Source organism: Photobacterium jeanii, from assembly GCF_001650345.1.
In the GTDB taxonomy this organism is placed as follows: Bacteria; Pseudomonadota; Gammaproteobacteria; order Enterobacterales; family Vibrionaceae; genus Photobacterium; species Photobacterium jeanii.
This window is the reverse complement of the sequence record NZ_LVHF01000017.1, coordinates 1-57,671: the sequence shown is the minus strand read 5'-3', so window position 1 is coordinate 57,671 and position 57,671 is coordinate 1. Positions and strand designations below refer to the sequence as shown.

Below are 57,671 nucleotides of genomic sequence, written 5' to 3'. Positions count from 1 at the left end.
GCAATCTTGCGGATTTAAGTAAATCACCAAATCTGGCTTTTGCTCTGGCATTTGCGCAAGTGTTTCTTCAATCAAGTGCACCATCTGACCCGGCTTAAGGGTTAGCTCGGCACGGATCACTTGGCGCGCCACTTTCTGCACCAAATCACAGATCATTTCGCTCTGCTGACGCACGTGTTGTTGGAACACTTGCTGAATTTGCTGCATCAAGTGATCAACCGATGCCGCAGTGCTGCCCATTTGTTGCTGCACCTGCGCCATCCCTTCACTAACACCTTGCTGGCGACCTTGTTCAAGCCCTTGCTCAAGACCAGCCTGCATGCCTTGGGTCACACCTTCTTGGTAACCTTGCTCGTGACCTTTTTGCTGACCATCTTGGAAACCATTGTGAAACTCGTCTTGATACGAGCCACCACTTTCATCACCAAACAGATCGTCTTCATCTGACTGCATCAAAGGCGGAAAGTGATACGGGCGGTATTGCCCTAGCTGAGGATGAAGCACATTGCTTACCTGATTTTTTTTCATCACACCCTCGCTTACTCAACCACTGGCTCGCTAAAGAGTTGCAGCTCCACCTCGCCTTCATCGGCAAGCTGACGCAGCGTATCAACCAACTGAGTACGTGCTTCTTCCACCGCACTCAAGCGAACACGACCTTTGCCTTCCATCGCTTCACGCAAGTATTGCGCGGCACGTTTCGGCATGGTGGCAAAGACTTTATCAAGCAGCTCTTCTTCGGCACCTTTTAGCGCCGTCGCCAATACATCTTGCTCGACTTCTTCCACCAAGCGCTCCAACGTTTCTTCGGTCTGACGAACCAAAATGCTGAAGTTGTACATTTGCGATTCTAGCTGCGCCACCAAATCCGGGTCGATCGCTTTCAGACCTGTCATCACCTTCATGCTTTGATCGCCTTGAAGACGGTTGATGATGTCACCTGCTTTTTGGGTGCCATCAATCAAGGTGCTGTTTTGCTGTCCCACTTGCGCTAAGAACTTATCCAACAGCACGTGCACTTCTTGCATCATGTCTGGGTGGATTTCTTTTAAGTTCGCTAAGCGGTATAGCAACTCATCAAGCCCTTCTTCTGGCAGTTTAGCCAGTAGACCTGTCGCCACTTCTGGCTCTAGGTAAGCTAAGAACACCGCTTGCATCTGCGGGTGCTCACCCGAAATCAGCTCTGCCAACTTGGCAGGCTCAAGCCATTGCAGACGCTGTAGGTTGTGCTTAAGCGAGTCACCGTAAATCGCATCCAATAGCGGCTGCGACAATGACTGACCTAAGGCTTTGTTTAGGGTGCGTTCCAGGTAGCTACGCGACGCACCTGAAATTCCAGACTCCGATTTAAAGTCTTGGAAAAAACGCTGAAATACACTTTCCGCTTGGTCTTTTTTCACCGCGGGAATACTGGCCATCGCAATCGATAACTGGCGCACTTGTTCACGATCAAGTTGCTGCAGCACATTGGCTGCAGCTTCTTCACCCATGCTCAACAATAAAATTGCGGCCTGTTCGATGCCTTGGGCATTATCACTTGTCTGCATCTTTCGGGGTTATCCATTGTTTAACAACATGAGCAACACGTTCCGGCTCTTTCTCCGATAACGTCTGTAAGTAAGAGGTTTGAATTTCCAAGCCAGTCTCAGGGCTTGGCAGTTCAGGCAACACATCTTCTGGCACCACAGCTGAACTCAAGGTTGCCGCTTCTGATGGTGCACTTGCCGCAGCAGGAGCTTCTAATTCAGCTTCTGGCGTCGCATCCGCTGGCGTCGCAACATTCGCCACAGCAGTGCTGTTGGTCGCATTAGCTGCCGTTGGATCTGCCATTACCGGGCTCAATTCGTTGCCCGTTTTACGCTCGCCCGCTAATTGACGTAGCGCAGGACGCACCACAACCAATAGAATCACTAGCGCCACAATCGCAGACAGAATGTAACGTAGGTAATCAAGCCATACGTTTTGCATCCACCACACAGGCTCTTCACCCAGCAGTTGCTGATCCACTTTGCTAAATGGGTACACATGAAGGCTAAAACGATCGCCACGATCGGCATTGATCCCCATCGCATCGCTAAGCATCTGACGAATACTGTCTAGTTTTGCTGGCGTGAACGCATCTGGCTCACCATTTAACAGTACAGATACGCTTAAACGCTCAACCTGACCTTGCTGGAAGTAAGTATGCTTCATGGTGCGATCCATCACGTACTCACGTGAGCTTTCACCACGCTCATTACCCGCATTTGGATCTTTATCTTCGTCACCTTCTTCCGGTGGACGGTTACTCAATGCACCCGGTACACCTTGGGCAGCTTGACCTGCACGGCGATCATAAGAGTTAAATTCAGAACGAACCGTCCCTTCAGGGGCATACAGTTCTTGAGTTGATTCGGTACGGTCGAAGTTTACATCTGCAGCCACTTCCACTTGGAAGTTATCCCCCCCCACCATAGGGCGTAGCATGCGCGAAGCACGGTTGATGTAACTCGCTTCCAGTTTTTGCACGTAATCAAGGTAAGCACTGCTGTTCTTGCCATGGCGGCCTTCACCAACCAATGCCGACAACAAATTACCTTGTTGGTCGATCACCGTAACTTGCTCTGCAGAAAGCTCAGGTACACTGCCAGCCACCAAGTTAACAATCGCCGTCACTTGCTCGCTATCAAGTACAGCACCCGGTGCTAACGATAACACCACTGACGCTGACGCTTGGGCTTTATCGCGACGGACAAACAAGGTTTGCTTTGGCATCGCCAAGTGCACACGCACATTTTGCACCGCATCAAGTGCCATGATGCTGCGTGCTAATTCGCCTTCTAAGCCGTGGCGGTAACGCGCATTTTCCACAAATTGACTCGTGCCTAAGCTAGAGTCTTGGTTCAGGATTTCCAAACCCGTTGGCAATTGCGCTTCCACACCAGCCGCCGCCAGCGCTAAACGCGCTTGACCTAAACTATCGCGCGCAACCATGACGCTGCCTTTTTGCGGCTCGATATAGTAATCCAGCCCTTTTTCTTCCAGCACCGAGATCACTTGGCTACGGTCAAACTGCTCGGTTTCACCGTACAAGGGACGATACTGGCTATTGCCCTGCCATAAGCCTAATACCACTGCCACGGTTACCAAGGCAGCAATGCCCATCAGAAAACCTGCCAAGCGCATACCAGAAAACAGGCGACCTACGCCTGCTGGGCTAGCCATTGTTGCCAGCTTCTGCTTCATTACTTCAGTCACTTACCCAATCCCACTACACTGGCATCTTCATGACATCGTCGTAAGCTGTCATCAGCTTATTACGCACTTGCACCATAGCTGAAAAAGCTAGGCTGGCTTTTTGGCTTGCGACCATAGCCCCAACCAAGTCATCGCTTTGACCAGTATCTACCGCTGTCATCTTGGCTGACGCATCACGACCTTGCTGGTCGACATTGTTCAGGGTGTTGGTGATCACTTGGGTAAAGTCCACGGCTTGCGCTTGAGGAGTGGTGATCGGGTTCGGTGCGATCTTAATCGCATCGAATGATTGAATTTGGGCCTGCACCTCGGCCATTTGGCTCAAAGGCTGCTGCATTAACAGGACTTTTTCTTGCATTAGAAGCTCTCTAAAACACTAAAAACAATATTGTTATTGGCTGATGAACAGCCGCTTATTTCGAAATAATAAAACTATTAACTGGCCAGCATTTGCTCGACATCCAGTCCTTGCTCGCGCATGGTTTGCAGTTTATAGCGTAGTGCTCGGGTCGAAACCCCTAACTCTTGCGCCGTTTTGCTACGGTGACCATTGAAGCGACGCAAGGTCTCGATAATGGTATTGAACTCCGCTTGCTTACGGCTTTTTTGTAAATTCGGACGTTTCTTAGTACCAGCCGATGATGGGCTCACCCCGGCCGGACTTTGCTCTGACGACACCTCACCCAATTCAGGCATTTGCATTTCAGGGGCGGCATGCTCGATTGGCATCGGTGTTGATGACGCAACCGCATCGGTCAGCACCACATCGCGAGTGCTAACCACTGACTCGCTCACCACAGGTTGACCCGGCAGCAATAAGTCTTGCGCACGGATCAAACAACCGTGGCTCATCACTAACGCGCGCTGAATGATGTTTTCCAGCTCACGTACGTTGCCCGGCCACGAATACGCTTTAAGCGCTTGCTTGGCAGAGTCGGTAAAGTGTGTCGACGCTTGACCTGGCATCATATGGCGATCCAACAAGTGTTCAGCCAGTGGAATGATGTCATCAGGGCGATCGCGCAATGAAGCGCAGCATAATGGGAACACGTTCAAGCGATAGTAAAGATCAGCACGGAAGCGACCTTCAGCAACCGCCTTTTCTAAATTTTGGTTGGTTGCCGCCAGCACTCGAATATCAAGTTTGATCTTCTGGTGACTACCTAAACGCTCTACTTCTTTTTCCTGCAGCACACGCAGTAATTTGGTTTGCAGAGCTAAAGGCAGCTCGGCAATTTCATCAAGCAGTAACGTACCGCCGTTGGCGACTTCCAACTTACCCGGCTGAGCTGATGCAGCCCCCGTGAACGCCCCTTTGGTGTGACCAAACAGAATCGACTCAATCATGGTTTCAGGGATCGCAGCGCAGTTAATGGCAACAAATGGCGCCTTAGCACGCGGTGACGCATCGTGGATAAAACGCGCTAGCACTTCTTTGCCAGTACCACTTTCACCATTGATCAACACTGAAGCATCGGTTTGCGCGACACGCTGTGCCAATTGCAGCAGCTGCTTACTCTGCGCCGCTTCTGCGACCACTGACGAGCTCGACTGCTTGGTTTGCATAATGCGTTGAACTAGCTGCGCAAGATGAGTATGACCAAATGGGATCAACAGATAATCGGTCGCCCCCATTTGCAACGCTTGGCTAACTTGACTGACATGCGATAACTCAGACAGTACCGCAATCGGGCCGTTATACCCTTGGCGACGCGCCAAGGCGATCACATCGCTGGCTTCGCTACCGTCGGCCAAACACGCAGGCACTAACAGTAAGTCCCACGCTTTGCTATCAAGCTGACATAAACAGTTCATCACATTGGTAGCGCGGGTTAATTGGTACCCTTGCGCTTCGCCGCCGGCTAACACACTGTCTAATACCGGATGCTGGGGGTGAAACATCAGCACTTGCCAAGTTGTTGCTGTCATGAACTTGCTCCTGATTTTCGCACCAGCCTAACGGTTACGCGACGATTTAACTGCAACGCTTGGGGAGTCGTTAGGCTAGAAGCCAAGTAACGATCACCATGCGAACGAATTTGGATTAATTGATGGGGAACCCCAAGCTCCATTAGCATTGCAGCCACTTCATCGGCACGCTGGCGAGAAATACGCATCTTGGAACTAAATTGACCACTTTGATCTGAGTAGCCATCAATCAACACTTTGCGAACTTTGGAATCAATATCAATATATTCCGCAATTCCTTCCAGCTTCTTAATTACTTGAGGGTTCAAGTGCGTTGAGCCAGGTTTAAAATAAAAGACAGAATCTCTAATTTGTTGATAGTTAAATGCAATCAACTGGTTCTGACATTGCAAATAATCAGAAACTGATTGCTCAATATTTATATTCTGAACAATCACCGTGTTATTAATTTGACGCTTATCCGTCAAATTAATTGCCACCCATCGACCGTTATTTAATTCATTAACAACATTCTCAACATCATTAACAATTAATGAGTTATCGGATGGTGAAATATAACCATAGCGATAAGGGTAAAGTTCAACTTCAGAGTTTTTTAGCCAAGGAGGTGATATTGATTCAATATTTACAACGTTATTTAAAGTCTTAACTTTGGTTGAATTAAGTAATAAACGCGTTTTTTCGCCTGCCTCTGAAATTATTTTCACAGTGCCAAATTGATGTACCGGATGGGAAAGCACACATGACGTCTTGCTGCCGGAAAAATGCCATGAGCTATCATCCAAAGCAGACGACCAATTAATCACCTTCGCACTAACCGAACAAGAAACAAACAAAAATAGAGCTAAAATTGCTCTAAAAATGACCAACATTAATAACTCCAAGTTAAGAGATCACGCCAACAAGTTATTTAGAGCCATAAAAAACAGTTAAGCGACCACGCAATCAATTAACTTAAACAAAAATATCAAATAATTTTATCGCCTTAATAAAGCACCTTTAAATCAGGAGCTTACAAAAGCGAGACGAAATATTGACACAGTTAAATATGCAGCGAGCGTAAATGTATTTAAGGGCTTAAATGAGTGTTTATATATTTTATTTATGGCGCTAATAAGAATGCATTAACTAGGACATGTCAACTGTCAATAAAATGAACACTAAGCAGTCAAATAAACGTTAAATTTAGCGATAAATAACTCACCAAGACAAACAAAACAATGTACCGTATAATATACCTAAAGGTGAGCGGGATTAGTTTGACAATCGATACCCTCTAAAGGTAGTCTCTCACGCCAAATCTATGATGCCGTAAAAAATATAATTAATAAAAACGAACAGCATCATTTGTTAAAATATTTATTTTAATTTTTTAAAATTTTCATTCATTTTTTTATTTATAACCGAGTTGTTTAAGCTGAGTTATATATTCAGTTATAAACAGCTTTTGTTTCATGAATATACGACGCGTTGCAGTTGACAGTTAGCTAGATAGTTTGCCAATTATGATGACTAAAAAAAGCAAAATCATATCCAATACTGATCAAGTCGACGTACGCGACTTTGATCTAGCCAGCCCTGAACACCGCATTGGTGCGCTGCAAGCTATTATCGATAACGTATGCAAACAGTTTGAACGTACTGCTCGCCAGTCGTTCCATCACTTGCTACGTCACCCAGTCGCTTTCACGCTTGAGCAGCAAGATACCCTCAAGTTGCAAGAGTACTTGCAACAGATGCCAACACCTTCGCTATACCGTGAGTTCATTGTGTCGCCGCACGATCTTCACGGCACCATCGCTATTGATGGTGAATTATTATTTGCGATGGTCGATCTCTTCTTTGGTGGTCTCGCGAAAAACCAACGCAGCCGCAAAGAAATGAGCGATACCGAATTACGCTTAGTGGAGCGTTTTTTCTGTGTCGCGCTGGAACAATTTTCCAATGGTTGGCACAGCATCACAAATTGGCAAAGTCAGCTAACCGAAAAAAACACCCTGCGTTTAGGTAATGTCACCCAAACGAATCAGCTTTATCAGGTGTGTCACTTCAGTATGGAAGTTGCTGGGCACAAAGGTTGGTTAGCCATTTCCTTACCGTTCGCGGGTTTGGATTTTTTGCGCGATCAGCAAAAGCCAATTGATATCGATACTGACCCTGAACTCCAAGCACGAATTCAAAGCAAAATCTGTCAGGCTCCAATGCATCTGACCACCACGCTTGCTGAACGCCGTTTATCGCTAGGTACTGTCATGGACCTTAAAGCCGGTGATGTGATCCCGGTGGAACTTCCAAGTGAAGTAACGGTACGTGCTGGCAACACCGCGCTATATACCGCGCGAGTGGCTGAAAACAATGCCAGCTTGGTTCTGCAAGTACAAAGCGTGATCAAACAATAACTAGGAATAACAATGACCGAACAAGCGACTGATTTAAATATCGATTTGGATGATCTTGACCTAGGTAGCCTTGGCCAAGACCCAATGCCAAGTGCAATGAATGCGCCAGCACAAGACATGAGCTTCATTCGCAACATCCCTGTGAACCTGACGCTGGAAGTGGCTAGCACCGAACTCATGGTGGGCGACCTAATGAATGTGGGTCTAGGTACAGTGATCGAGCTTGATAAGCTAAGCGGCGAAGCAATGGACGTAAAAGTAAACGGCACCCTTCTTGGTCACGCTGAAGTAGTTATCGTGAACAACAAATACGGTCTGCGCCTCGTTGATGTTGTCGACGACAACGACATGCTCAAAGGACTCACCAAATAATGCGTAAGCTGGCTTGGGTGAGTTTAGCCCTTCTGGCTGCAACACCGGCATGGGCACAAGACCTCTCACTGCTGACCATCAATGGTCCTGCGGGTCCTGAGGAATACAGCGTTAAGCTGCAAGTCTTCTTGATGATGACTGCGCTGGCCTTCTTGCCAGCCATGTTACTGATGGTGACCAGCTTCACCCGTATCATCATTGTGCTCGGGATCTTACGCCAAGCCATGGGTTTGCAACAAAGCCCACCTAACCGCATCTTAATTGGTATCGCCATGACCCTGACGCTGTTTATCATGCGTCCGGTACTGTACGACATCTACGATAATGCCGTTGTGCCTTACCAAGAAAACCAAATCACTTTGCAACAAGCCGCCGATATTGGTGCTAAACCACTGCGTCAGTTTATGTTGCAACAAACCCGTGAAACCGACTTAGAGCAAATCCTGCGCATTGCTAACGAGCCTGCGCCCGATAAGCTAGAAGATCTCGATTTTTTGATCTTGATGCCAGCTTTTGTATTAAGTGAACTCAAGACCGCTTTCCAAATCGGCTTCATGCTGTTTATTCCGTTCCTGATCATCGACATCGTGGTCGCCAGTGTCTTGATGGCCATGGGTATGATGATGCTATCGCCACTGATCATTTCGCTGCCGTTCAAGCTGATGATTTTTGTGATGGTCGATGGCTGGTCTATGACCGTCGGCACCCTAAGTGCCAGCTTCGGCTAACCCCATCACCGCATAAACACGAGAGGGCATTATGGGTTCTGAGTTTGTTGCCGCGTTTTTTGGTGATGCCTTAGTCATCATCGTTAGCATGGTATGCGTGCTGATCGTTCCAAGTTTGTTGGTCGGTCTGGTGGTGAGTATTTTCCAAGCCGCAACCCAAATTAACGAACAAACGCTGAGTTTTCTGCCACGTCTTTTGGTTACGCTCGCGATGTTAGGCTTTGCCGGACCTTGGCTATTGCGTACCCTTGGCGATCTCTTCACCCGCCTGTTCCTCGATATACCGCATTTAATTGGATAGCCCGTGTTAGAGCTATCCGCCGCCCAACTCACCGCGCTAATCGGCCAAATTTGGTGGCCGTTTTTTCGTATTAGCGCCGCCCTAATGCTGATGCCAATCTTTGGTGGCAGCCAGATTCCAGCGCGCGTCCGCGTTGGCTTAGCCCTGATAATCAGTGTATTAGCAGCACCTTTAATGCCAGCGATGCCTGAAGTCGATCCCTTATCGATTGATGCTCTATTGCTGGCGGGGCAGCAAATGATCATTGGTGCCATGCTGGCACTACTACTCGACCTCTTATTTGCCGTCTTCACCACCATGGGTCAAATCTTGTCGATGCAGATGGGTCTCGGGATGGCAATGATGAATGACCCGATCAACGGGGTAAGCATTCCGGCTATTGGTAAATACTACCAACTGTACGCCCTGCTGCTATTTCTTGCTCTCGACGGTCACTTAGTGGCCCTCGATGTGCTCGTGCAAAGTTTCAATATTTGGCCGGTCGGTGACTGGCTCAGCCAAACGGCGCTACACACCATAGTACTGCGTTTTGGTTGGATGATGGCGGCAGCATTATTGCTGTCTTTGCCAGCGGTATGCGCCATGTTATTGGTGAACGGAGCGTTCGGTATGATGAACCGCGCCGCACCACAGCTAAACGTATTCGCCCTTGGTTTCCCAATGACCATGTTATTGGGTTTGATTTGCTTACTGATCACCACCTCAGGGATCCCAGAGAATTTCACTCGCTTATGCAGTGAAACCCTGTCGCTGATGCTGACGCTAGAGGAGGTGCAGCCATGAGCAATGACAGTAGTCAGGACAAAACGGAACAGCCCAGTCAGCAGAAACTCCGTAAGGCACGTGAAGACGGTAACCTTCCGCGCTCCAAAGAGCTGGTGACGGCGATGATGATTTTGGGCAGCGCACTACTGCTCACCAGTTTTGGTGGCACTCTGGCTGAGATGTTTCGCCAAGTGAGTCGCTTGAATATGGCGCTTCCCAAAGCGGCGGCTTTTGATAGCCACCTGATGCTCAACCATTTAAGCGAAAGTCTATGGCTGATGGTCGCGGCCATCGGGCCGATGCTGGGTTTGTTGGTAGTGGTTACTATCCTCGCCAATCTGCTGCGCGGCGGCTGGAACCTGTCGTCGAAAGCGGCACAACCGAAGTTTTCCAAGCTCAACCCTATTTCTGGGGTCAAGCGCATGTTCTCGACCAAATCTTTGGTTGAGCTACTAAAAAGTATTCTCAAGGTGACCTTAATTGTCGCGACCTTGGTGATGCTGATCCGCCACACCTTGAACGACATCGTCAACTTACAGCGCTTATCACTCGAGCAAGCCATGCTGCAAGCGGTCGATTTTCTGTGGTTAGGGCTATTTAGCTTTGGCTTAGCGCTGCTGTTTATTGCGGTGCTAGAACTGCCGTACTCCAGTTGGGATTACACCAAGCAGCTCAAGATGACCAAGCAAGAGGTCAAGGAAGAGAGCAAAAACAGCGAAGGTCGCCCAGAAGTCAAAGCGCGGATCCGTCAATTGCAGCGCCAAATGTCGCAACGCAGCTTGACCCAAACTATTCCGCAAGCTGACGTGGTGATCACCAACCCGACCCACTATGCGGTAGCGTTGAAATACGATTTATCCAAAGCGGGCGCCCCGTTTGTGATCGCCAAAGGCGTCGATCAAATGGCGCTGCAAATGCAGCAAGTCGCGCGCCGCTTTGAATGTCCGGTGGTGGAAGTACCACCACTGACCCGTGCTGTTTACTACTCCACCAATGAGTGGCAAGAAGTACCAGCACCTTTATACGTGGCTGTGGCTCACATTCTGACTTTCGTTTTCCAGATGAAAGAATATCAGCATGGGCGACAATCCAGTAAACCAGAGTTCCCGAGGATTTCGATCCCTCGTGAACTTCGTCGTTAACGAGGCAAATCTGACATGAAACAGAAACTCGCGCCCGTCTTGCGCCAACTAAGCCAAGGGCAACTCGGGATCCCACTCCTGCTAATGACCATATTGGGTATGGTGATGCTACCAGTGCCACCTGTGCTACTGGATATGCTGTTCACCTTCAATATCGTATTGGCACTGCTCGTGATGCTGGTCAGCGTATACAGCAAGCGCTCGCTCGACTTCTCGGTATTCCCGAGTATCTTGCTGATCGCAACCCTATTACGTCTAGCACTAAACGTTGCCTCGACCCGAGTGGTATTACTCCACGGTCACCAAGGTGGTGATGCCGCCGGTAAGGTGATCCAAGCCTTCGGTGACGTCGTGATCGGCGGTAACTACGTGGTTGGTATGGTGGTGTTTGTCATCTTGATGATCATCAACTTCGTGGTGGTAACCAAAGGTGGCGAACGAATTTCGGAAGTGAGTGCCCGCTTTACCTTGGATGCGATGCCGGGTAAACAGATGGCAATCGATGCCGACTTAAACGCTGGTATTATTGACCACAACCAAGCCAAGAAACGCCGTGAAGATGTCGCCCAAGAAGCCGATTTCTACGGTTCGATGGACGGTGCGTCGAAATTCGTGCGTGGTGATGCCATTGCCGGGATGTTGATCCTGTTTATCAACATCATTGGTGGTATCAGCATCGGTGTGTTCCAACACGGCTTAAGCTTCTCTGATGCCTTCCAAACCTTCGCCCTACTAACCATTGGTGATGGCTTGGTCGCCCAAATTCCATCACTATTGCTAGCAACCTCTGCGGCAATCGTGGTGACCCGCGTTACCGACAGCAACGACCTAGCAAACCAAATCAGCAAACAAATGCTGGCTTCACCACGCGCCTTGTTCGTGGTGGCTGGCCTGATGCTGATCTTGGGTCTGATCCCGGGTATGCCACACATGGCGTTCTTGTGTTTTGCAGCTGTGGTTGGCTTTGCTGGCTGGAAAATGCGTGAAGCTCCTGCGGAAATCGACGATGAAGATTTGGCACGGGCCGAAGAAATCGTCGAGCAACACGATCAAAGTGAGCAACGCGAACTCGCGGTACAAGATATTCCAATGGTGCACGCCATTAGCTTGAATGTCGGCTACCGTTTAGTAAGTCTGATCGACCGCAAGCAAGGTGCAGAACTGCTCAACCGTCTGTTGGGTATTCGTAAAACCCTGACCGAACACCGTGGCTTTGTGGTGCCGCAAATTCATGTCCGTGACGACTTAGCGCTTGAAGCGAACCACTACAAAATTGCCATTCGCGGCGCGACCATTTGCGAAGCGGAAGTGGAAATGGATTGCCTACTGGCAATCAATCCTGGCCAAGTTTACGGAAGTGTCGACGGCATCATGACCCGTGATCCGGCTTACAACATGGAAGCGGTTTGGATTAAACCTCACGACAAAGATAAAGCCGTCAACTTAGGCTACACCGTGGTAGACCACGCGACCATTATCTCGACCCACATCAGTAAGGTGATCAACGACTGTATCGAAGAAGTGTTGAGCCCAGAAGAAGTGACCAGCGTCATGGATCGCCTTGCCGGTTTGAACAGCAAACTAGCTGACGATCTGCAACAGAAGCTGAGCCAGCAACAACTGCTACGTGTTTTCCGCCAACTCACCGTTGATGGGGTCTCGCTGTCGGATATCGTGACGATTGCGAACTCGTTAGTGGAATCGGCTGAGCTGTCGAAAGACCCAATCCTACTGGCTGCGGACGTGCGTTGTATGCTACGCCGCGTCATTTTAGGTAACTTGGTTGGCACCCAAGCCGATATTCCAGCTATCACCTTATCGGCCGAGCTCGAAAACATGCTGGTGAACGCGCTTAGCCAAGCGCAAGCGGGCGGACATGTTCAGCTCGATGGTTTTGCCCTTGAGCCTACAGTGATTGAGCAATTGCAGCGCAGCCTACCGGAAGTGTTGGATAACATGCGCCTGAATAACTGCACACCAATCTTGTTGGTGATGCCGCAGCTTCGCCCATTATTGGCACGTTATGCTCGTATCTGTGCGCGAGGCTTGCATGTGTTGTCATTCAACGAAATTCCAGATGACCGCAACGTATCAGTAGTCGGAAACATGGGCTAACCTAACTCGATACTCAGCATTAAACACTGAACTCGAGTCATAAAAAAACGGAGCATTGCGCTCCGTTTTTTATTGCCGGGTTTCATCACCGCAAGTGAATCACTACGGTTGATTAACCACCTGAGCAGATGTTTTCTTTTCAATCTGCATAAACAGCACCGGCACAGCCATCGCTGCCATGATCCAAAATAACGATGATCCCACCACGCCGTACAACCAGCCACTCACGGCTGTCATTAGCGCCATAAAGGCCCCAAGAGGCAGAGCATTATACAAGGCTTGTAATGCAACCATCTGGTTACTCGGTGATTGTTGGATATAACGGATCGCCGCCAAGTGCGCCGCTGCAAACGTCACCCCGTGTAACGCTTGGGCCATGACCAAGAAAGGCAATTCTGTCATCGAAGCCGTTAAGCCCCAACGCACTAAGACCCCGACAGCCGCTAAACGGAACATGCCCGCGACACTCCAATTGACGAATAAGCGCTTACTCATCGCAAACACCGCGATTTCAGCGACCACACTGAAACTCCACAGGTAGCCAATCACATCTTCACTGTAACCGATATCATTCCAGTAAATAGCACTGAAGCTGTAATACGCCGCGTGACTACCTTGCAATAATGCGGTGATCACCAACAAGCGTACCACCATGCTATCGCGCAGGATCTCGCCCAATTTCGGACGCGCTTGAGCGCTCGCTTCGTGCGCTTGAGGCTCGATGGTTGGTTTACGCACCGAGAACAGTAAGGCCAAAGCTAAGCCAGCAATAGCGACCCAAGGGATCACATCCGCGCCGTATTTCGCCGCGAATACCCCCACCAGCGTCGAGCCACCGATAAAGGCAATCGAGCCCCATAAACGGGTACGACCATAGTCTAAGTGACCATCGTTGGCATAGTGGTTGGCAAGTGCATCTGAAATTGGGATCACAGGACCAGCGGCAAGGTTAAACAGCACAGTTACCGCTGTTAACGCCCACAAGCTGCCACCGCAGAAAATATAAATGATACAACTCACCAAAGCCGCCAGCGTCAACCAACGCAAGGCAGGTAGCAGATGCTCCACCTTATGAATGCGCGGCGTTAATACCAAGTTGGCAAAACAACGCACCGCCAATCCTAATCCGATCAGCAAACCAATATTCGAGGCACTCACCCCTAAGTGAGCAAACCACAGTCCCCAAAATGGGAGATAAACACCATAACTGAAGAAGAAACCAAACAGGTACTGTGAGGTCCAGCCATATGGACTACTACGAAACATGCGACATCCTAATGCACGAAAATGAGCGGGCATTATACCCAAGCCAGCCTTCATTATGGGTGAAAAGTTGCAGCCCATTTTCTTCCGCATTTATTACCAATAAAAAGCTAACTTATTATTCTAATTAAACTTATCAATAAGTATATCCGTACCCTAAGCGCAACACCCAAAACCAGTTACACCTCATAAGCATACTGCCCCGAAACCAAGCTAGACTAAAGTCGCCTAGCCTCTTTCACTGTCCAAGCCGACAATAGAAAAAATAGTCACCACATAGCAAATGATGTCGCGATGATGAAAGGCAGGGCTAAAGGAAAGGGAGGCGAGGATGCCACAACAATTTGATACTAGGTTGCCACCGTTTGACCGCTTAAGCGATGCCGAGCAGCAGCGTCTTAGTCAGTCGCTCGATATCGTGTACTTTCGGGCCGGGGAAACCGTGATCAATGCAGGTAGCGATTGCCAACAGCTGTACATCATCATCAAGGGCAATATCGAAGAGCACAGCGATTCAAATTCCAATATCCCTCATCACGATGAACCCCACACCTATGCTCATTATGCCAATGACGACTTGTTCGATGTCAGCGCTCAACTCAAAGGCATCAGCGAACATAGCTTTACCGCCCGGGAAGATACCCTTTGTTATAGCCTGCCGCGCCAGTGGTTTGTCGACAGCTACCAAGCAAACCCACAATTTGCCGCTTACTTCGATACCAACCTCACCACCCGCCAAGCCTTGCTGGAAGAGGCGCAACAACAGCAAAACTTGGCCGAATTCATCCTCACCAAAATCGACGATGACAATATCCAACCCTGCCTGTTAGTCCCGGCAACAGCGTCACTCTTGAGTGTAACCAAGCAAATGCAGCAGCAAAACATCGATGCGGCATTCGTGGCGATGCCAAACAGAACGCAAGAAGAAATCCCCAACTCTGCTACCACGCCACACCACGAACAAACTTTGCGGGCAGTAAATCCGCAATACGGGATAGTAACTCGCACCGATTTACTCCACGCCATCATGCTCGATGGACACGACAATCACACATCGGTTGCCACCATTGCGACCGCCCCTGTGATCAGCATAGAAAAAGGGGACTATTTATTTAACGCCATGCTGGCGATGACCCGCCACAAGGTCAAACGGGTGTTGGTGTTTCAGCAGCAAGGCGAGCACCAGCAAGTGGTCGGGATGCTAGATCTCACCCAAGTGCTGAGTTTGTTTTCCACCCACTCGCATGTTCTCACGCTGCGGATCGCCCGCGCCCAAACCATCGACGAACTCGCCCTTGCCGCCAATAGTCAGCAAACCTTGGTCGAGACTTTATTTAACAACGGGATCCGTACCTTGTTTGTGATGGAGCTGATCGCCACCGTCAACGAACAAATTATTGAAAAGGCGTTCCAGCTGATAGTACCCACTCACTTACAGCCTCACTTTTGTTTCATGGTGATGGGCTCAGAAGGACGAGGAGAACAAATCTTAAAAACCGATCAAGACAACGCACTGATCATTGCCAACGATACCGCCCTGAGTTTTAACAATAACTCGGATAATAGTAATACCACTGAACATGATCCCCACCACACCAGTTGGTCGCAATGCCATGCCATCATGCAGCAACTCACTCACACCTTGCAGCAGCTAGGCTACCCGCTCTGCCCCGGCAAAGTAATGGTAAATAACCCTCACTGGGTGCAATCACAGCACGATTGGCTCAAACGCATCGACCAATTGTGCGAGCAAGGCGATCCACAAAGCTTGATGGAACTGGCGATATTAGCCGATAGTCACGCCGTTGCCGGGCAAAAATCTTTGCTTACCCCACTGCTTGAACGTATCCACCAGCATTTGAGTGAACATGAAGTTCTGCTCACCACCTTTACGCGCCCAGCGTTGCAATTTAGTGTCCCTCTCACCCTGTTTGGTAACCTCAAAGCCAGCAAACAAGGGCTCAACATCAAGCAAGGGGGCATTTTTCCAATCGTGCATGGGGTGCGCGCATTAGCACTTGAGCACCACATCAGCGCCACCAATACCTTTACGCGCCTGCAAGCCTTAGCCAATCAACGCGTATTGGAGCAGTCCACCGCCGATAATCTCAGCGAAGCACTCAAACTTTTCATCAAGCTTCGTCTGCAACAACAACTCAGCCAAGCCCATGATGGCTTGCACCATCACATCGACATCAGTCAGTTAGCGCGTGTTGAGCGAGACTTGCTCCGTCATAGCCTTCACGTGGTGAAAAAATTTAAAGAATGGCTTGGCTATCGCTACCAAATTCGCGATTAAGGGGAGCTAACCATGAACCTATTGCAACGCCTCTGGTATCAGCACCAATTCAAACACAGCCCTTATCATGCGCTATTCGAGCGCTACCAAGGGGACGAACTGGTCTCACTCGATTGTGAAACCACCAGCCTTGACCCTCACAGCGCCGAGTTGGTGACCATTGCCGCCACCCGGATCAAAGCCAATCGCATCCTCACGAGCCAATCACTGCATTTAACGTTGCAGCCGCCAGCCAGTTTAGACAGTCGCTCGGTCACGGTGCACCGTATTCGCCACCAAGACTTACAGCAAGGGCTAGAGGCTAAGCAAGCACTCACCCAATTACTCGCTTTTATCGGTAATCGTCCTTTAGTCGGCTACCATATTCGTTACGATAAAACGATTTTAGATCGTTACTTCCAACGTCATTTTGCCTTTGCCCTGCCCAACCGACTCATCGAAGTCAGCCACCTCTATCACCAACGATTAGAGCGCCTACTGCCCAACGCCTATTACGATCTCAGCCTCGAAGCTATCAGTCATCACCTAGGCTTACCCGTCCCTGAGCGCCACGATGCGCTGCAAGATGCCATCGCCGCCGCCCTGATCTACGTCCGTCTCAAACACGGAGATATGCCCATGCTCACTTCGTCATAGCGCTCGCCCGCATATTTACAGTTCACTCTTTATGATGAAACAGCAATGTAAACCGCTGTTATTTATATTGATCCCGCTCTCTCATCCTAAAGTCTAATTGTGACAATACCGAATCTGCACCAAGTTAGTATGCAAGCAAAACAACGTAGAAACATAACCAACAAGCTGTCACGTCCTACAGTGAAAGCGCAATAACCAAGGTCTGGCACCGACAAGAATATCCCCGCCCAGAAAGGCGATGAAGGGAAACACAAGGAGAAAAGGATGAGTGAGGTTCACGTTTACCCTGTTAATCAAGCAATTGCTGACAATGCCCATATTACCGATGATAAATACCGTGAAATGTACCAACAGTCGGTGATCAACCCAGATGGATTTTGGCGTGAACATGGCCAAATCGTTGATTGGATCAAACCTTTCTCTCAAGTCAAAAATACCTCTTTCGATACTGGTCACGTCAGCGTGAAATGGTTTGAAGACGGCACCTTAAATGTCTCAGCCAACTGCCTTGACCGCCACCTTGCGACTCGCGGCGATCAACCTGCAATTATTTGGGAAGGCGATGACCCAAGCGATGATGCCACCCTCACCTACAACGAACTGCACCAAGAAGTATGTAAATTTGCTAACGCCCTGAAAAGCCAAGGGGTACGCAAAGGCGATGTGGTGTGTTTATACATGCCGATGGTCGCGGAAGCCGCTGTCGCTATGCTGGCATGTACCCGAATTGGTGCCGTCCACACTATCGTATTTGGTGGCTTCTCACCGGAAGCTCTCGCAGGACGTATTGTCGATTCCAACGCCAAAGTGGTGGTAACAGCCGATGAAGGGATCCGCGCAGGTCGCGCTGTCCCACTGAAGAAAAATGTTGATGATGCTATCGCTAACGACGAAGTCACCAGCGTCGAAAAAGTGATGGTACTCAAGCGCACGGGTAGCGCTGTGGAATGGGACAGCGAGCGCGATGTGTGGTGGCACGAAGCCACCGCAGTCGCATCCGAAAATTGCGAGCCTGAAGAAATGAGCGCCGAAGATCCGCTGTTCATTCTCTATACCTCAGGCTCAACGGGTAAACCTAAAGGGGTTCTCCACACCACTGGCGGCTATTTGGTGTACGCCACCATGACCTTTAAATATGTATTCGATTACCAAGAAGGCGATATTTATTGGTGTACTGCCGATGTCGGTTGGATCACAGGTCACAGCTACTTGGTTTATGGTCCCCTGGCCAACGGCGCGACCACCTTGTTATTTGAAGGGGTGCCGAATTACCCCAATACCAGCCGCATGAGTGAAGTGGTCGATAAGCACCAAGTCAGCATCCTCTACACCGCACCAACCGCCATTCGTGCCTTAATGGCCAAAGGCGATGAAGCCATCAGCGGCACTTCTCGCTCTAGCCTGCGTATCATGGGCTCGGTAGGTGAGCCTATCAACCCCGAAGCGTGGGAATGGTATCACCGCACCATTGGCGATAGCCGCTGCCCGATTGTCGATACTTGGTGGCAAACCGAAACCGGCGGGATCTTGATCACTCCACTACCAGGGGCAACCGCGCTAAAACCAGGCTCAGCTACCCGCCCATTCTTTGGCGTACAGCCAGCACTGGTCGATAACATGGGCAACATTTTAGACGGCGCAACCGAAGGCAACTTGGTGATGATCGACTCATGGCCAGGACAGATGCGCACTCTATGGGGCGATCATGAGCGCTTCGAACAAACCTACTTCTCGACCTTCCAAGGCATGTACTTCACGGGGGATGGAGCGCGTCGCGATGAAGACGGCTATTACTGGATCACTGGCCGTGTTGACGATGTATTAAATATCTCGGGTCACCGAATGGGAACCGCAGAAATTGAATCAGCGCTAGTGGCGTTTGACAAGATTGCCGAAGCAGCGATTGTCGGCGTGCCGCACGATATCAAAGGACAAGCCATTTATGCTTACATCACTCTCAATGACGGTGAAGTGCCAAGCGCTGAACTGCACAAAGAGGTGAAAGAATGGGTACGTAAAGAAATTGGTCCAATTGCCACCCCTGACTTCTTACACTGGACCGATGCGTTACCGAAAACCCGCTCAGGTAAAATCATGCGTCGTATCTTGCGTAAGATCGCCACCGGCGATACTGGCACCTTGGGCGATACTTCGACCTTAGCCGATCCAAGCGTGGTAGATAAACTGATCGAAGAGAAACAAAAGATCATGTAATTCCCCCCTGACTTACCTAACAGACTTAAAGCAAAGAAAAACCAGACTAAAGTCTGGTTTTTCTTATTTGGTCACAGCAGGATAAATATTTACCCCCAAAAGCACACCCTTGAGAAAATTATTCTCACAACCTGTCAATTTAGCCCAACATTAGAAAAAAGGTTTTATAGCAAACCTAATACAATGGCGCTCATACAGTTCGCTTACAGGTTGTTAACATGAAGGATAAATTAATGACAGCGGGGCTCTTTACCGCTGTGTGTACCATCTGGGGTACCACTTGGATGGCCATGGAAATCGCCGTCGAGAGTGTGCCACCTATCGTTGCTACTGGCTTACGCTTCTTAATTTCAGCGCCATGCATTTTATTACTCGCCAAACTGGCGAATGTGCCTTTGTTGTTTCCACGCGAAAAACGGGGCTTCATGTTAGCCGTGGCTGTGTTCTACTTCGCCATTCCCTTCACCTTAATGATCGTTGGCGAGCAATACATTTCATCCGGGCTCGCATCCATCATCTTTGCCAATATGCCACTGGCGGTACTGGCCGTTTCAATGATCAGTTTAGGGCTACGTTTATCGCTTCATCAGCTGATCGGTTTAGGCGTAGCAGTGAGCAGCTTGTGCCTAATATTGAGCAATGAATTAGAGATCGGCAGCAATAATGGTTATGCAGGTATGGTGGCATTGATTGCTGCCGTGGCAATTCATGCGGTGATGTATGTCTTCACTCAAAAATATGGCCAAGGGATCCATGTTCTGACATATAACGCCGTACCATCCGCCATTGCGGCACTCTTGCTATTAGTGGTGGGTATTGTGGTAGAGCAACCCAATTGGCACGCGATGGAAAGCCATTCCCTACAAGCGGTGATGTATTTAGGGCTGATTGCCAGTGTTGGCGGCATCGTGGCATATTTTCGTTTGAATCAGGTGACTTCACCTTTCAATGCCTCGCTGTGCTTTCTGATCTTCCCAGTGGTCGCCTTGTGTTTAGATGCAGGGATCAACAACAACCATTTGTCACCTTTATCGCTGCAACTGCTCGCACCACTGTTCATTGGCATTATCGTCGCCAAGCTGAACAAATTACCTTCAATCCGTGCTCTAGTGCGCAGTAAATAGCCACCAGTTAGATTATCCTGCCTCAGCGCTGCGCTGTCTGTTCACGATCAGGCAGCGCTGCTCACCCCATAATTCCCATGCGCTATCATAGAGCTAACCCCGTTACTGATTGGAAAATCCTGCGACGCGAAAAATTTGCATGACAGGGAATATTTACAACTCAATGACGGCATGTTTATATTTTGCAGTGATTAGACCAGTATTTTGCTGCTAATTGCGCTGAATTCTCTATAATTGCACCACAAACACAGTTTGGCAGTTTCATTGAGAGCACAAGGAAGCAACGAAACACGTTTGTGCACGTTGTTAGAGTAAAACCTCAAAAATAAGTGAATTAACCCCAAGATGTCGACCGTTAAGCGCATTTTACTGATTAACGGACCTAACCTGAATTTATTAGGTCTACGCGAACCTGGCCATTACGGTCAGCAAACCTTGGATCACATTGTAAAGGAACTCACTGCCAAAGCAGACGAAATGGGTGTTAGCCTCGAGCACATCCAATCGAATGCCGAACATGAATTGATCGATGCCATCCACCAAGCCCATGGCACAGTGGATTTCATCATTATCAACCCAGCCGCATTTACCCATACCAGTGTCGCGATACGCGATGCGTTACTAGGGGTTGCGATCCCGTTCATCGAAGTGCATTTATCCAATGTCCATGCACGGGAACCTTTCCGCCATCACTCTTACCTGTCAGATAAGGCAGTCGGGGTGATTTGTGGCTTAGGTGCTGACGGTTATGAATTCGCCCTGAATGCTGCGGTTCGCCGCCTGCATCAGAACGCTAACTGAACAAAGATAAGAGAAAGATAAATGGATATTCGTAAAATCAAAAAACTGATTGAGTTGGTAGAAGAGTCGGGTATTGCTGAGCTAGAAATCTCTGAAGGTGAAGAGTCAGTACGCATCAGCCGTAACGCTCCAGCAACAAACGTAGCGCCAATTCAACAGTTTGCGGCAGCACCTGTAGCGGCACCCGCTCCTGTGGCAGCGCCAGTAGCAGAAGCACCAGCAGCGGCACCGGCTGCTCCAGCTGAGCCTGCAGGTCACAAAGTCCTTTCTCCAATGGTTGGTTCTTTCTACCGTGCACCAAGTCCTGACGCGAAAGCATTCGTTGAAGTTGGCCAATCAGTAAACGTAGGTGACACCCTATGTATCGTTGAAGCAATGAAGATGATGAACCAAATCCAAGCTGACAAAGCAGGTACTGTGGTTGCTATCCTTGCTGAAGACGGCGATGCTGTTGAGTTCGATCAGCCTCTAGTTATCATCGAGTAACCGAGGCCTACTATGTTAGATAAATTAGTAATCGCGAACCGTGGTGAAATCGCACTACGTATTCTGCGAGCTTGTAAAGAGCTAGGTATCAAAACGGTCGCTGTTCACTCAACGGCTGATCGTGACCTAAAACACGTACTGCTTGCTGACGAAACCATCTGTATCGGTCCTGCTAAAGGTACCGAAAGCTACCTAAACATCCCTCGCATCATCAGCGCGGCGGAAATCACAGGTGCAGTGGCAATCCACCCAGGTTACGGCTTCCTATCTGAAAACGCTGATTTTGCTGAGCAAGTTGAACGCTCTGGCTTTATCTTTGTAGGCCCGAAAGCGGAAACCATCCGCATGATGGGTGACAAAGTGTCAGCGATCAACGCAATGAAAAAAGCTGGCGTACCTTGTGTACCGGGTTCTGACGGCCCGCTAGACAACGACGAAGCGAGAAACAAATCGTTCGCAAAACGTATCGGCTACCCAGTGATCATCAAAGCCTCTGGTGGCGGCGGCGGTCGTGGTATGCGTGTTGTACGTTCTGAGAAAGAGCTGATCGAAGCCATCGCAATGACCCGTGCGGAAGCAAAAGCAGCCTTCAACAACGACATGGTTTACATGGAGAAATTCCTAGAAAACCCTCGTCACGTTGAAGTTCAGGTTATTGCTGACGGTCAAGGCGGTGCTATCCACCTTGGTGAGCGTGACTGTTCAATGCAGCGTCGTCACCAGAAAGTTGTGGAAGAAGCGCCAGCACCAGGCATCACAGCTGAAATGCGTAAGTACATCGGTGAACGTTGTACCCGTGCCTGTGTTGAAATCGGCTACCGTGGTGCAGGTACCTTCGAATTCCTATACGAAAACGGCGAGTTCTACTTCATTGAAATGAACACCCGTATTCAGGTTGAACACCCAGTAACAGAAATGGTTACTGGTGTGGATCTGATCAAAGAGCAGCTACGTGTTGCTGCTGGTCAACCACTATCGTTCACTCAAGATGACATCAAGATCAGCGGTCACGCGATCGAGTGTCGTATCAATGCTGAAGACCCAGAGCGCTTCCTACCTTGCCCAGGCAAGATCGAGCGTTTCCACGCGCCAGGCGGCATGGGTGTGCGTTGGGAATCACACATCTACTCGGGCTACACAGTACCGCCTCACTACGATTCAATGATCGGTAAGCTGATCACTTTCGGTGAGAACCGTGACGTAGCCATCGCTCGCATGAAGAATGCACTTGATGAGCTAGTGGTAGAAGGCATCAAAACAAACGTTCCGCTGCAAGAAGTGATCATGAACGATGAAAACTTCCAGCACGGTGGTGCTAACATCCACTACCTAGAGAAGAAGCTAGGTCTGCAATAATTCCTAGCTACTTCATTGAAAAGGCTACCTTTTGGTAGCCTTTTTTGTTCTTGCCCGTTAGATGCAAAATCTTGTGCCACAACAGGGTTTTGCATCAGATAGGTAATATTGCCACAATAGCGCACCTTTGCGATTCACCTCACACCGACTGCCTATGAGTCCATTGGTGGCGCAAACCCCTCTTTAAAATTACGTGGAGACATCCCATGAAAACCCTAGCTGCCCGCTATCGCCAAGCGCATCGCGAAGCCAAATGGGCCGTGGGCTTAGCACTGGCCTATTTTGTCTGGTGGTACATTTCGGCTTATGCCTTTGCCCCAACCGTAGACACCACTCTGCCTGAGCTCTATTTCGGGCTACCGCTGTGGTTCTTACTCGCTTGTATCCTTGGCCCTATCGTATTCACCCTGCTGTGTTGGCTGATGGTGAAATTCGTTTATCAAGATATGTCCCTCGAGGTAGAGAGTTCATCCCACCATGAATAATCAATTATTAATTCCTTTGGTGATCTACCTGCTCGCCGTATTTACCGTCGCTTGGTTTGCCAAACAAAAACGCCATACCGGCAAAGGGTTCTTAAACGAATACCTTTTGGGTAACCGCAGCATGGGTGGGTTTGTGCTTGCCATGACCTTGGCAGCGACCTATGCCAGTGCCAGTACTTTTATAGGCGGCCCGGGAGCGGCCTACAAAATGGGGTTGGGCTGGGTATTACTAGCGATGATCCAACTTCCTGCCGCTTGGCTAACCCTTGGCGTCCTTGGTAAAAAATTCGCTATCGAAGCGCGCCGCCATAACGCCCTTACCCTCAACGACATCCTGTATGCTCGCTACAAACACCGTGGGGTGGTGATCTTTGCCTCACTAGCACTATTGCTCGCTTTCTTCGGCACTATGGTGGTGCAGTTTGTTGGCGGTGCTCGTCTGTTGCAAACCATGACAGGGCTAACCTACCAACAAGGCTTGATGCTATTTGCCATTACCGTTGGTCTCTACACCACCATTGGTGGTTTCCGCGCTGTGGTGATGACTGACACCATTCAAGGCGTCATGATGATCATAGGTACGATTGCGCTGTTGGTCGGGATTGTCCACGCTGGCGGCAGCCTTGGTGAACTGGTCACCGAGCTTCATCATATCGATCCTGCACTCATTAGCCCTTATGGCCCGGATAACTTTTTAAGCCAACCTTTCATGCTTAGCTTTTGGATCTTGGTGTGTTTCGGGGTGATCGGCTTACCGCATGCCGCAGTGCGCTGTATGTCGTACAAAGACAGCGGCTCACTACACAAAGGGATGGTGATCAGCACTGCGATGGTGGCGTTCTTAATGCTAGGTATGCACTTGGCTGGCGCACTGGGTCGCGCGATTGTGCCGGATGTCGCCAGCCCAGATCAGATCATGCCAACCCTGATGATGACAGTACTACCGCCCACCATTGCGGGTATTTTCTTAGCAGGCCCAATGGCAGCCATCATGTCGACCATCGACTCGCAGCTGATCCAAGCCTCCGCGACTTTGCTTAAAGATTTGTACCTCAATTACATCAACCCGCAAGCTGCCGAGCGTGATGATGCCGAGCAACGTCTGCCTAAGCTGTCACTATGGGTAACAGGTATTTTCTCCGCCTTGGTGTTTGTCGCGGCGCTCAATCCGCCTGACATGCTCATTTGGCTCAACTTGCTCGCCTTTGGTGGGATGCAGGCGGTGTTCTTATGGCCACTGGTACTCGGACTGTACTGGAAAAAAGCCTCTGCTGTGGGCGCGCTAGCATCGATGCTGACGGGCTTAACCACTTACGCCAGCTTAGCCATCATCAAACCGGATATGGGCGGCGTACACGCGATTGTGCCAACCCTCGCTCTAGGTTTGGTTGCATTTGTAGCTGGTAGCCTCGCTAAACCCGTGATGGTTGCCGAGCCGCAACAAAGCTAATTTCAGCGCATATTTGCCATTTCAACACCAGATAGCACCTTCGGGTGCTATCTTTTTTTGAACGCTAACATAAAGACCATTACACGACGTTGAAAGCAAAGTCCGATGATTTCATCGCGATTCACGACCATCAACGCAGTAATATTTATCAGGTTCCGCCCTCAACCAGTGTGGATTGGCGAAAAAACATGCTAGACTTCGCCCCCTCAATTTTTAGTCAACACAAAAGCGAATACACCATGCCTTGGATTCAAATTAAACTGAACGCGACTGCTGAGAATGCAGAAGCGATTGGCGATATGCTGATGGAAGAAACCGGCGCTTTGTCTGTCACCTTCCTTGACGCACAAGATACGCCAGTATTCGAGCCTCTTCCTGGTGAAACCCGTCTATGGGGTGATACCGATGTGATCGGTTTATACGACGCTGAAACCGACATGGATTTTGTGCTGACCATGCTACAAAACAGCCCGCTACTGGCTGATGACTTTGCCCACAAAGTTGAACAGCTAGAAGACAAAGACTGGGAACGTGAGTGGATGGAAAACTTCCACCCAATGCGTTTCGGTCGTCGCCTATGGATCTGCCCAAGCTGGCGCGAAGCACCAGAACCTAACGCGGTAAACGTACTGCTTGACCCAGGTTTAGCATTTGGTACTGGTACTCACCCAACGACATCACTATGTCTTGAGTGGCTTGACGGTCAAGACCTAACAGGCAAAACCGTGATCGACTTCGGTTGTGGCTCAGGCATCCTTGCCATTGCGGCAATCAAACTGGGCGCGGCGAAAGTGATCGGTATTGATATCGACCCACAAGCAATCCTAGCTTCACGCGACAACGCTGAGCGTAACGGCGTGTCTGATCAACTAGAGCTATACCTACCGAAAGATCAGCCTGAAGATATTCAAGCTGACGTCGTGGTTGCCAACATTCTGGCTGGTCCACTTCGCGAGCTATCACCAGTGATCAAGGGCCTAGTGAAAGACGGTGGCGATCTGGCAATTTCAGGTGTCCTAGAGACGCAAGCTGAAGATGTGGCGACTTACTACAGCGATGAGCTAGCGCTAGATCCTGTTGCCGTTCGCGAAGATTGGTGTCGTATCTCAGGCCGTAAAGCCTAATTTACAGAGTTAAACCAAATAAAAAGCTAAGGGCACCTGTCCAGAAAACACCCAATTGACTGAATTTTAAACAATTTTAAAATTCAAAACTAAAATGCTCAATTATTGGTCTTTTCAGACAGGGAAAAAATGCGTAAAATGCGCGCCCTTACTGGCACAGTCAGGTGTAGATGTTTTGCAGATCGGTCCTTATCAACTTAAAAACCAATTAATTGTTGCGCCTATGGCGGGTGTGACCGATCGTCCGTTCCGTGAGCTTTGTCTCCGCTACGGGGCAGGAATGGCCGTCAGTGAAATGATGTCCTCCAACCCTGACTTGTGGAAAACGGCAAAATCTCAGAACCGTATGGTTCACGAAGGCGAATCGGGGATCCGCTCAGTACAAATTGCTGGTGCCGATCCGAAATTGATGGCTGAAGCTGCACAATTCAGCGTTGAAAACGGTGCTCAAATCATCGATATCAACATGGGTTGTCCGGCCAAAAAGGTCAACAAAAAACTGGCGGGCTCTGCCCTGCTTCAGTATCCAGCGATCATCGAAGATATTCTTCGTACCGTTGTCGATGCCGTTGATGTTCCTGTAACGCTAAAAACGCGTACGGGTTGGGATCTCGAAAACCGCAACTGTGTCGATATCGCAAAAATGGCCGAGCAATGCGGCATTCAAGCTTTAGCCCTTCACGGTCGTACCAAAGCTTGCATGTACAAAGGCGAGGCAGAATACGATTACATCAGAGCAGCGAAACAAGCGGTGTCTATTCCAGTGATCGCTAACGGTGATATCGACTCACCGGAAAAAGCGCGCTTTGTACTCGATTATACGGGTGCCGATGCTTTGATGATTGGTCGTCCTGCACAAGGACGTCCATGGATTTTTCGCGAAATCCATCATTACTTAACAACCGGTGAACACTTACCAGCGCCAAGTATGGCGGAAGTAAGTGAAATCATGCTGGGCCATGTTCAAGAACTCCACCGTTTCTACGGCGAGTACTTAGGGTTGCGCATTGCACGTAAACACGTGTCTTGGTACTTAAAAGAGCATGCACCCGCGGGTGATTTTCGCCGGACCTTCAACGCTATCGAAGATGCCCAACAGCAAATCGATGCGCTGCAAGGCTACTTCGAAAACGTTGCATAAATATTAGAAGAGCTTACAGAATTATGTTCGAACAAAATCTGACTTCCGAAGCACTAACAGTAACAACTGTAACTTCACAAGACCAAATCACACAGAAGCCACTACGTGACTCTGTGAAGGCTTCTCTTAAAAACTACCTTGCTCAGTTAAACGGTCAAGAAGTCGATGATCTGTACGAGCTAGTGCTTGCTGAAGTTGAGCAACCACTACTAGACACCATCATGCAGTACACTCGCGGTAACCAAACTCGCGCTGCAACCATGATGGGTATCAACCGTGGTACGCTTCGTAAGAAACTGAAAAAATACGGCATGAACTAATTCATTTAGTCTCGCTATTTTCGAAAAGCCCCGCTCATTGAGCGGGGCTTTTTGTTTGTATCAGCCCCACTCCCAAATCGGTATAACTACAAAGTGTCAGGGCTATCACTAAATTTTGAGGATGGCATTCTGTAAATTTAAAACCGTGATCGGCTCCTCATCATGCGTAAAAGCTCCTCTCTAGAATCACGGCTATAACAAAAGATGAGGATATATACATGAAGAAAAGCTACTTACTGCTCTCTATTGTAAGTGCGCTCTATTTGTCTGGCTGTGGCTCTGACGACAACACCGCAACCGACAATACACAACAGCTCAAAGGGGTCGCGCTTGATACCCAATATCTCGCAAACGCCAAAGTCTGTTTAGATTTCAGCACCGACAGTCGCTGTGCCACCAGCTATCAAACCACCACAGATAGCCACGGGTTGTTCTCGTTAACGATCCCGAGCAGCGAAAACAACAAACTCGACCAAGCTATTGTCACCATCCTGCCTGCTACCCAAAGTGCCCGGACGACAACCCAAGGCTCTGAGCTTATCTATCAAGCGTTATATGCCGCTAAAGAAAGCCAAGATATCGCGGTGTCGCCACTCACCACCCGTTTAACTGAGCAGATCAAACTATCACCCACCCAAACCATCAGTGATAGTGCAATCAAGCTAGCGAAACAAAACATCATTGAGCAAAGTGCGCTGTCTGATACCCAACACTTTTTCGATAATTACCTTACCGACAGCACTAACACCGCATTGCATCACTACGTTGAAAACACGGTTGATGAACTATCACGCGCTGCGGAATTAACCGAACAACTACGCCAAGACCCCAAATACCAAGAATGGGATAAACTCCAAGCTTATGTTTGGCGAGTGTGGCAACGTAGCCCTCATAACCATGAGTTTACTTACCGCTATGAAGAACTTGTGGCATTAGAGAAAACCCAACAAGGAACCCGCGTTACCCGTCGAGAAGGAACCCAATGGTACGCGAATGAAGAAACCGGGGCGATTAACCGTGCTTTGCCATTACAAAATTGGCACGACCAACGTGAATGGTTAACCGAAACTCAAGCCAAGGTTTATACCTACTTTGAATTTGATTATAACCAAGACGGGCAATTCAACTTCAAAGGCGAGCTTGGCGGGCTATACAACTACTCCTCTCTTGTTGCTGGACAAGAAGCTTATACTGGTTATGAAGTCTTTAACGAAGGAAACCCTGCCGCTGAAGGCGCAGAAGATCGCGGCAACCGTGAATGGATAGATAATTGTCCGCTATTTGATGAACTCGCCAAAGTCACCAAGGAGCAAGCCCTCGACCCTTGTGTGGATTTTGTCGAATATCGCGATATCAGTAACAGCGCCCAAAACGATGGGACGCTGAAAAACCAAGATAATATGACCGAATGGCAAAAAGACGATCCGAAGGATGGTACGCCACCCTCACAATGGACACCGCTAACGGTCAATAATGCGAGCCTCAAATACTACGAAGAGCGCGAACAGAAATGGTTTGAAGACGGCAGCAATGCGTTTGAAACCCGTTTTGACTGGAATGCTGACCACTACCACCAACCTCAACGCCCTACACCTTTCAATGTCATTAAAAACGACAGCGTTTCAGAGAATGGATACAGTGCTACGGCGATCAAAACCCCATACTGGAAAGGTGAACTCAACCCACAATTTCAGTTAGCTGGTAAAGGGATCCGCCAATACAGCTTAGTGAACCCTTTCCATTGGAAAGACCTAGCCGAAGTCTACGTTGATGAAAAAGTGGCGCAATTAGATGATCACAACCATGAGTACCTCGCAACGACGTATCTGATGAAAGAAGCTCACCAATACCTCGATGGTGACGGCCAAGCTGTTGCGATCGCAAATGCAAACATCAAGTGGAATACACAAACCAACGCCTTAACGGCTCAACTGCAATACCCAGCATTAACACACGGTGATCCTGACTGGCAACTCAGCCCAAGCCAAGCGATTACCGAAAACTACAGTGTGAGTACCGCAGGCAGCTCAAATAAGTTGGATTTAGCGACCATGAGTATCACGCGTAATGCTGCGCAACCAGCTAACGAAACGCGAAATGTCCTTACGCGCAGCTACTTTGATAACGCCATAACATGGACAGTGACCACACCCGACGGCTTTGGCAGCAATGCACAACTCCAAGCAATCTACCCACTGATCTTCGGCGATGGTAGCAACTACACCTTCCAACCTTATGCCTCGAATACCGACAGTAAACTCAACCTCGCACAATGTGGCAGTGACCGATTTGCCGGCGTTGAAACAAAGCTGACTTTTGAGGCGGCGGGCGATGCTTATATCGCACTGCGCTGCGGTGATTGGCCTTGGCTTGGTGAGATGGTGCGGCTCGTGATCGTCACTCAAGACGAGCAAGGTAACTTTGATGCCGAGCTCCAATGGTGGCAGCAAGGCGATAACATCCTAGATGATGCAGCACGTGAAAGCCTCAAGGTCCGCTTTACACGTCAATAATCTCAGCATGAATGAGAATAACAATAAGGCTAACCGCGGTTAGCCTTATTCCTTTATGCCTCGCCACTCATCAGCCTAAGCAGCATCATTCGGGTATAAGGCGGTGAAGTGTTCGACCTCAGGGAAGTTCAGGTAGAAGTGATGTAGCAAGTCACGCCATTGTTGGTATTCGCTGGATTGGCGAAAACCCACTTGATGATCATCGAGCGTTTCCCAGTTCACTAGCAGCACGTAGCGATGGTCTTTTTCGATGCACTTTTGCAACTGATGAGAAATATACCCACTCATACCGCTAATGATCTGTTGCGCTTCGGCAAATGCGTTTTCAAATGCAGCTTGCTGTCCTTGCTTTACATCCAGTAACGCGACTTCCAATATCATTGTTGCTCTCTCCGTTTTTCCTCAAATTTCAGACAAAAAAAAGCCCCGCCATTGCGGAGCTCTCTCTTTATAAATAATCACATAAATAGGCGGTGGGTGCTGATACCTGCACCTCGAACGAAGCGTCGCCCGGCACTTCAAAATCATCCCCCGCATGGTAGGTTTCCCATTCCACATGGCCGGGTAATTTCACCGTCATTGCACCTTTTACTACCGTCATCCGCTCAGGGGCAGCAGTCGCAAACTTATAGTCACCCGGCACCATCACACCGACACTACAGTGATCGCCTTGGGTTTCAAACCCAATCGACTTCACTTGCCCGTCAAAATACTCGTTATTTTTTAGCATGATAATCCTTATCTACTGCAATTCATGCTATTGAAATTAACACAGTTATTACGGTTCCACTACTCATAACACCACAAAAACCGCCACCAGCACTTAGTCAGCCATTCACACTAAGGTGCAGTTAAAGGTTTTCTCGCTGCCAGATTTCGCTACACTAGGCGCCAGATTTTTTTGTAACTTTGGACCCAAGTAGATGAAAAAAACCATCCTAACGGCTATCGCCCTTAGCAGCCTAGTTCTAATGGGTTGCTCGGCTCAAGAGAAGCAAGACCTAAAAGACGGCTTTCGTGATATCGGCCACGCCACTCGTGATGCAACGCGTGCAACTGGGCATTTTTTCCGTGACACCACCAAAGATGCCATTGAGAACGCCAAAGAAGCGACCTCTAAAGACGAAAGCAAAAGCTAATTTGAGCCTGACTTCGCACAGCGCCCGGTGCAGCATTGCTCTGCCGGGGCTTTCACCTCGCTTCCCTCATGCTGATCGCCCAGCGCTTCCAAAATCGAACAATGGCTCGCATCATCATCAACGTGTCCACAACAAGCATCGTTTATGCTTTTTAGCGCACGACGGATCCGCGTGAGTTCTGCTATTTTGGCATCCACTTCGTTGAGCTTCGCTTGAGTAATGGCTTTGACTTCTGCGCAGCTATGCTGGCTGGCTTCCAACCGAATATCTAACAGCTCCCGAATTTCATCCAAACTCAGCCCAACCGCTTTCGAGCGCATAATGAACTTCACCCGCGATAAATTTTCTTCACTATAAAGCCGATAACCGCTGTCACTGCGCCCCGCAGGTTGCAATAAACCATTCTTCTCATAAAACCTTAAAGTATCGCTACTTACCCCAGAGCGTTTGGCCAATTGACCAATTAAATACATCGCGGCTACTCCTACATTGACAACCGAAGAGTGACAAAACCCATAAAGCAAACGTTTGCGCAATAGATAAAATCATGTAAAATACGCGCCATCAAACCTATCACACCATTAAATGACTCGGCACTACGCGATTTTAGTCGAGGATATTTCCCAAAACCAAACGAGACGCTTCGTTTTGGAAAATATCCTATTCCCGTGTATCAAAGAGAAGCTTGCAATGGAAAACGCTCGTCCTATCCGCCGTGCGCTTATTAGCGTATCAGACAAAACTGGTATTGTTGAATTCGCACAAGCTCTAGCCAACCGTGGTGTCGACATCCTTTCGACTGGTGGTACTGCTCGCCTGCTTGCTGAGCAAGGTATCAAAGTTACTGAAGTTTCTGATTACACTGGCTTTCCAGAAATGATGGATGGCCGCGTTAAGACCCTACACCCGAAAGTGCATGGTGGTGTACTTGGTCGTCGTGGTCAAGATGATGACGTGATGGCAACACACGGCATTAACCCAATCGATATGGTTGTAGTAAACCTATACCCGTTTGCAACCACCGTTGCTAAAGCGGGTTGTACCCTAGAAGACGCGGTTGAAAACATTGATATCGGCGGCCCGACAATGGTTCGCAGCGCAGCAAAAAACCACAAAGACGTCACTATCGTGGTCAACGCGCACGATTACGACCGTGTTATCGCTGAAATGGACGCAAACGACAAGTCACTGACTCACGCAACGCGTTTTGACCTTGCTATCGCTGCTTTTGAGCACACCGCCTCTTACGACGGCATGATCGCTAACTACTTCGGTACTATGGTGCCATCGTACGGCGACAACAAAGAAGGTGACGAGGAATCGAAGTTCCCACGCACTTTCAACCAGCAGTTCGAGAAGAAACAAGACATGCGCTACGGTGAGAACAGCCACCAAGCCGCGGCATTCTACGTAGAAAGCAATCCACAAGAAGCATCAGTCGCTACAGCGCGCCAAATCCAAGGTAAAGCGCTGTCTTACAACAACATCGCCGATACCGATGCCGCTCTTGAGTGTGTGAAAGAATTCGACCAACCAGCTTGTGTGATCGTCAAACACGCGAACCCTTGTGGCGTTGCACTGGGCGATAACATCCTTGAAGCCTACGACCGTGCCTACCAAACCGACCCAACGTCTGCTTTTGGTGGCATCATCGCATTCAACCAAGAGCTAGACGCCGCAACCGCACAAGCGATTGTTGACCGTCAGTTTGTGGAAGTGATCATCGCACCATCAGTCTCAGCTGAAGCCGTTGACATTGTTGCTGCGAAGAAAAACGTACGTCTGCTTGAGTGTGGCGAATGGTCAACCAAGACGACGGGTTTTGATGTAAAACGTGTAAACGGCGGCTTACTGGTTCAAGACCGTGACCAAGGCATGGTTTCTCAAGATGACTTGAAAGTAGTATCTAAGCGTCAACCAAGCGAAGAAGAATTACGCGATGCGCTATTCTGCTGGAAAGTCGCGAAATACGTGAAATCTAACGCGATTGTATACGCAAAAGGCAACATGACTATCGGTGTTGGTGCCGGTCAAATGAGCCGTGTGTACTCTGCGAAAATTGCCGGCATCAAAGCCGCAGATGAAAACCTAGAAGTCGCAGGAAGCGTAATGGCATCGGATGCCTTCTTCCCGTTCCGTGACGGTATCGACGCAGCCGCAGAAGCCGGCATTAAGTGTGTGATTCAGCCTGGTGGCTCAATGCGCGATCAAGAAGTGATTGATGCTGCAGACGAGCACGGCATGGCGATGATCTTTACTGGTATGCGCCACTTCCGCCACTAATTTCCTCATCGTATTTGGCATTGTGGCGTTGTTAACTGCTTTCGCCCACCCCAGTCACATAGCGAGCTATGCTCCCGGGGATGGGCTCAATTGTTGCCTAGTCACACCACCAACTACTTTGAGCAAAACTTATAATTTTGTTTTTTAAATATTTCGATATTTGAAATACGTTAGAGCAAGTCAGTGGCTTTAGTTCAAGGAGAACACGCGGAGCTTATGACCATAAGTGAGCATGTTTGACACAGAAATAAAGACACTGACGCAGCTATAAGGATTTTAAAACATGAATGTATTGATTATTGGCGCAGGCGGTCGTGAACACGCACTAGGTTGGAAAGCCGCTCAAAACCCAAATGTTGAGACAGTTTTCATTGCCCCAGGTAACGCAGGGACAGCACTTGAGCCGAAACTTGAAAATGTCGCTATCGGTGTCGAAGACATCGAAGCACTGGTTGCCTTTGCCAAAGAGAAAGCCATTGAGCTAACCATTGTGGGTCCTGAAGCGCCATTGGTGATCGGTGTAGTCGATGCATTCCAAGCTGCTGGCCTCCCTATCTTTGGTCCGACCGAAGCCGCAGCCCAACTTGAAGGCTCAAAAGCTTTCACTAAAGATTTCCTAGCTCGCCACCAAATCCCAACAGGCGCTTACGCTAACTTCACTGAAATCGAACCAGCACTTGCTTACGTTCGTGAACAAGGCGCACCGATTGTAGTTAAAGCCGACGGCCTTGCTGCCGGTAAAGGTGTTATTGTCGCGATGACACTTGAAGAAGCCGAAGATGCGATCAAAGACATGCTGGCTGGCAATGCCTTTGGTGAAGCGGGCAGCCGCGTGGTGATCGAAGAGTTCCTCGACGGTGAAGAAGCAAGCTTTATCGTGATGGTCGATGGCGAGAACGTTCTACCAATGGCCACCAGCCAAGACCACAAACGTGTTGGTGATAAAGACACAGGACCAAACACAGGTGGTATGGGTGCTTACTCACCAGCGCCTGTGGTGACACCAGAAATCCACAACCGCATCATGGATGAGGTGATCTACCCGACCGTACGCGGCATGGCGGCTGAGGGTCACCCCTACACAGGTTTCCTCTATGCTGGCTTGATGATCGATCAAGACGGTACACCAAAAGTGATCGAGTACAACTGCCGCTTCGGCGATCCAGAAACGCAACCTATCATGATGCGTATGGAGTCAGACCTCGTTGAGCTTTGCCTAGCTGCTGTCGACAAGAAGCTAGAGACTGTTGAGTCTAAGTGGGACCCACGTGCGTCTATCGGTATCGTACTGGCAGCAGGTGGTTACCCAGCGTCTTACAATAAAGGCGATGTGATTTCAGGCTTACCACAACAAGAAGTGGCTGGCGAGAAAGTCTTCCACGCCGGTACGGCGAACCAAGCAGGCGATGTGGTGACCAACGGCGGTCGCGTACTGTGTGCCACCGCTCTGGGTAATAGCGTATCTGAAGCGCAGCAACGCGCTTACGCACTGGCGAAACAAATTAGCTGGGATGGCATGTTCCACCGCAATGATATCGGCTACCGTGCCATTGCTCGCGAGCAAGCAAAATAAACTAAGCTTCGCCAATATGGTGATTTTGCAAGCCTAGCCCAATAACAAAAACGCGCCCATCGGCGCGTTTTTTCATTTAAATCTATCTCGGCTTATCGGCGGACAATACCGATTATTCGCTCTCAGTATCTGGCGATACCAAGCAACTGCCCCCAGGTTGAAGCAGTAACAGCTCAGACGTCGTTAACTCACTACGACGTACCTTACCCGTCACCGCCATAAAATAGCCCTGTTGAGGCGTATCTAGCTGCTGTTGAAGGTAATCTGGTAACGCGTCGCTAAAGCGCACCGTAAGCGCCTTGCCATCACCACACCGCACTAACTTACCGTTATGCCATTGCCCTTGTACTAAGCCAATGTTGTCTTTGCTCTGTGCTTTGATGGTATCTAGCGCTTTATCGGCTTGCTTGGCGTAACGAAACAGCTGGGTGTCCGACAGTGGTAACACGACCCCATCCGATAAGTAACGTTGAAAGACCGCTTGCCCTTGGGTGTCGTAGCGAACATGAAGCGTGAACGGCTTCACTTGCGCCCCTTGGAGCTGAGTGCCTTCACGTTTTACTTCTCGCAGCTTACCTGCACGCCAACGATACACAGTTTGGTATTCACCGTAGTCGCCTTGCCATACTCGCTCGGCAAGTGACATAGGACGGTTTTGACGATGGGTATACCAATACACGCTAGTGCTATCGCCGAGCGATTGGCCGCCAACATGGGTTTCAATTTGAGTCACTGGATTTTCAGGAAGCTGGGTTGATGCACAACCGACAAGCAGAAACGATGAGAGGAGGAAAAGGAAAGATCGCTTCATATAAGAAAAACTCCGCCAGCAAGGATACTGGCGGAGTATAGATTATTTCACTGCGTCTTTCAGCGCTTTACCAGAAACGAATGCAGGAACGTTTGCTGCTGCGATCTGGATCTCTTGGCCAGTTTGTGGGTTACGGCCAGTGCGTGCTGCGCGGTGGTTTACTTTAAAAGTACCAAAACCGATAAGCTGAACTTGTTCACCTTCTTTAAGCGCGTCAGTAATGCCCTCAAGTGTTGACTCTAGCGCAGCTTTAGCTTGAGCTTTAGAAAGATCCGCTTTTTCTGCGATTAGGTCAATCAGTTGGGTCTTGTTCATTTGGTTTCCCTTCTAAGGTTTGTTCTTCAGACGCATCAACTCTAATTCAAAAGAAGCCTTTGTGGCAAAGGTTTGTCAGCTCTGAATTGGCTAGATGCGGAGTCTTTAACCATAAACTGAGCGCAAGTTCACAAAATGTTACGGATTTGAGTAGCAAAAAAATTGTAGGCGAGTATTGCAAGAGCGAATAATATAAGCGAAGTCTATCAATTAAATGCAGGTAACCATGTTACTCCTTACGATTTACATCGCGATTGCGATTGGTGTTTCGTTTATTTGTTCGGTGCTTGAAGCCGTTCTTTTGAGTATCTCGCCAAGTTATATTGGCTCTTTGCGTCAGCAAAATCACCCAGCCGCACCACGTTTGGCGGCACTAAAAGATAATATCGACCGCCCGTTGGCCTCGATCCTAACTCTTAATACCATTGCTCATACCGTGGGTGCTGCAACCGCAGGTGCCCAAGCGGCAGTGGTATTTGGCAGCCAATGGTTAGGGGCATTTTCCGCGTTCCTAACTTTTGCGATTCTATTGTTTTCAGAGATCATCCCGAAAACAATCGGTGCTACTTACTGGCGTCAGCTTGCGCCAACGTCAGCAACGCTATTACGCTGGATGGTTTGGGCATTAACCCCATTTGTTTGGCTATCAGAGCAAATTACCCGTCGCCTCGCGCACGGTCATGAGCAACCCAAGCTACGTGATGAGCTGTCCGCAATGGCAATGCTGGCGCGTGAATCAGGTGAGCTGGCTGAAGGTGAATCAAAAATTTTGGCGAACCTGCTGCAGTTTCGCGACGTGAGCGTTACCAAAATCATGACCCCACGCCCGGTACTGTTTCGCGTTGAGGCTGAGCAAACCATCAACGAATTTTTGGGTGAGCACAAAGACAGCCCATTTTCACGCCCATTGATTTACACCGAGCAGAAAGACGACATCATTGGTTTCGTCCACCGCTTAGAGCTTTTTGCCGAAAGCCAAGCCGGTCGTGGCAATAAAGAACTGGGCACCTTAATGCGCCCAATTCCTGTGGTACTGAACACGGTAAGCGTACCAAAAGCGTTTGAACAGCTAATGAAAGAGCGTTCGCAGTTGGTCTTGGTTGTCGATGAATACGGTACGGTGCAAGGTCTGGTGACGATGGAAGATATCTTTGAACACTTAGTGGGAGAAGAAATCGTCGATGAAGCCGACAAAAACACCGACATGCAGCAACTGGCATTTCAGCGCTGGGAGCGCTGGAAAAAACTGCATGGCGTGATCGAAAGCAAAGACGACGAGTAACCCTCGCAGTTCAAACTTTGCAAGTAACAGAAAACAACAAAGGGACCTTAGGTCCCTTTGTTATTTTTACACGATATCTTCGCTACCAAGTGCTTTACGCCAATGCTGCCTGTTGCGCTTTCACCTTCGGAGCGGAATACATCAAGCCAACCACTAATGCCATTACCGCTGGTACAATCCAACTCGCGTAGAAGCCGTACAGTGGTAACACTTGGTCACAGAAGCTTTCCAATGCCGCTGGTGTCTTACCTAAGATATGCAGCGCATCCAACCCACCAAAGGCAGCCGCTGTTGCCACTGTCATCAACACCGCACCTTGCGTTAAACGCTTACGTAACGGCGCGACAAACAACAGCACAATCGCAATCGGGTGCAACGCCACCACTACCGGTAAAGTGATTGCCAATAGCTGATCCAAGCCCACATTCGCAACCAAACCAGACAAAATCATGGTTGCCCATACACTTGCTTTGTACGATACCGGTGTAAACGTGCGGCTGTAGAACTCACTGCCGGCGGTTGTCACACCAATCGCGGTAGTCAAACATGCCAATACCATCACAGAGCCCAACAATACCGTGCCGTAAACACCAAAGTGTAAAGTGGTGAATGCCGTTAGAATTTCACCGCCATTGGTAAACTCAGAACCCAAATCCGCACTGGTGCTACCGATGTAAGCCAATGCAATGTATACCAACGCCATCGCCACTGCGTACATTGCCGCTGCGTAGAAGGTGTACTTTGCCACAGCCTTTGGCTCTTTCACGCCCATACCTTGGATTGCACGGAAAATCACCCAGCCAAAACCAATCGAGCCTAACGCATCCATGGTCATGTAGCCTTGAGTCAAACCTTCCGCTAGCGCGTTATCTTTATAAGCCGCAGCCGTGGTCATCACATCACCGCTTGGGTAAACCACCGCAAAAATAGCCAGAGTCGATAGCATGATGATCAACACAGGTGTTAACCACTTACCTAACGTGTCCACCAGCTTACCTGGGTATAGCGAAAATAAGATCGCCGCAAAACAAAATGCTGCCGAGAACAGAGGCAGAACGCTATCACCAACAAAAGGCGCAAAAGTAAACTGGTAAGCAACAGTAATAGCACGTGGGATGATGAAGGCAGGACCAATAACAATGAACACCATCACCCAAAAGCTGGTAGCTAACTTACGAGGCAGTGCGGCTGTTAAGTTATCAGAACCATTCACCAAAGCCACCATCACTAGCGCCAATGCAGGTAGACCGACACCCGTTAGCAAAAAGCCAACCATGCCACTCAGGAAGTTGTCGCCCGCTTGGTAACCCAAGAAGGGAGGGAAGATTAAGTTTCCGGCGCCTAAATACATGGCGAATGTCATAAAGCCTAAAGCGGCGATGTTGCGTGCACTTAACATAGTAGTCCTCGGCATGTTTACGATGCGATGTTGTGTTGCATTGCGTTACGTAAGTCAGCTTGGAGGAAAGTGAGGCAAGGTTTTTGTAGATATTGCGGCTGCCAACTTTACTCAAGCTGACAGAAAGATAGATATAGCCCGTCAGCTCCGAATCAGGTTCAGAGAGAGGAGGAGCAGACCAGCGTTCGCGAAAGCGATAGCAGAGCGAGATATACGCATAACTGTATTCACATTGGCTCCTTAACTCGACAGGTATAAATAGACTCACAAAAGGAAACGTGCCCCTTTCGTTTAACGACTAATGTTATAAACGCCCCACGACAGACAAACAACCCCCAAAATAAAATAAGTGCATTGGATTACACCGCAACCATAAATCAGCATATATCACTGGTTTTTAACTCAACATTCAGAATGAAAAACTTAACACCTGAATAACAAACACAAAGTCGCACCTTTTTGAGGTATAAACCACAAACGATACGTACAAAAAAGGAGCCAAACGGCTCCTTTTCTATCATTAACGCATTAATCTTGAGGCGGTTAACTTATAGCGCGATGCCAATGTTGCTCACAGGCTCTGAGCGCAATTCGTCACGTAGACTGCGGATCAATTCGATATCACGCTTCTCGGCTTCTTTTAGCGCACGGAAGATGGCCCATTGCACATCCCACTCTTCACATACTGCTTCATTTTCTTTTTGGTTGTCGTTATTCACTTCAACACCAGAGCGTGCCGTTTCCAAATCCGCCACCGTTTCTGCTGACAACGAACTCAGCTTAGTGATGGTTTCCAGCATTAAGTCGCGATCTAACATCGCGTGCAGTAGATCCGCTAACGCCACACAAGCATCAATCGCAGGGTTAACCGCGTAAAGATCAAAATCTTCCGCACTAGGTACTAACTCTTCCAGTTTTTCCAACTGCTTTTCAAAGTTCACCTTTGCCGTTTTCACTGTTAGCACTTCCCAGATACTGTCTAGGATCACACGGTAAGTTTGTGCATTGGCAAATTCGGTTTCTTCACAGAACAGCACATAATTTGGGTACATGCGTTCACATAAGGACACCATAAAAGTAAGGTGTTGCCACGGCTCTAATTTCTCTAAACGAAGCTGAACGGGATTTTTTAGCATGGGATAATCTGCAGTAGTCATTTGCCGTCGATTCTACTTGATAATAGAAAGCCGAACAAATAATCGCGATGCTAAGATCCTCTGATCCACCCATTTGATCAACGCAAAAGGAAAGCGCAATGAACAAGGTACTGATCGTTTCTCGCCAACATAAGGTTTACCGCGAGCTGCTTGCCCAAGCCGCCTTGCCAGATTTAGAGGTTACCGACGATCCGCACCACGCCAATATTATCTTGGCCGATCCACCACGGATTGCCGATCAATTGGATTGCTACCCACAGCTACAATGGCTACAGTCGACCTTTGCAGGCGTTGATGCCCTCACCACCGAGCAGCAACGTCGGGATTACCAGCTAACCAATGTGCGTGGCTACTTTGGTCAGTTGATCAGTGAGTATGTACTGGGCTTTGTGATCGATCGTTTTCGTCACATCAGCCATTACCAACAGCTGAATCAAGCCAAACAATGGCAACCGCAGCCGTATCGCGCCCTCAGCAAGCTCACCATGGTGATTTTAGGCACAGGCTCCATCGGCAGTCATCTGGCGCGTAGTTGCCGTGCTCTGGGCTTTAAAGTCGTTGGCGTTAACCGTCACGGCCAAATGCCCGATCCCGCCTTTCATCGGTGCTACCGCGATCAAGAGCTCGAACAAGCTCTAGCCCAAGCCGATGTGGTTGTTTCTACCTTACCAGCCACAACAGCGACCGACGATATCCTCAATGCCACCAGCCTTAGCCACTGCCAAGGGGCGTTACTGTTTAATGTTGGCCGCGGTAACGCCGTGTGTGAGCAAGGGTTACTCACAGCGATTGATAGTGGTCATATTGCTCATGCTTACTTAGATGTCTTTAAACAAGAGCCATTGCCTGCAGAGCACCCGTTTTGGGAAAATGAGCACATCACCATCACGCCACACATTGCTGCCGAAAGCTTCCCCGAGCAAGTGATGACCATTTTTAGCCACAACTACCGTCGCTTCCACCAGCAACAACCACTAGACTATGTAGTAGATTTCGAACAAGGCTATTAATCTGTGTCGCAACAATTCTGTCACTTATTGGATCGTGTACGTGCGTGCACGATCTGCCAAGATCATCTCCCTCATGCTCCCCGTCCGGTCATTCAAGCACACCCCGAGGCAAAACTGTTGATCATCGGCCAAGCACCGGGCACTAAGGTTCATGAAACAGGCATTCCATGGAATGACACCAGTGGCCAACGCCTGAGGCAATGGCTCGATTTACCACCTGAGCTGTTCTACGATCCGAAACACATAGCCATTGTCCCTATGGGCTTGTGCTATCCGGGCAAAGGAAAATCAGGCGATTTACCACCACGCCCTGAGTGCGCGCCCCACTGGCACCCGCGAGTAATTCCGCAGCTGCCTAATGTCGGGATGACCTTATTAATCGGGCAATACGCCCAACAGTATTACCTGAGCAATAAACCCAAAACTCTGACTGAGACCGTCAAGCAATGGCAAACTTGGGCACCGCAATATTTGCCGCTGCCTCACCCATCGCCACGTAATACCCTGTGGCTCAAAAAGAACCCGTGGTTTGAAGCGCAAGTGGTGCCTTACATTCGTGACCATGTCCACCAGCATCTCGGCATAGCCGCTAAGACAGCACAATAACAACCGCGACATCATCAGCGCCCAAAAACAAAAAGCCCATGCCGGAGATACGGCATGGGCTTATTCACTTTCGATACTGCTATTGAGCTCAGCAGTAAAGTGTTGGCGTATTATTTGTGGTACGGCTTAGATAGCTCGTGAACCGCATCAACAAACACACCTGCGTTTTCTGGCGGCACGTCTAGGTGGATACCATGACCTAGGTTAAACACGTGACCTGTACCTTCGTCACCGTAACCTTCAAGGATCGTTGCCACTTCTTGACGAATACGCTCAGGTTGGGCATAAAGCATTGATGGATCCATATTGCCTTGCAGCGCAACTTTATCGCCAACGCGCTTCTTCGCGTCTGCAATATTAATCGTCCAATCAAGACCCACAGCATCACAGCCCGTTGCTGCGATTTGCTCCAACCACATACCACCATTTTTGGTAAATAGGGTCACAGGTACGCGACGACCTTCGTTTTCACGGATCAGACCATCAACGATCTTGTGCATGTAGCGTAGTGAGAACTCATTGTAATCACGTGGTGTCAGTACCCCGCCCCAAGTATCAAATACCATCACAGACTGCGCACCCGCTTTGATTTGCGCATTCAAGTATTCAATCACGCTATCAGCCAGTTTATCTAGCAATAGGTGCAGGGTTTGTGGCTCTGCGTACATCATCTTCTTGATCTTAGTGAACGCTTTCGAGCTGCCACCTTCAACCATGTAAGTTGCCAATGTCCACGGGCTACCCGAGAAACCGATCAGCGGTACTTCACCTTGTAGATCTTTACGGATTTGACGCACTGCGTTCATAACGTATTGCAGTTCGCCTTCAGGATCAGGTAGGCCAATCTTTTCTACGTCGGCTTTACAGGTAATTGGGCGCTCAAATTTAGGGCCTTCACCCGCTTCGAAGTACAGACCAAGACCCATTGCATCAGGGATCGTCAGAATGTCAGAAAACAGGATCGCAGCATCCAGTGGAAAACGGCGCAGTGGCTGAAGTGTCACTTCACTTGCCAACTCTGCATTCTTACATAGCGACATAAAATCACCAGCAACGCTACGTGTCGCACGGTACTCTGGCAGGTAACGGCCAGCTTGACGCATCATCCACACCGGGGTGCAATCGACCGGTTGCTTCAGCAACGCACGTAGGTAACGGTCATTCTTTAATTCGCTCATTTGAAACTCCGTGGGTAAATTCTGCGGGGTATTGTATCACTCCCCCACAGCAACAAAAGAGGGCATTTGTTAAGCAGATCATGTTTGTTGCAACATTCTGATTACTCTATTTGTCGCCACTCACCATTGCATGATACAACCATGCTCTTATCAGATAATAACAACGACTTGCTCATAAAAGAGTAATTATCACACCTTGCTCCCTCCCTCCGGAGGGTTTTTTTATGGCTTCTCTACCGCCTTAGTCATTAAATCTAATGATAATTCAATCAGATGACGTGCAATGGTTCCTTTCGGTGCCAGCTTAGGTAACGAGTCGACACCCGCCCATATCGCATCGCTCAATTCAGTATAATCTGGCTTCAATTCCCCACTCTGATAATCGGCAAGAAAGCCCATCATCAAGTTTGACGGAAATGCCCACGGCTGACTGGCGATATAGCGAATATTTTTCACTTCAATTCCAGTTTCTTCTTTAACCTCGCGAGCGACGCATTGCTCTAGGGTTTCACCCGCTTCAACAAAGCCGGCAATCACTGTGTACAGCCCTGTTTTATGACGTGGATGCTGAGCCAAAAGTAAGTGTTCATCACGACGTACCGCCACAATCACACACGGCGACACTCGCGGATAATGCCGCACACCACAGCCCTGACAGTGCATTGCCACTTCTTGCTCGGCAAGGGCGCAAACATCACCACACGAAGAACAATACTGTTGTGTCGCCACCATGTGCGATAGCTGGCAGGCTTTACCTGCTAAATCAAATAACGCCGGGGCAATCATCAATAAATCACGCTGAGTAAAGAAGCGGACTTCATCCAATTGTTCAGACGCTTCCAGCCAATAAACCGGATATCCGTCAAACTCACCAATTTGGCGAGCCCCTTCACAACAAAAACCTAAAGCTTCAGCTGAGGTTAGCGGAAGATCGCCATCTTCAAGGTAGAGTTTGCGATTTTTAACTACACACCAATAGGCAATTTCTTGTTTATTTAACATCAATGTTACATCCATCCTTGCAGGGTATCGTTTTTACTGGCAATCTAAACTTGATAACGGAATATGAATCCGCTTACAAGGTTCTCTTTATTAAGAGTTTCGTAGTAATAGTACCGCGTAATACTTGGGTCTGTGATGCTGTCTGCTAACAGTCATTCGGTATCACCTAATAGGCAGGATGCCTCTGTATTGCTGTTACATTGACAGCCTCGAGCACAATGAAAGCATGATTCAGTTACCACAGACTTGGGTATGATTTGCGGCTAGATCATGAGGGCATGGTCATGTTGAGTAAATTCGAACAAGTACAACAACAATGGGGTGGCACCAGTGACGTAATCGATCATTGGCTACTGTCGCGCCAGCAACTTCTTATCGACTATTGCAAGCTCGCCGGGTTACCACCTTTCGACAATAGCAATAATCAGCTCCCCGAATCATCACAATTACAGCTTTTCTCCCAGCAGCTCGTCGACTATATCTCGGCAGGCCACTTCAAAATTTACGACATGGTAATGGCACGCTGGAACGATACTGGCTACTCGCCAACCGAAGACATTTCTCAGCTGTATCTCAAAATCACACAAACCACAGATCCACTCCTCAACTTTGCAGATCGCTACTGTGACGACAACGAAGCGTTAGACAGCTTAGATGATGATTTATCTGTGATTGGTCAATTAATGGAGCAACGCTTCGCCTTAGAAGATCAACTCATCGAGCTGATCAGCGAAAGCTTAGCCTGCCCTCCAGGCGCCTAACCGCCGCCTGTATTCCCTCATGAATACGATGAAGCAGTTCAAGCTGCTTCGTCGATAACTTTTTCACGCTGCATCCTAGTGGCACGTGACTTCCACCTCGATAGAGTGGAACTCTTCTCTCAACTTTTGCCCTCAAAGACATCTTACGCCTCAAGGCCATCAGCTAAAGCCTGAAATAAGCAAAGTAAGATCGCACTGCCAATGTACTCAGCTAGCGCAGGCTCAGCGACGTAAGCACAACCGATAAACGCCGGAAAACAAAAAGGCATCCCGAAGGATGCCTTTTTTATATCAAGTATGACGTCGATGATTAATCGTCGTTCAGACCCGCGTTAAGCAGTGCTGCAAGATCTTGAGTCGCTTGCTCTTGATCTACTTGAGGCGCTACTGGCTCAAGTTCTGCATCACGGCTGCGTTGACGCTCTTGGTGGTATGCGAAACCGGTACCCGCTGGGATTAGACGACCAACGATTACGTTTTCTTTCAGACCACGTAGCTCATCACGCTTACCAGAAACAGCGGCTTCTGTAAGAACGCGTGTTGTCTCCTGGAACGATGCCGCAGAGATGAATGATTCAGTCGCTAGCGACGCTTTCGTGATACCTAGTAGGTCACGTGTGTATGTCGCAGGTTGCTTGCCTTCAGCTTCTAGCTGACGGTTAGCAATCGTTACGCGAGAGTATTCAACTTGCTCACCTGGTAGGAACTCAGAGTCACCAGAAGTTGAGATAGTTACCTTACGTAGCATCTGACGAACGATAGTCTCGATGTGCTTATCGTTAATCTTAACGCCTTGTAGACGGTAAACTTCCTGAACTTCGTTCACGATGTATTCTGCTACTGCGTGTACACCACGTAGACGTAGAATATCGTGCGGAGTTTCTGGACCATCGGCAATAACATCACCACATTCAACCTTCTCACCTTCGAATACGTTCAACTGACGCCATTTCGGAATCATTTCTTCGTACGCGTTACCTTCAGCAGGTGTGATGATTAGGCGACGTTTACCTTTAGTTTCTTTACCAAACGAAACGGTACCCGTGATTTCTGCAAGAATTGCAGGCTCTTTCGGTTTACGTGCTTCGAATAGGTCAGCAACTCGTGGTAGACCACCGGTGATATCTTTAGTACCGCCAGAAGCTTGAGGAATACGTGCTAGCGTATCACCGATACCAACTTCTGCACCGTCTTCTAGTTGAACGATAGCTTTACCTGGTAGGAAGTATTGTGCTGGCATTTCAGTGCCGGCGATCATTACATCGTTACCTTGCTCGTCTACTAGTTTAACGGTTGGACGCATGTCTTTACCTGCACCAGTACGCTCAGCAGCGTCTAGTAGGGTAATCATAGACAGACCTGTTAGCTCATCAGTTTGACGAGAAACAGTTACGCCATCGATCATATCAACGAACTTAACGCGACCCGCAACCTCAGTGATGATTGGCATTGTGTGTGGGTCCCAGTTAGCGACTACTTCGCCAGCTGCTACCGCATCGCCATCACCTTTAGATAGGTGCGAACCGTATGGTAGTTTGTAGTTCTCTTTAGTACGGCCGAATTCATCAATGATGCTCATTTCAGACGCACGAGAAGTAATTACAAGCTTACCTTCGTTGTTAGTTACGAACTTAGCATTCTGTAGTTTCACAGAACCAGTGTTCTTAACTTGGATGCTGTTTTCCGCTGCTGCTGCAGATGCCGCACCACCGATGTGGAACGTACGCATCGTAAGCTGTGTACCCGGCTCACCGATTGACTGTGCTGCAACAACACCAACCGCTTCACCCGTGTTCACTAGGTGACCACGTGCTAGGTCACGACCGTAACAGTTCTTACAACAACCGAAGTCGTTCTCACACGTTACAACCGAACGTACTTTCACTTGGTCAACAGAGTTTGCTTCCAGGATGTCACACCACTTCTCATCAAGAAGCGTGTTACGTGGCGCAAGAACTTCGTCTGTACCCGGCTTGATTACGTCTTCAGCTACAACACGACCAAGAACACGATCACCTAGTTGTTCTTTAACGTCACCGCCTTCGATTAGAGGCATCATAGTGATACCAGCGTGCGTACCACAGTCATCCGCAGTGATTACTACGTCTTGTGCTACGTCTACTAGACGACGTGTTAGGTAACCGGAGTTCGCAGTCTTAAGTGCGGTATCGGCAAGACCCTTACGAGCACCGTGCGTAGAGATGAAGTACTGTAGTACGTTCAGACCTTCACGGAAGTTCGCAGTGATCGGCGTTTCGATGATTGAGCCATCCGGCTTAGCCATCAGACCACGCATACCAGCAAGCTGACGAATCTGAGCGGCAGAACCACGAGCACCAGAATCGGCCATCATGTATACGCTGTTGAACGATTTCTGCTGTTCTTCTTCACCGTCGCGGTTAACCACAGTGTCGAAAGACAGGTTATCCATCATCGCTTTAGCAACTTGCTCATTCGCTGTTGCCCAGATATCGATAACTTTGTTGTAACGTTCGCCAGCAGTTACAAGACCAGACTGGAACTGTTCTTGGATTTCAGCAACTTCAGCTTCCGCTTCAGCGATCTTGGTGTATTTCGCGTCTGGTACAACCATATCGTCGATACCAACAGAAACACCAGATAGTGCCGCGTATGCAAAACCTGTGTACATGATTTGGTCAGCGAAGACTACTGTGTCTTTCATGCCCAATTCACGGTAACACGTGTTCAGCAGTTTAGAAATTTGCTTCTTACCTAGAGCTTCAGTGTTCACTAGGTCGTAAGACAGACCTTTAGGAACGATTTGCCATAGGATTGCACGACCAACAGTGGTATCAACAAGCTTAGTATCAGCAACTAGGTTGCCTTGCTCGTCGTAGCGGTGCTCAGTGATGCGAACTTTCACGCGAGCGTGTAGTTCTGCACTACCTGTGCGGTATGCCTTCTCTGCTTCAGCAGAGCCTTCAAGGTACATACCTTCACCCTTCGCGTTGATCTTGTCACGCGTCATGTAGTAAAGACCCAATACAACGTCCTGAGAAGGTACGATGATCGGATCACCAGACGCTGGCGATAGGATGTTGTTGGTAGACATCATCAGTGCACGTGCTTCAAGCTGTGCTTCCAGAGTTAGAGGTACGTGTACCGCCATCTGGTCACCATCGAAGTCGGCGTTGTATGCCGCACACACTAGTGGGTGAAGCTGAATCGCTTTACCTTCGATTAGTACTGGTTCAAATGCCTGAATACCTAGACGGTGCAGTGTTGGTGCACGGTTAAGCATTACTGGGTGTTCGCGGATCACTTCGTCTAGAATATCCCAAACAACCGCTTCTTCGCGCTCAACCATCTTCTTAGCAGCTTTGATTGTTGTCGCTAGACCACGAGTCTCAAGCTTGCCGTAGATGAATGGTTTAAATAGCTCTAGTGCCATCTTCTTAGGAAGACCACACTGGTGCAGACGTAGGTATGGACCTACGGTGATAACAGAACGACCTGAGTAGTCTACACGCTTACCAAGAAGGTTCTGACGGAAACGACCTTGCTTACCTTTGATCATATCAGCAAGCGATTTCAGAGGACGTTTGTTTGAACCAGTGATAGCGCGGCCACGACGACCGTTATCAAGCAATGCGTCAACAGATTCCTGAAGCATACGTTTTTCGTTACGTACGATAATGTCAGGAGCTGCTAGATCCAGTAGGCGCTTCAGACGGTTGTTACGGTTGATTACGCGACGGTACAGATCATTCAGATCTGATGTTGCGAAACGACCACCATCTAGCGGTACCAACGGACGTAGATCCGGCGGAAGTACTGGTAGTACAGACAGGATCATCCACTCTGGGTTGTTGCCTGACTGTAGGAATGCTTCAACAAGCTTAAGACGCTTAGTTAGCTTCTTACGCTTGGTTTCAGAGTTAGTTTCTTCCAACTCTTCACGCATGTTCTCGATTTCAGCATTAAGGTCCATGTTAGACAGCAATGCTTTAACCGCTTCAGCACCCATCTTCGCGTCGAACTCATCGCCCCACTCTTCAAGTGCATCCAAGTACTGCTCTTCAGACAGTAGCTGGCTACGCTCAAGGTTGGTCATACCAGGTTCGATTACCACGTAAGATTCGAAGTAAAGTACACGCTCGATGTCACGTAGCGGCATGTCCATTAACAGACCGATACGAGATGGCAGTGACTTCAAGAACCAGATGTGGGCTACAGGTGAAGCAAGCTCAATGTGACCCATACGCTCACGACGTACTTTAGTCTGAGTTACTTCTACGCCACATTTTTCACAGATAACACCACGGTGCTTCAGGCGTTTGTATTTACCACAAAGACATTCGTAGTCTTTTACCGGGCCAAAGATACGTGCACAGAATAGACCGTCACGCTCAGGCTTAAAGGTACGGTAGTTGATGGTTTCTGGCTTTTTAACTTCACCGAAAGACCATGAACGGATCATGTCTGGTGAAGCAAGACCGATTTTGATTGCATCAAATTCTTCAGTCTTGTGTTGTGCTTTCAGAAACTTAAGTAAGTCTTTCACATTCGGCTCCTGTGAGGAGTTGACCCATAAAGGCGCCAGTCTGCTGGCGCCTTCATATTTATACCGGAGTAACTAATAAGTATGGCTGATGCCTGCTTATTCGTCTTCCAGCTCGATGTTGATACCCAACGAGCGGATTTCTTTCAACAATACGTTGAACGATTCCGGCATACCAGGTTCCATGCGATGGTCGCCATCAACGATGTTTTTATACATCTTCGTACGGCCGTTAACGTCATCCGACTTAACAGTTAGCATTTCCTGTAGAGTGTAAGCTGCGCCATATGCTTCTAGCGCCCATACTTCCATCTCACCGAAACGCTGACCACCGAACTGAGCTTTACCACCCAGCGGCTGCTGAGTAACAAGGCTGTAAGAACCGGTAGAACGGGCATGCATCTTGTCATCAACCAAGTGGTTCAGTTTCAGCATGTACATGTAACCAACAGTTACAGGACGCTCAAACGCATCACCGGTGCGACCGTCAAACAGTTTCAACTGACCAGACTCTGGTAGGTCACCTAGCTTCAACAGTTCTTTGATAGATTTCTCTGGAGCACCATCAAATACTGGAGTCGCGATTGGTAGACCGCCACGTAGGTTTTTGATCAGCGTGCGAACTTCGTCGTCACTTAGCGCTGCAATATCTACGTTCTGACGAGTATCGCCTAGATCGTAAACTTTCTGCAGGAAGTTACGGAACTTGTGAAGTTCTTGCTGCTCTTTCAACATCTCGTTCAGTTTGTCACCGATACCTTTCGCTGCAAGACCCAAGTGAGTCTCCAGGATCTGACCGATGTTCATACGAGATGGTACACCCAGTGGGTTAAGAACGATGTCGACAGTCTGACCTTTCTCATCGTACGGCATATCTTCAACAGGGTTGATCTTAGAGATTACACCCTTGTTACCGTGACGACCCGCCATCTTATCACCCGGTTGGATACGACGCTTAACAGCTAGGTATACTTTAACAATCTTCAGTACACCCGGCGCTAGGTCATCACCTTGAGTGATCTTACGGCGCTTGGTTTCAAATTTCTTATCGAACTCAGCTTTCAGTTCGTCGTACTGCTCCGCCAACTGCTCTAGTTGGTTTTGTAGTGCTTCGTCATCTAGCGTTTGAGCGAACAGTTTCTCACGGTCCATGCCCGCGATCTTGTCATCGCTGTAACCAGCAGAAAGTAGCAGTGTGCGAACACGTGCAAGAAGGCCACCCTCAAGGATCTGGAATTCCTCAGTGATGTCTTTCTTCGCTTCTTTCAGCTGCATCTCTTCGATTTCAAGCGCACGCTTGTCTTTTTCTACGCCATCGCGAGTAAAGACTTGAACGTCGATGATAGTACCTGACACAGAGTTAGGTACACGTAGAGAAGAGTCTTTAACATCAGACGCTTTCTCACCGAAGATTGCGCGAAGTAGCTTCTCTTCTGGCGTTAGCTGAGTTTCACCTTTAGGTGTCACTTTACCTACCAGAATGTCGCCGCCTTTCACTTCAGCACCGATGTAAACGATACCTGATTCGTCTAGCTTAGATAGCGCAGCTTCACCTACGTTCGGGATATCAGCTGTGATTTCTTCTGAGCCAAGTTTAGTATCACGCGCCACACAAGATAGCTCTTGGATGTGGATAGTTGTTAGGCGATCTTCCTGAACAACACGCTCAGATACTAAGATGGAATCCTCAAAGTTGTAACCGTTCCAAGGCATGAACGCGATACGCATGTTTTGACCAAGCGCTAGCTCACCAAGGTCTGTTGAAGGACCATCAGCAAGTACATCACCGCGTGATACTGGCTCGCCAGGTAGCACGGTTGGACGCTGGTTGATACATGTGTTCTGGTTAGAACGGGTGTACTTAGTCAGGTTGTAGATGTCGATACCAGCTTCACCTGGTACAAGCTCGCTTTCGTTAACTTTGATAACGATGCGCGATGCGTCTACTGACTGAACCATACCACCACGTTTAGCAACCGCGGTTACACCTGAGTCAACTGCTACGTTACGCTCGATACCTGTACCAACTAACGGCTTATCAGCGCGTAGTGTTGGAACAGCCTGACGTTGCATGTTCGCACCCATAAGAGCACGGTTAGCATCATCGTGTTCAAGGAACGGGATTAGGGATGCCGCCACAGATACAACCTGGTTGGTTGCAACGTCCATGTACTGAACGTGGTCACGTGGGTGCAGACCTGAATCACCTTTCTGACGTGCAGTGATCAACTCGTCAGCAAAAGAACCGTCTTCGTTAAGCGCGGCGTTCGCCTGTGCAATAACGTATTGACCTTCTTCGATTGCAGACAAGTATTCAATGTCTTCGGTCACTTTACCGTCAACGACTTTACGGTATGGAGTCTCAAGGAAACCGTAAGGGTTACATTGAGCAAACACAGAAAGTGAGTTGATCAGACCGATGTTTGGACCTTCAGGAGTTTCGATAGGACATAGACGACCGTAGTGCGTCGCGTGTACGTCTCGAACTTCAAAGCCAGCACGTTCACGTGTCAGACCACCTGGACCAAGCGCCGAGATACGACGTTTGTGAGTAACTTCTGACAGTGGGTTGTTCTGGTCCATAAACTGAGACAGCTGAGAAGAGCCAAAGAACTCTTTTACTGCCGCAGAAATTGGCTTAGCGTTGATTAGGTCTTGTGGCATTACTGCATCAAGATCGCCTAGGCTTAGACGCTCTTTAACAGCACGCTCAACACGTACTAGACCAACGCGGAATTGGTTTTCAGCCATTTCGCCAACTGAACGAATACGACGGTTACCTAGGTGGTCGATATCATCAACTTCACCTTTACCGTTACGGATGTCGATCAGCTTACGCATAACATCAATGATGTCTTGCTCGGCTAGCGTGCCAGGACCTGTAGTCGTGTCACGTAGTAGAGAGCTGTTGAACTTCATGCGGCCAACCGCAGAAAGATCGTAACGTTCTTCAGAGAAGAATAGGCTCTCGAATAATTGCTCAGCAGCTTCACGCGTTGGCGGCTCGCCAGGACGCATCATACGGTAAATTTCAACCAATGCGCTTAGGCGATCAGTTGTATTATCGATGCGTAGCGTGTCAGACATGTATGGGCCGAAGTCTAGATCGTTGGTGAACAACGTCTGGATAGACTTGTGACCTGCCTGAGAAAGCAGTGCTAGAGACTCAAGGCTCAGTTCTTGGTTCGCTGCAACAATTAGCTCGCCAGTTTCTTCGTTCACGTAATCACGTGATGCAACTTTGCCTACGATGTATTCAACAGGTACTTCGATATGATCAACGCCGTCTTTGCCTAGTTGGCGAATATGACGAGCAGTGATACGACGACCTGTTTCAACGTACACTTTACCGTTCGCTTCGATGTCGAAACTTGCAGTTTCGCCACGTAGACGATCAGGTACTAGTTCCATTACTAAAGCAGTGCCTTGAACTTCGAAGTTTACTTTTTCGAAGAATAGGTCAAGGATTTCTTCAGTAGTTTTACCTAGTGCACGAAGAATGATAGAAGCTGGAAGCTTACGACGACGGTCGATACGTACGAATACGTTATCCTTAGGATCGAACTCGAAATCCAACCATGAACCACGGTATGGGATTACGCGCGCGTTATATAGAACTTTACCTGAGGAGTGGGTCTTACCCTTATCGCTGTCGAAGAAAACACCCGGGCTACGGTGCAGCTGGGATACGATAACCCTCTCGGTACCGTTAATAACGAATGTACCGTTATCTGTCATGAGCGGAATTTCGCCCATGTAAACTTCTTGTTCTTTGATGTCTTTTACGGTGCCAGCAGGCGCGTCTTTATCGTACATAACAAGACGTAGCTTCACGCGAAGTGGAGCAGAGTAAGTTACGCCACGAATCTGACATTCTTTAACATCGAAGACCGGCTCACCGAGACGATAGCTAACGTATTGCAGCTCGGAATTGCCGTTGTAGCTCTGAATTGGAAAAACAGAACGAAAGGCAGCTTCTAGACCGTAATGTCCTTCTGGATCCTGCTCGATGAATTTTGTGAAAGACTCAAGCTGGATCGACAGCAAGTATGGTATGTCCAAAACTTGCGGACGCTTACCAAAATCCTTACGGATACGCTTTTTCTCGGTATAAGAGTAAACCATAGGTTCCTCAGATCGCTGATAAGTGATCCAAACTGTCCAACTTTGGGACAGTGACTAGTGACATTGTTTATTGTAGGAACGACACATAAGAAAGTAGGTCGTTTTTTGCTCAGATAATGGTGGCAAAACAATGTGAAAATACCATTACCCTACAGCGCAAAAAGGCCGGTGGCATTAGCCACCAGCCATTAGCCTAAAAAGGCTAAGAAATTAAGTAATTATTACTTAACTTCAACAGAAGCACCAGCTTCTTCTAGTTGAGCTTTAAGAGCTTCAGCTTCAGCTTTGTCAACACCTTCTTTAAGTGGTGCTGGCGCGCCGTCTACTACAGCTTTAGCTTCTTTAAGACCTAGGCCAGTTGCGCCACGTACAGCTTTGATTACTGCAACTTTGTTAGCGCCAGCAGCTGTTAGGATTACGTCAAATTCAGTTTGCTCTTCAGCAGCTTCTGCTGCTGCGCCGCCTGCTACTACTGCTGCTGCAGCTGTAACGCCGAATTTTTCTTCCATAGCTTCGATAAGCTCAACAACTTGCATTACAGACATTTCTGCAACTGCGTCTAGGATTTGCTCGTTAGTGATAGACATAACAATTCTCTTTGAAATCAACAATTAATTTAATATAGCGTTCAGATAAAGCGAGGCAATTAAGCCGCTGCTTCTTCTTTCTGATCGCGTACAGCTGCGATAGTACGTACCAGCTTGCCAGCAGAAGCTTCTTTCATGCACATCATTAGGCGTGCGATAGCTTCGTCGTAAGTTGGTAGTGTCGCAAGAATTTCTGCGTCAGCAACAGCGCCTTCGAATGCGGCTGCTTTGATCTCGAAATCTTTGTTCTCTTTAGCGAAGTCTTTGAAAAGACGCGCTGCAGCACCTGGGTGCTCGTTAGAGAAACCGATCAGTGTAGGACCAACGAAAGTGTCTTGTAGACACTCAAAGTCAGTACCTTCAACTGCACGGCGTGCTAGTGTGTTACGAACAACTTTCAGGTAAACGCCGTTTTCACGAGCTTTTTTACGTAGAGAAGTCATTGCATCAACAGCAACACCACGAGAGTCAGCAACAACTGCAGACAGGGCACCATTGGCAGCTTCGTTGACTTCAGCAACAATTGCTTTTTTGTCTTGAAGATTTAATGCCATTGGAATAGCTCCTGGATTTCTGCTGGGTTTCCCCAGTCGTTACACCACTCACTGTCAACATGACAGGAGAGTTTAGTACGGCGCAGATCCAAGATAGATTTACATCAATCATGTTCTGGCACCGTCTACGTAGGTAATTATTAAGTTCCGAAGAACGCCTACGGTCTTGGACGAAGGCGACTTAACGAGTAAGCCACCATCAGCCATAAATTTGTGAACGCCAAATTATACAGTAATTTGGCGTTACTGCAAATTATTGTGCGTTAGTTTCCAGAGTGTTCTGGTCTAGCGCTACACCTGCACCCATAGTGGTAGAGATGCTAACTTTCTTAAGGAAAGTACCTTTAGCTGAAGAAGGCTTAGCTTTCTTCAGAGCAACTAGAAGAGCTTCTAGGTTCTCTTTTAGTTGAGCAGCATCGAAGTCCACTTTACCGATAGTAGTGTGGATGATGCCGTTTTTGTCGTTACGGTAACGAACCTGACCAGCTTTCGCGTTCTTAACAGCGTCAGCAACGTTAGGAGTTACAGTACCAACTTTAGGGTTTGGCATTAGACCGCGTGGACCAAGGATAGTACCAAGCTGACCTACAACGCGCATTGCATCTGGAGATGCGATAACTACGTCGAAGTTCATTTCGCCTTTCTTCACTTGCTCAGCAAGATCTTCCATACCCACTAGGTCAGCGCCAGCTTCTTTAGCAGCTTCAGCGTTTGCACCTTGAGTGAATACAGCAACACGGATGTCACGACCAGTACCGTGTGGTAGCACAGTTGCGCCACGTACGTTCTGGTCAGATTTACGTGCATCGATGCCTAGGTTCACAGCAACGTCTACAGACTCTGTGAATTTAGCAGTAGCTAGTTCTTTAAGAAGAGCAACAGCTTCGTTGATGTCGTACTCACGGTTTACATCAACTTTTTCGCGGATAACGCGCATACGCTTAGTTAGTTTTGCCATTGTCTTAACCCTCTACCACTAGACCCATTGAACGAGCAGTACCAGCAATCGAACGCTTCATAGCTTCGATGTCAGCACCAGTCATGTCCGCAGCTTTAGTTTCTGCGATCTCTTGGATCTGAGCGTCAGTTACAGTACCAACTTTCTCAGTGTTCGGACGGCCAGAACCAGACTTAACGCCAGCAGCTTTCTTAAGAAGAACAGCAGCAGGTGGAGTCTTAGTTACGAACGTGAATGAACGGTCGTTGTATACTGTGATAACAACAGGAATTGGAAGACCTTTCTCGATTGAGTCAGTCTTAGCGTTGAACGCTTTACAGAATTCCATGATGTTCACACCGTGTTGACCAAGAGCTGGACCAACCGGTGGACTTGGGTTTGCTGCACCAGCTGCTACTTGCAGCTTGATGTAAGCTTCTACTTTTTTAGCCATTGCTATATACCTAAATTTGGGTTCAAACGTCTATTTCTTAAAAAATAGACTCCCCGTCTAACGAAAGGGCGCGAAATTATAATTTAATTTCACGCCCCTGACAATATAAAACCGATTACTTTTTGATCAGCTTTTTTCTACTTGACCGAACTCTAGTTCAACTGGAGTTGCACGGCCAAAGATCGATACCGATACTTTAATACGGCTCTTATCGTAGTCCACTTCTTCAACAGTACCGTTGAAGTCAGAGAATGGACCATCGATAACACGAACAACTTCACCCGGCTCAAATACCGTCTTGTGAATTGGTGACTCGCTCGCCTTCTCTAGACGATTAAGGATCGCCGCCGCTTCTTTATCAGAAATCGGTGCTGGACGATCAGATGTTCCGCCGATGAAGCCCATTACACGAGGGATACTACGTACCAAGTGCCAGGTTTCATCGTTCATCACCATTTGTACAAGTACATAGCCTGGGAAGAACTTACGTTCGCTCTTACGGCGCTGGCCTGCACGTACTTCAACCACTTCTTCCGTAGGTACCAATACCTCTTCAAACTGGTCTTCCATACCATGCATTTTGATATGTTCACGTAGTGATTGTGCTACACGGCCTTCAAAACCAGAAAAAGCCTGAACAACATACCATCGTTTTTTTGGAGCTTCGCTCATGAACTCTTACCTCACACACCGGTAACTAGGCGGACTAGACGGACCATAATGCCGTCAATGCCCCATAGGGCTAACGCCATAACAACAGTGACAGCTAGAACGATAAAGGTTGTCTGCGTAGCTTCCTGACGAGTAGGCCATACTACCTTGCGGACTTCCATGCGCGATTCACGAGCAAACGTAATCGCGGTTTTACCCTTCGCTGTAAGTGCAGCCACACCAGCAGCAGCAGCAACAAGTACTACAACAGCCGCGGCACGGAACACTACAGAAACATCACTGTACAGGTAATTACCAACCACAGCGGCAGCGAGCAGCGCAATAACAACAACCCACTTTAGGCCATCCATGCTGCTTGAGCTGCTTGGGTTTTCGGCATTCGCTTTCATACAACCAACCTGTAACTAGTCTCAATATAGACGAAAATCACCCCGCAAGAGCGAGGCAACGAGAATGAAATTAGCTATTAAAGATGATCATCAACAGCCTAAAAACTTCATCACAATAAATTTTTCTCTGCGTTCAATGTCCAAAAAACAAACAATCTAGGCATTTAACGCAGAAAAAGGGCATCAAATGATGCCCTTTTTAGTACCGTGTCGTCAAATATTATTCAACGATAGTTGCAACAACACCAGCACCAACTGTNGTAACAGTCATAGAGATGTTATCACCAGGCATTACCATTTCTACGCCTTCAGGTAGCTCGATAGTACCTGTTACGTCAGTTGTACGGAAGTAGAACTGTGGACGGTAACCTTTGAAGAAAGGAGTGTGACGGCCGCCTTCATCTTTAGAAAGAACATAGATTTCTGAAGTGAAAGTAGTGTGTGGAGTGATTGAACCAGGCTTAGCTAGAACTTGACCACGCTCAACTTCGTCACGCTTAGTACCACGTAGAAGAACACCAACGTTCTCACCTGCACGGCCTTCGTCAAGAAGTTTACGGAACATCTCAACACCAGTACAAGTAGTAGCAGTAGTTTCTTTGATACCTACGATTTCTACTTCGTCACCTACAGAGATGATACCTTGCTCAACACGACCAGTTACAACAGTACCACGGCCTTGGATTGAGAATACATCTTCGATTGGAAGGATGAA

General features: G+C 48.5%; 53 protein-coding genes (1 of these 53 running past the window's edge). 27 read left to right on the top strand and 26 right to left on the bottom strand.

Going from position 1 to position 57,671, the window contains the following annotated elements:
• The 6 genes from fliH to A3K86_RS09650 form a co-directional block, all read right to left on the bottom strand.
• On the bottom strand, positions 1-528 hold the 5' portion of the coding sequence (fliH, locus tag A3K86_RS09675; RefSeq protein ID WP_068330699.1) for a flagellar assembly protein FliH. 180 nt of this gene lie to the left of the window's left edge; 528 of the gene's 708 nt are visible here — the first part of the coding sequence; its start codon is at positions 526-528; its stop codon lies off the left edge, out of view.
• 11 nt (positions 529-539) lie between these two features.
• Complete coding sequence (locus A3K86_RS09670) at positions 540-1,547, bottom strand: FliG C-terminal domain-containing protein (protein ID WP_068330698.1); 1,008 nt, start codon at positions 1,545-1,547, stop codon at positions 540-542.
• A complete protein-coding gene (gene fliF, locus A3K86_RS09665; RefSeq protein ID WP_068330697.1) occupies positions 1,534-3,237 on the bottom strand; it encodes a flagellar basal-body MS-ring/collar protein FliF in 1,704 nt (567 codons plus the stop codon). Before fliF ends, A3K86_RS09670 begins: the two co-directional genes overlap by 14 nt.
• Before the next feature lie 13 nt (positions 3,238-3,250).
• The gene (locus A3K86_RS09660) at positions 3,251-3,595 is read right to left on the bottom strand and encodes a flagellar hook-basal body complex protein FliE (RefSeq protein WP_068330696.1); all 345 of its coding nucleotides are present in this window, start codon (positions 3,593-3,595) and stop codon (positions 3,251-3,253) included.
• A 77-nt stretch (positions 3,596-3,672) separates the two neighbouring features.
• Positions 3,673-5,166 (bottom strand): sigma-54 dependent transcriptional regulator, encoded by a 1,494-nt coding sequence (locus A3K86_RS09655; protein ID WP_068330695.1) that lies wholly within the window; start codon positions 5,164-5,166, stop codon positions 3,673-3,675.
• The gene (locus tag A3K86_RS09650; protein WP_084406555.1) at positions 5,163-6,038 is read right to left on the bottom strand and encodes a MotY family protein; all 876 of its coding nucleotides are present in this window, start codon (positions 6,036-6,038) and stop codon (positions 5,163-5,165) included. The genes A3K86_RS09655 and A3K86_RS09650 overlap by 4 nt, the downstream gene beginning before the upstream one ends.
• A gap of 633 nt (positions 6,039-6,671) precedes the next feature.
• Between A3K86_RS09650 and A3K86_RS09645 the strand changes: the two genes are divergently transcribed.
• Genes A3K86_RS09645 through flhA form a run of 7 tightly spaced genes read left to right on the top strand, consistent with a single transcriptional unit; the run spans position 6,672 to position 12,988 of the window.
• Positions 6,672-7,565 (top strand): FliM/FliN family flagellar motor switch protein, encoded by an 894-nt coding sequence (locus A3K86_RS09645; RefSeq protein ID WP_232321949.1) that lies wholly within the window; start codon positions 6,672-6,674, stop codon positions 7,563-7,565.
• A gap of 12 nt (positions 7,566-7,577) precedes the next feature.
• Positions 7,578-7,937 (top strand): flagellar motor switch protein FliN, encoded by a 360-nt coding sequence (gene fliN / locus A3K86_RS09640; RefSeq protein ID WP_068330694.1) that lies wholly within the window; start codon positions 7,578-7,580, stop codon positions 7,935-7,937.
• On the top strand, positions 7,937-8,665 hold the full coding sequence (gene fliP, locus A3K86_RS09635) for a flagellar type III secretion system pore protein FliP (RefSeq protein WP_068330693.1): 729 nt from the start codon (positions 7,937-7,939) through the stop codon (positions 8,663-8,665). Before fliN ends, fliP begins: the two co-directional genes overlap by 1 nt.
• A 31-nt stretch (positions 8,666-8,696) precedes the next feature.
• Positions 8,697-8,966 carry a flagellar biosynthetic protein FliQ gene (locus A3K86_RS09630; protein WP_068330692.1) on the top strand — a complete coding sequence of 90 codons (270 nt, stop codon included), beginning with the start codon at positions 8,697-8,699 and terminating at the stop codon, positions 8,964-8,966.
• 3 nt (positions 8,967-8,969) lie between these two features.
• Positions 8,970-9,749, top strand: coding sequence for a flagellar biosynthetic protein FliR (gene fliR / locus A3K86_RS09625; RefSeq protein WP_068330691.1), 780 nt, complete (start codon positions 8,970-8,972; stop codon positions 9,747-9,749).
• Entirely contained in the window at positions 9,746-10,873 is a 1,128-nt protein-coding gene (gene flhB / locus A3K86_RS09620) for a flagellar biosynthesis protein FlhB (protein ID WP_068330690.1), read from the top strand. The genes fliR and flhB overlap by 4 nt, the downstream gene beginning before the upstream one ends.
• 15 nt (positions 10,874-10,888) lie before the next feature.
• Positions 10,889-12,988 (top strand): flagellar biosynthesis protein FlhA, encoded by a 2,100-nt coding sequence (flhA, locus tag A3K86_RS09615; protein ID WP_068330689.1) that lies wholly within the window; start codon positions 10,889-10,891, stop codon positions 12,986-12,988.
• Between the two features lie 102 nt (positions 12,989-13,090).
• Here flhA and A3K86_RS09610 read toward each other — a convergent pair whose 3' ends face one another.
• Positions 13,091-14,254 carry a 3-phenylpropionate MFS transporter gene (locus A3K86_RS09610; protein WP_068330688.1) on the bottom strand — a complete coding sequence of 388 codons (1,164 nt, stop codon included), beginning with the start codon at positions 14,252-14,254 and terminating at the stop codon, positions 13,091-13,093.
• A 328-nt stretch (positions 14,255-14,582) separates the two neighbouring features.
• Here A3K86_RS09610 and A3K86_RS09605 point away from each other — a divergent pair, with 328 nt between their 5' ends.
• The 13 genes from A3K86_RS09605 (at position 14,583) to A3K86_RS09545 (ending at position 30,200) form a co-directional block, all read left to right on the top strand.
• Positions 14,583-16,550, top strand: a complete 1,968-nt coding sequence (locus A3K86_RS09605; protein WP_068330687.1) for a putative nucleotidyltransferase substrate binding domain-containing protein — start codon at positions 14,583-14,585, stop codon at positions 16,548-16,550.
• A 12-nt stretch (positions 16,551-16,562) separates the two neighbouring features.
• Positions 16,563-17,186: a 3'-5' exonuclease gene (locus A3K86_RS09600; protein ID WP_068330686.1), complete on the top strand. Its 624-nt coding sequence runs from the start codon at positions 16,563-16,565 to the stop codon at positions 17,184-17,186.
• A gap of 264 nt (positions 17,187-17,450) precedes the next feature.
• Entirely contained in the window at positions 17,451-19,400 is a 1,950-nt protein-coding gene (gene acs / locus A3K86_RS09595; RefSeq protein WP_068330685.1) for an acetate--CoA ligase, read from the top strand.
• 218 nt (positions 19,401-19,618) lie between these two features.
• Positions 19,619-20,524, top strand: coding sequence for a DMT family transporter (locus tag A3K86_RS09590; protein WP_068330684.1), 906 nt, complete (start codon positions 19,619-19,621; stop codon positions 20,522-20,524).
• A gap of 345 nt (positions 20,525-20,869) precedes the next feature.
• Positions 20,870-21,325: a type II 3-dehydroquinate dehydratase gene (gene aroQ, locus A3K86_RS09585; RefSeq protein ID WP_068330683.1), complete on the top strand. Its 456-nt coding sequence runs from the start codon at positions 20,870-20,872 to the stop codon at positions 21,323-21,325.
• Between the two features lie 21 nt (positions 21,326-21,346).
• Positions 21,347-21,811 (top strand): acetyl-CoA carboxylase biotin carboxyl carrier protein, encoded by a 465-nt coding sequence (gene accB / locus A3K86_RS09580; protein WP_068330682.1) that lies wholly within the window; start codon positions 21,347-21,349, stop codon positions 21,809-21,811.
• Positions 21,812-21,823: 12 nt separating this feature from the next.
• Positions 21,824-23,167, top strand: coding sequence for an acetyl-CoA carboxylase biotin carboxylase subunit (gene accC, locus A3K86_RS09575; protein ID WP_068330681.1), 1,344 nt, complete (start codon positions 21,824-21,826; stop codon positions 23,165-23,167).
• A gap of 206 nt (positions 23,168-23,373) precedes the next feature.
• Entirely contained in the window at positions 23,374-23,652 is a 279-nt protein-coding gene (locus tag A3K86_RS09570) for a YhdT family protein (protein ID WP_068330680.1), read from the top strand.
• The gene (gene panF, locus A3K86_RS09565) at positions 23,645-25,102 is read left to right on the top strand and encodes a sodium/pantothenate symporter (RefSeq protein WP_068330679.1); all 1,458 of its coding nucleotides are present in this window, start codon (positions 23,645-23,647) and stop codon (positions 25,100-25,102) included. Before A3K86_RS09570 ends, panF begins: the two co-directional genes overlap by 8 nt.
• Positions 25,103-25,341: 239 nt before the next feature.
• Complete coding sequence (gene prmA / locus A3K86_RS09560; protein ID WP_068330757.1) at positions 25,342-26,226, top strand: 50S ribosomal protein L11 methyltransferase; 885 nt, start codon at positions 25,342-25,344, stop codon at positions 26,224-26,226.
• 175 nt (positions 26,227-26,401) lie between these two features.
• Positions 26,402-27,367, top strand: a complete 966-nt coding sequence (gene dusB, locus A3K86_RS09555; protein ID WP_068330678.1) for a tRNA dihydrouridine synthase DusB — start codon at positions 26,402-26,404, stop codon at positions 27,365-27,367.
• 23 nt (positions 27,368-27,390) lie between these two features.
• On the top strand, positions 27,391-27,687 hold the full coding sequence (gene fis, locus A3K86_RS09550) for a DNA-binding transcriptional regulator Fis (RefSeq protein WP_005372656.1): 297 nt from the start codon (positions 27,391-27,393) through the stop codon (positions 27,685-27,687).
• Between the two features lie 218 nt (positions 27,688-27,905).
• Entirely contained in the window at positions 27,906-30,200 is a 2,295-nt protein-coding gene (locus tag A3K86_RS09545) for a hypothetical protein (protein WP_068330677.1), read from the top strand.
• Between the two features lie 75 nt (positions 30,201-30,275).
• Here the strand turns inward: A3K86_RS09545 and A3K86_RS09540 are convergent, their stop codons facing one another.
• Both A3K86_RS09540 and ppnP read right to left on the bottom strand, forming a co-directional pair.
• Positions 30,276-30,581: an antibiotic biosynthesis monooxygenase family protein gene (locus A3K86_RS09540; protein ID WP_068330676.1), complete on the bottom strand. Its 306-nt coding sequence runs from the start codon at positions 30,579-30,581 to the stop codon at positions 30,276-30,278.
• 67 nt (positions 30,582-30,648) lie between these two features.
• The gene (ppnP, locus tag A3K86_RS09535; protein WP_068330675.1) at positions 30,649-30,930 is read right to left on the bottom strand and encodes a pyrimidine/purine nucleoside phosphorylase; all 282 of its coding nucleotides are present in this window, start codon (positions 30,928-30,930) and stop codon (positions 30,649-30,651) included.
• 193 nt (positions 30,931-31,123) lie between these two features.
• Between ppnP and A3K86_RS09530 the strand changes: the two genes are divergently transcribed.
• A complete protein-coding gene (locus A3K86_RS09530; protein ID WP_068330674.1) occupies positions 31,124-31,339 on the top strand; it encodes a hypothetical protein in 216 nt (71 codons plus the stop codon).
• On the opposite strand, the gene zntR is transcribed toward A3K86_RS09530, so the two are convergent.
• Positions 31,336-31,812: a Zn(2+)-responsive transcriptional regulator gene (gene zntR, locus A3K86_RS09525; protein ID WP_068330673.1), complete on the bottom strand. Its 477-nt coding sequence runs from the start codon at positions 31,810-31,812 to the stop codon at positions 31,336-31,338. The genes A3K86_RS09530 and zntR overlap by 4 nt on opposite strands.
• Before the next feature lie 217 nt (positions 31,813-32,029).
• On the opposite strand from zntR, the gene purH reads away from it, so the two are divergent.
• Together purH and purD are read left to right on the top strand one after the other, a co-directional pair.
• Positions 32,030-33,622 carry a bifunctional phosphoribosylaminoimidazolecarboxamide formyltransferase/IMP cyclohydrolase gene (gene purH, locus A3K86_RS09520; protein WP_068330672.1) on the top strand — a complete coding sequence of 531 codons (1,593 nt, stop codon included), beginning with the start codon at positions 32,030-32,032 and terminating at the stop codon, positions 33,620-33,622.
• Between the two features lie 283 nt (positions 33,623-33,905).
• The gene (gene purD / locus A3K86_RS09515) at positions 33,906-35,195 is read left to right on the top strand and encodes a phosphoribosylamine--glycine ligase (protein WP_068330671.1); all 1,290 of its coding nucleotides are present in this window, start codon (positions 33,906-33,908) and stop codon (positions 35,193-35,195) included.
• Between the two features lie 112 nt (positions 35,196-35,307).
• On the opposite strand, the gene A3K86_RS09510 is transcribed toward purD, so the two are convergent.
• Both A3K86_RS09510 and hupA read right to left on the bottom strand, forming a co-directional pair.
• Positions 35,308-36,006 carry a DUF1481 domain-containing protein gene (locus tag A3K86_RS09510; RefSeq protein ID WP_068330670.1) on the bottom strand — a complete coding sequence of 233 codons (699 nt, stop codon included), beginning with the start codon at positions 36,004-36,006 and terminating at the stop codon, positions 35,308-35,310.
• A gap of 42 nt (positions 36,007-36,048) precedes the next feature.
• Positions 36,049-36,321, bottom strand: coding sequence for a nucleoid-associated protein HU-alpha (gene hupA / locus A3K86_RS09505; RefSeq protein ID WP_068330669.1), 273 nt, complete (start codon positions 36,319-36,321; stop codon positions 36,049-36,051).
• A 226-nt stretch (positions 36,322-36,547) separates the two neighbouring features.
• Between hupA and A3K86_RS09500 the strand changes: the two genes are divergently transcribed.
• Positions 36,548-37,603, top strand: coding sequence for a CNNM domain-containing protein (locus A3K86_RS09500; protein ID WP_068330668.1), 1,056 nt, complete (start codon positions 36,548-36,550; stop codon positions 37,601-37,603).
• 94 nt (positions 37,604-37,697) lie between these two features.
• Here the strand turns inward: A3K86_RS09500 and brnQ are convergent, their stop codons facing one another.
• Both brnQ and A3K86_RS09490 read right to left on the bottom strand, forming a co-directional pair.
• On the bottom strand, positions 37,698-39,002 hold the full coding sequence (brnQ, locus tag A3K86_RS09495) for a branched-chain amino acid transport system II carrier protein (protein WP_068330667.1): 1,305 nt from the start codon (positions 39,000-39,002) through the stop codon (positions 37,698-37,700).
• Between the two features lie 548 nt (positions 39,003-39,550).
• Positions 39,551-40,138 carry a YjaG family protein gene (locus A3K86_RS09490; RefSeq protein ID WP_068330666.1) on the bottom strand — a complete coding sequence of 196 codons (588 nt, stop codon included), beginning with the start codon at positions 40,136-40,138 and terminating at the stop codon, positions 39,551-39,553.
• A gap of 119 nt (positions 40,139-40,257) precedes the next feature.
• On the opposite strand from A3K86_RS09490, the gene A3K86_RS09485 reads away from it, so the two are divergent.
• Both A3K86_RS09485 and A3K86_RS09480 read left to right on the top strand, forming a co-directional pair.
• A complete protein-coding gene (locus A3K86_RS09485; protein ID WP_068330665.1) occupies positions 40,258-41,169 on the top strand; it encodes a D-2-hydroxyacid dehydrogenase in 912 nt (303 codons plus the stop codon).
• Between the two features lie 3 nt (positions 41,170-41,172).
• The gene (locus A3K86_RS09480; RefSeq protein ID WP_068330664.1) at positions 41,173-41,775 is read left to right on the top strand and encodes a uracil-DNA glycosylase family protein; all 603 of its coding nucleotides are present in this window, start codon (positions 41,173-41,175) and stop codon (positions 41,773-41,775) included.
• A gap of 110 nt (positions 41,776-41,885) precedes the next feature.
• Here A3K86_RS09480 and hemE read toward each other — a convergent pair whose 3' ends face one another.
• Both hemE and nudC read right to left on the bottom strand, forming a co-directional pair.
• Complete coding sequence (gene hemE / locus A3K86_RS09475; protein ID WP_068330663.1) at positions 41,886-42,953, bottom strand: uroporphyrinogen decarboxylase; 1,068 nt, start codon at positions 42,951-42,953, stop codon at positions 41,886-41,888.
• Positions 42,954-43,175: 222 nt separating this feature from the next.
• Positions 43,176-43,955: an NAD(+) diphosphatase gene (nudC, locus tag A3K86_RS09470; protein ID WP_068330662.1), complete on the bottom strand. Its 780-nt coding sequence runs from the start codon at positions 43,953-43,955 to the stop codon at positions 43,176-43,178.
• Between the two features lie 284 nt (positions 43,956-44,239).
• On the opposite strand from nudC, the gene A3K86_RS09465 reads away from it, so the two are divergent.
• A complete protein-coding gene (locus tag A3K86_RS09465; protein ID WP_068330661.1) occupies positions 44,240-44,716 on the top strand; it encodes an Rsd/AlgQ family anti-sigma factor in 477 nt (158 codons plus the stop codon).
• 143 nt (positions 44,717-44,859) lie between these two features.
• On the opposite strand, the gene A3K86_RS23065 is transcribed toward A3K86_RS09465, so the two are convergent.
• The 10 genes from A3K86_RS23065 to A3K86_RS09420 form a co-directional block, all read right to left on the bottom strand.
• Entirely contained in the window at positions 44,860-44,985 is a 126-nt protein-coding gene (locus tag A3K86_RS23065) for a hypothetical protein (RefSeq protein ID WP_269747611.1), read from the bottom strand.
• A gap of 41 nt (positions 44,986-45,026) precedes the next feature.
• Positions 45,027-49,241, bottom strand: a complete 4,215-nt coding sequence (rpoC, locus tag A3K86_RS09460) for a DNA-directed RNA polymerase subunit beta' (protein WP_068330660.1) — start codon at positions 49,239-49,241, stop codon at positions 45,027-45,029.
• A gap of 96 nt (positions 49,242-49,337) precedes the next feature.
• On the bottom strand, positions 49,338-53,363 hold the full coding sequence (gene rpoB / locus A3K86_RS09455; RefSeq protein WP_068330659.1) for a DNA-directed RNA polymerase subunit beta: 4,026 nt from the start codon (positions 53,361-53,363) through the stop codon (positions 49,338-49,340).
• 221 nt (positions 53,364-53,584) lie between these two features.
• Positions 53,585-53,950 (bottom strand): 50S ribosomal protein L7/L12, encoded by a 366-nt coding sequence (gene rplL / locus A3K86_RS09450; protein WP_068330658.1) that lies wholly within the window; start codon positions 53,948-53,950, stop codon positions 53,585-53,587.
• A 59-nt stretch (positions 53,951-54,009) separates the two neighbouring features.
• Positions 54,010-54,504, bottom strand: coding sequence for a 50S ribosomal protein L10 (gene rplJ / locus A3K86_RS09445; protein WP_068330657.1), 495 nt, complete (start codon positions 54,502-54,504; stop codon positions 54,010-54,012).
• A gap of 253 nt (positions 54,505-54,757) precedes the next feature.
• Complete coding sequence (gene rplA / locus A3K86_RS09440) at positions 54,758-55,462, bottom strand: 50S ribosomal protein L1 (RefSeq protein WP_068330656.1); 705 nt, start codon at positions 55,460-55,462, stop codon at positions 54,758-54,760.
• A 4-nt stretch (positions 55,463-55,466) separates the two neighbouring features.
• Positions 55,467-55,895: a 50S ribosomal protein L11 gene (gene rplK / locus A3K86_RS09435; protein ID WP_036817329.1), complete on the bottom strand. Its 429-nt coding sequence runs from the start codon at positions 55,893-55,895 to the stop codon at positions 55,467-55,469.
• Between the two features lie 126 nt (positions 55,896-56,021).
• Positions 56,022-56,567, bottom strand: a complete 546-nt coding sequence (gene nusG, locus A3K86_RS09430; RefSeq protein ID WP_068330655.1) for a transcription termination/antitermination protein NusG — start codon at positions 56,565-56,567, stop codon at positions 56,022-56,024.
• 11 nt (positions 56,568-56,578) lie between these two features.
• Positions 56,579-56,956: a preprotein translocase subunit SecE gene (gene secE, locus A3K86_RS09425; RefSeq protein ID WP_068330654.1), complete on the bottom strand. Its 378-nt coding sequence runs from the start codon at positions 56,954-56,956 to the stop codon at positions 56,579-56,581.
• A 260-nt stretch (positions 56,957-57,216) separates the two neighbouring features.
• The coding region (locus A3K86_RS09420) for an EF-Tu C-terminal domain-related protein (protein ID WP_269747610.1) at positions 57,217-57,671 on the bottom strand (455 nt) is incomplete at both ends.

Coding starts and splice junctions, on each gene's coding strand:
- A3K86_RS09670 (WP_068330698.1), bottom strand. CDS start 1,547: ATGCAGACAAGTGATAATGCCCAAGGCATCGAACAGGCCGCAATTTTA.
- A3K86_RS09660 (WP_068330696.1), bottom strand. CDS start 3,595: ATGCAAGAAAAAGTCCTGTTAATGCAGCAGCCTTTGAGCCAAATGGCC.
- A3K86_RS09655 (WP_068330695.1), bottom strand. CDS start 5,166: ATGACAGCAACAACTTGGCAAGTGCTGATGTTTCACCCCCAGCATCCG.
- A3K86_RS09650 (WP_084406555.1), bottom strand. CDS start 6,038: ATGTTGGTCATTTTTAGAGCAATTTTAGCTCTATTTTTGTTTGTTTCT.
- A3K86_RS09645 (WP_232321949.1), top strand. CDS start 6,672: ATGATGACTAAAAAAAGCAAAATCATATCCAATACTGATCAAGTCGAC.
- fliN (WP_068330694.1), top strand. CDS start 7,578: ATGACCGAACAAGCGACTGATTTAAATATCGATTTGGATGATCTTGAC.
- fliP (WP_068330693.1), top strand. CDS start 7,937: ATGCGTAAGCTGGCTTGGGTGAGTTTAGCCCTTCTGGCTGCAACACCG.
- A3K86_RS09630 (WP_068330692.1), top strand. CDS start 8,697: ATGGGTTCTGAGTTTGTTGCCGCGTTTTTTGGTGATGCCTTAGTCATC.
- flhB (WP_068330690.1), top strand. CDS start 9,746: ATGAGCAATGACAGTAGTCAGGACAAAACGGAACAGCCCAGTCAGCAG.
- flhA (WP_068330689.1), top strand. CDS start 10,889: ATGAAACAGAAACTCGCGCCCGTCTTGCGCCAACTAAGCCAAGGGCAA.
- A3K86_RS09610 (WP_068330688.1), bottom strand. CDS start 14,254: ATGTTTCGTAGTAGTCCATATGGCTGGACCTCACAGTACCTGTTTGGT.
- A3K86_RS09605 (WP_068330687.1), top strand. CDS start 14,583: ATGCCACAACAATTTGATACTAGGTTGCCACCGTTTGACCGCTTAAGC.
- A3K86_RS09600 (WP_068330686.1), top strand. CDS start 16,563: ATGAACCTATTGCAACGCCTCTGGTATCAGCACCAATTCAAACACAGC.
- acs (WP_068330685.1), top strand. CDS start 17,451: ATGAGTGAGGTTCACGTTTACCCTGTTAATCAAGCAATTGCTGACAAT.
- A3K86_RS09590 (WP_068330684.1), top strand. CDS start 19,619: ATGAAGGATAAATTAATGACAGCGGGGCTCTTTACCGCTGTGTGTACC.
- aroQ (WP_068330683.1), top strand. CDS start 20,870: ATGTCGACCGTTAAGCGCATTTTACTGATTAACGGACCTAACCTGAAT.
- accB (WP_068330682.1), top strand. CDS start 21,347: ATGGATATTCGTAAAATCAAAAAACTGATTGAGTTGGTAGAAGAGTCG.
- accC (WP_068330681.1), top strand. CDS start 21,824: ATGTTAGATAAATTAGTAATCGCGAACCGTGGTGAAATCGCACTACGT.
- A3K86_RS09570 (WP_068330680.1), top strand. CDS start 23,374: ATGAAAACCCTAGCTGCCCGCTATCGCCAAGCGCATCGCGAAGCCAAA.
- panF (WP_068330679.1), top strand. CDS start 23,645: ATGAATAATCAATTATTAATTCCTTTGGTGATCTACCTGCTCGCCGTA.
- prmA (WP_068330757.1), top strand. CDS start 25,342: ATGCCTTGGATTCAAATTAAACTGAACGCGACTGCTGAGAATGCAGAA.
- fis (WP_005372656.1), top strand. CDS start 27,391: ATGTTCGAACAAAATCTGACTTCCGAAGCACTAACAGTAACAACTGTA.
- A3K86_RS09545 (WP_068330677.1), top strand. CDS start 27,906: ATGAAGAAAAGCTACTTACTGCTCTCTATTGTAAGTGCGCTCTATTTG.
- A3K86_RS09540 (WP_068330676.1), bottom strand. CDS start 30,581: ATGATATTGGAAGTCGCGTTACTGGATGTAAAGCAAGGACAGCAAGCT.
- ppnP (WP_068330675.1), bottom strand. CDS start 30,930: ATGCTAAAAAATAACGAGTATTTTGACGGGCAAGTGAAGTCGATTGGG.
- A3K86_RS09530 (WP_068330674.1), top strand. CDS start 31,124: ATGAAAAAAACCATCCTAACGGCTATCGCCCTTAGCAGCCTAGTTCTA.
- zntR (WP_068330673.1), bottom strand. CDS start 31,812: ATGTATTTAATTGGTCAATTGGCCAAACGCTCTGGGGTAAGTAGCGAT.
- purH (WP_068330672.1), top strand. CDS start 32,030: ATGGAAAACGCTCGTCCTATCCGCCGTGCGCTTATTAGCGTATCAGAC.
- purD (WP_068330671.1), top strand. CDS start 33,906: ATGAATGTATTGATTATTGGCGCAGGCGGTCGTGAACACGCACTAGGT.
- A3K86_RS09510 (WP_068330670.1), bottom strand. CDS start 36,006: ATGAAGCGATCTTTCCTTTTCCTCCTCTCATCGTTTCTGCTTGTCGGT.
- hupA (WP_068330669.1), bottom strand. CDS start 36,321: ATGAACAAGACCCAACTGATTGACCTAATCGCAGAAAAAGCGGATCTT.
- A3K86_RS09500 (WP_068330668.1), top strand. CDS start 36,548: ATGTTACTCCTTACGATTTACATCGCGATTGCGATTGGTGTTTCGTTT.
- brnQ (WP_068330667.1), bottom strand. CDS start 39,002: ATGTTAAGTGCACGCAACATCGCCGCTTTAGGCTTTATGACATTCGCC.
- A3K86_RS09490 (WP_068330666.1), bottom strand. CDS start 40,138: ATGCTAAAAAATCCCGTTCAGCTTCGTTTAGAGAAATTAGAGCCGTGG.
- A3K86_RS09485 (WP_068330665.1), top strand. CDS start 40,258: ATGAACAAGGTACTGATCGTTTCTCGCCAACATAAGGTTTACCGCGAG.
- hemE (WP_068330663.1), bottom strand. CDS start 42,953: ATGAGCGAATTAAAGAATGACCGTTACCTACGTGCGTTGCTGAAGCAA.
- nudC (WP_068330662.1), bottom strand. CDS start 43,955: ATGTTAAATAAACAAGAAATTGCCTATTGGTGTGTAGTTAAAAATCGC.
- A3K86_RS09465 (WP_068330661.1), top strand. CDS start 44,240: ATGTTGAGTAAATTCGAACAAGTACAACAACAATGGGGTGGCACCAGT.
- A3K86_RS23065 (WP_269747611.1), bottom strand. CDS start 44,985: ATGCCTTTTTGTTTTCCGGCGTTTATCGGTTGTGCTTACGTCGCTGAG.
- rpoB (WP_068330659.1), bottom strand. CDS start 53,363: ATGGTTTACTCTTATACCGAGAAAAAGCGTATCCGTAAGGATTTTGGT.
- rplL (WP_068330658.1), bottom strand. CDS start 53,950: ATGTCTATCACTAACGAGCAAATCCTAGACGCAGTTGCAGAAATGTCT.
- rplJ (WP_068330657.1), bottom strand. CDS start 54,504: ATGGCATTAAATCTTCAAGACAAAAAAGCAATTGTTGCTGAAGTCAAC.
- rplA (WP_068330656.1), bottom strand. CDS start 55,462: ATGGCAAAACTAACTAAGCGTATGCGCGTTATCCGCGAAAAAGTTGAT.
- rplK (WP_036817329.1), bottom strand. CDS start 55,895: ATGGCTAAAAAAGTAGAAGCTTACATCAAGCTGCAAGTAGCAGCTGGT.
- nusG (WP_068330655.1), bottom strand. CDS start 56,567: ATGAGCGAAGCTCCAAAAAAACGATGGTATGTTGTTCAGGCTTTTTCT.
- secE (WP_068330654.1), bottom strand. CDS start 56,956: ATGAAAGCGAATGCCGAAAACCCAAGCAGCTCAAGCAGCATGGATGGC.